The sequence below is a fragment of the Dyadobacter sp. LHD-138 genome, assembly GCF_030929615.1.
In the GTDB taxonomy this organism is placed as follows: Bacteria; Bacteroidota; Bacteroidia; order Cytophagales; family Spirosomataceae; genus Dyadobacter.
The window spans coordinates 1-57,671 of record NZ_JAVFVU010000013.1; the positions used below are offsets into that span (position 1 = coordinate 1).

Sequence of the window (57,671 nt, forward strand, 5' to 3'; positions counted from 1 at the left end):
CGAAGACTTTTCAGAGATGTTGAGAAAACCATAGAATCTTCTGAGGCAATGCTTGAAATTGCCTATTTATCAATTTTCTTAAACAGAATGACAAAATAAATATCCAAAACATACTCTAAAAGCTTATGTAGATTCGGTTAACCAAAACCCAATTCCATTTATTTGGAAGAAAAGAGAGGTTAAAGGAAGTCAACTGAAAAATAATATAGCTAACTTTCGCAATTAGACACCAGCAAGGAACTAGCGTATAAGCCATTAGCATTCTGGTATAATGACGTGGAGAAATCTGGTTTAGAGTCGTTTAGGACTGTCGCTAAATCTATCGAAGCCCACTACGTGGAGATATTGAATTTTTTCAAAAATAGAAGTACCAATGCTTCGGCGGAGTCCTTCAACGCAAAGATAAAAGCGTTCCGTTCCACCTCACGGGGTGTCAGGGATATTTCATTCTTCCTTTTCAGACTATCCAAACTCTACGCATGAAGTCCCGATTCAATTCCCCCCAAGAATTTGGCTTGATCCATAAAAGACAGGAAGCCGCCATCAGGGCAAGGCAAAAGCCACAAACTTGTCGCCGGATTTCGTATTCAGTTTACCTCCGCCGCAGGCGATCACAACATATTGTTTTCCATTCACCGAGTAAGTACTGGGTGTGGCATAACCGGCCGCTGGCAATGCGGCGGTCCAGAGTATTTTGCCGGTTTGTTTGTCAAATACGCGGAACTGCTCGTCTCTCGACGCCGCAATAAATATCAAACCGCTTGCTGTAACAAGCGGCCCACCGTAGTTGTCAGTTCCTGTGGGCGGAATTCCTTTCATCGTTAATTCCTTGTATTCCCCCAACGGAACCTGCCAGCGATGTCGGCCGGTGTTCAGGTCCACCGCTGTTAAAGTACCCCACGGCGGCTGACTGACGGGGTAGCCATTCCGATCGTACCAACGGTTATAACCGGTGTGCTGGTAAGGAACTTCACTTTTTGGTGCATTAGCAACTTTGACTTCCGAGTTTTTACCCAAAAGAAAATCAATAATCGCACCGCGTTCTGTTTCTGAAATATGCGAAAATGCTGGCATCATCCCGCGGCCTTTCGTCAAAAGTTGCCGGATCTGATTTTCACTGACTCTTTTCTCAATGTTGACAAGCGAAGGGTAAGATCCATCGTGGTTTCCGGTTTTGTCGGCGCCATGGCATGATGCGCAGTGAAGCTGGTATAGTTTTGCACCACCGACGTTGCCTTTGTTGTCGACAATTGTTTTTCTTACGAGCGAAGTGTAAACCGGGATTTCCTTGGCGGGTACATATAAAATACCTTCCGGGTCCGTGGCTGCGCCGCCCCATTGCGCGCCTCCGTCGGTACCGGGGTAAAATATCGTCATATCAAAACCGATGGGGATATAGGCGCTGCCGGTTCGGGATTTGCGAATTAAACCTGCCAATGAATCACGGTCCGCGACAAAATTATTCAGGTTCTTTTCTGTAAAACTCTGTCTCGTAAATGGAATCGGCAGGGTGGGTATCGGTTGTGTCGGGGAAGGTTTTTCGCCGGGTACACCTGTCCCCGGAAAAGTAGTTTCTTTGATCGGGAAAAGTGGCTTGCCGGTAACGCGGTCGAAGACGAAAATATAACCTTGTTTGGTAATTTGTACCACGGCGTCAACGGTTTTTCCCTGATGGCGAACGGTTACAAGGTTAGGGGGACAGGGAGGATCGCGGTCCCAGATATCATGATGAACCAACTGATAATGCCAGATCAGTTTTCCGGTTGCGGCATCCAAAGCAAGCAGACAGTTGGCAAAGAGGTTGTTGCCTGGCCGGTTGCCTCCATAAAAATCATAGGCCGCTGATCCGGTGGGAATGTAAACAATACCCCGTTTTCTATCGATAGCCATGCCGGCCCAGGAATTTGCACCGCCGATATGCTGGCGTGCGGGTTGTTTCAGCCATGTTTCATAACCCCGTTCTCCTTTTGCCGGAATGGTGTGAAATGTCCAGATTTTTTTACCCGAAACCACATCATAAGCCCGTATGTCACCCAGCAGCGCGGTTTCATTTTCATTAACCCGCGTGCCGACAATGATCAGGTTTTTGTAGATCGTGTTGGGCGTGTTGGAGAGGACGTAATCATCAGCACCCGGCCTTGTAATTCCCTCTTTCAGGTTGATTCTTCCATTTTCTCCAAAATCTGAAATGGCCTTTCCGGTAACGGCGTCCAGCGCATACAGCCATTTGCCAGCTCCAAAAAATATTCTTTTGGTTTTGTTATCCGACCAGTAGGTAACCCCTCTACTCGTTGTGCCACCGTTGTCTGTGAAGGTCGTTTTCCATATTTCTTTTCCGGTTGCGGCGTGTACGGCAAAGGCCTGTGTGCCGGCAGATACGCCGTATAAAACTCCTTCAACCACGATCGGATTACACTGCATTTGCGAACGGTTGCTGGTGGTGTCTGCACCGCCGGAAGTATAAGTCCAGGCTACTTTAAGCTGACCAATGTTGTCCTTATTAATCTGGGTCAGTGTTGAGAAATGATTACGCTCCCCATTGCCATTGTACTCGGGCCAGTCGTTGCCAGGACCGGAAGACCGAAAAACAAAACCGCAAACAAGGATTGCTGCAATAGAGATGAGCAGGATATAGGGTTTCATGGAGATATTATTTATAAATGAAAGTTTTTAGGCTCTGATAAATACCGTTAATCTGGAAAATAATTGGCGAAGAACTAGTTATTATAATTTGATTAATAGGATAATAAGCAGCTTTTCTGTGAAAGCTGAAAGTCAAAATTTGGTATAAATTATTTTTGTGTATACATTTACGTAACTGATTACGTAATTAGCATTTTGTTATGGAGTTTTTTGATCAAACCGGAAAGATGGCGATTGGCAGCAGGCTTCGTATGCTGACAGAAAAAATAATGGAAGACGCTTCGCAGATCTACCGTCTTTATGATGTGGAAATGCAGCCCAAATGGTTTCCGGTATTTTATGTATTGTCAAAAGGCGAAGAGAAAGCGATCACGGCTATCGCCAAAGAGATTGGTCACTCGCATCCGTCGGTGAGTAAAATCATTAGTGAAATGGCCAAAAAAGGATATGTTACGGAGCGGAAAGATGAAACGGACGGGCGTAGAAATGTAGTTTGTCTATCTGAAATGGGGCAGGAAGTTAATGCGAAAATGGACGACCAGTATGTTGATGTAGGTAAGGCCGTCGATGACATTTCGGCGCAGGCAAACCACGATCTTTGGAAAGCGATAGGAGAGTGGGAGTTTTTGCTCGAACAAAAAACATTGCTGCGCAGGGTTCAGGAGAACAAAAAGCTCAGAGAAAGTGCCAAAGTGGAAATCGTCGACTACAAACCCGAATATCAGGTAGCTTTCAGAGCGCTGAACCAGGAATGGATTTCGACCTACTTCAAAATGGAAGAGGCTGATTATAAGGCATTGGACAATCCGCAGGATTATATTTTAAACAAAGGAGGTTCGATTTTAGTAGCACTTTATGACGATGAGCCGATCGGGGTGTGCGCTTTGATCAAAATGGACGATCCGGATTATGAATTTGAACTGGCAAAAATGGCTGTTTCACCCAGGGCGCAGGGGAAAAATGTAGGTTGGTTACTGGGGCAGGCCATCATAAAAAAGGCCGCGGAATCCGGTGCGAAGAAGATTTATCTGGAAAGTAATACCATTTTAAAGCCCGCCATTAACCTGTATCATAAACTGGGGTTTCAAAAAGTCGGTGGCAGACCCACGCCGTATGAGCGTGCCAATATTCAAATGGAGCTGATCCTGAAATAATCGTTACAAAATATTAATGCCAGCTTCCTTAAAGGGCTTGAACCGGTCGTTTTGCGCATCCATTTCCGTGATCACATAATCCAGTGCATGAATGGGGCATACACGGTAAGACTCAAAAGTTTCCAGCTTGTCGAACGTACTTAGCGCGATCGACATGCCGGATTGCCGGAGCATCGTCTGTTTTAATTCGGCTTCTTCCATGAAGCTGGCTGTTACGCCTTTTAACATGTCAAGCGCGCAAACACCCATAAAATAAAGGTCAGCCTGAAAGTTTTCTGCCATTTTTATAGCCTGATATCCCACAATAGTTTCGGATTGTTTTAGATATTTCCCACCCAGTACGATCAATTCCACACCCGTATACGCTGACAACGCCGGAATGATTGCGGTGTTATTCGTTATGACCGTTAGTTTGATATCGGTCGGCAGCAGCGAAACAAGGGTGTAAACCGAAGTTCCGCCATCCATAAAAATGGTCTGTCCGGATTTTATCAAAGCCTGTGCTTTCAGCGCAATAATCTCCTTGTCGTCCTGCAATTGCCCGATACGCTCTTTGAAGGAAAGCGGATTGTGTGATCTCGGGATTGCACCGCCGCGGATTTTTAACAAAAGTCCGTTGCTGGCCAGCGCGTCAATATCCCTGCGAATGGTATCTTCTGAAACATTCAGATCATTGCTTAACTCCGTAAATCCGACCTCATTTTGATCGTGAAGTTTTTCGAGAATGTAATTGAACCGTTTTTCTCTGGCCATAACTTTATTCGTTTTTGCAATATTATGCAAATTTGCTTAATATTGCAAAATACTCATTTCAAGTTCTGATGGAAAACGTGTTAATCCCGGATGCTGCCCGGACAAGCAGTGCAAGAAGGGCAAGTTTATTGATATTTCTCGTATGTGGAATAGGCCTTTCGAGCTGGGCACCGATGGTTCCTTTTGCCAAAGTTAACCTGGGATTGGATGAGGCCGCTCTGGGACTCGTGTTATTATCCCTTGGTGCTGGTGCAATTCTGATGATGCCGTTTACCGGTTTTTTTACCAATAAATACGGGAGTCGCAAGGTTATGCTGATAGCCGCTTTCATCATTTCGCTGTCCCTTCCCTTATTGCTTCTGGCGTCTTCGGCCATACAGCTGGCTATTGTGCTGTTTATATTCGGCTCGGCCATCGGTTCCATTGACGTGGCGATGAACGCCCACGCCGTTTTGGTGCAGGAGCGTTATGGTCGGCACATCATGTCTTCTTTTCACGGCATGTTCAGTGTGGGTGGGTTGATTGGCTCTTTTGGCCTTGGTTTTTTGATCAAGTTGGGCTTGTCCCCCGCCATTGCCGCGGTGAGTATTTCTGTGTTGCTCACATTTATTGCCATTAGCCAATATAAAAACCTGTTCCCGCATCGGGAAGAAAAGACTGCCGAGCAGTTTACATTCAGTTTGCCGAGAGGGCCCGTTCTGGTTTTGGGACTGATGTGTTTTGTTTTCTTTCTGGCAGAAGGCGCTTTGCTGGACTGGAGTGCCGTCTTTTTACAGTTTAACCGGGGTTTCGAACCTTCGATGTCTGGTATGGGATATGCGGTATTCTCGGTTGCAATGGCGGTTATGCGTCTGACTGGCGATAATATTATTCACAAAATCGGATCGTCCAGGGTGGTTTTGTACGGAGCTCTGCTGGCATCAGCGGGTTATATGCTGGCGGTTTTGGTGCCATGGCCGGGCGCTGCGCTGATCGGTTTTGCGCTGGTCGGACTGGGTGCAGCCAATGTTGTGCCTGTGTTTTTTACCGCAGCCGGAAATATCCCTAATATCCCGGCTTCCGTTTCATTGCCCGCTGTGACCACGCTGGGTTACATGGGCCAGCTGGCCGGTCCTGCGATGATCGGGTTTATTGCGGATGCGTCTTCGCTTCCGGCTGCGCTTGGTTTTGTCGGTTTGTTACTGCTGCTTGTTGCTTTTACTTATAAAGAGAAGTAAAAAGAGCATTGTTCATCCCACCCGTAAATATTCGCTAGCCAGTCTTTCCTGTATTTCATTAATCCGCCGTCTGGCGATAGGCAGTTGTTGTCCGCACCTTAACAGCACGCGGTCTGTTTCGATACGTGACACCAGGTGATCGGGATTTATCGTGTAAGACTTGTGAATGCGGAGGAAATCCGCATTCAGTGCCGCCAGAATGGTTTTCATTGTTTTGGAAACGAGATACCGTTTGCCATAAGTGGTATGGACGAATGTGTAATTTCCGTCCCCCTGCATGTAGGTGATTTCGCTCGCCTGAAGTAAAAGGACTTTGCTGCCTACATGTACGGTTACTACGTTTCTTCTTTTTTTACGCGTTGTACGGATCAGATTTTGAAATGTGGCATGTGCTATTGGAGTTTTCATAAATGTGGTAAGGTTTAAGGTTAAAAGGATGGCGTTACGGATTTATTGAAAGGTTACTTTTACCGGATCCGGTCGCAGAGATAAACGCTGCGCTGATTGGAACCAGAAATAGGGTTCAATTGGAATTTTGTTTTCATGGCTAATGACTTGGAATTATTTTGCTTTATAACCGGCAATGCCGCTGAGGATCGTTCCCATCCACTTTCTTCCTCTGCGGTCCAGAGCCATGCTGAGGATATGCGTTTCCAGTCCGGGAATCGTCAGGCATTCCGCTGATTTACTTCCGAAAAGCGATAAGCATGCCCCGCCGACCCAGATTTTATCGCCTTCCAAAAGGATCGTTTTTAGCCCTCGGGCGCCGTCGGGTCGGGTTATTTCCGTCAGCCCATTATTGCTGATCCGGACAACGGCCTTCACGCTGGTTCCCGACAAAACTCCTAAAACGGCATTGTTTTGATCAATGGCCAGTCCGTACGGAAATGCGGAAGTATAACCCAGGTCGTGCAAATGATAAATGGTCCAATGCCCGTTTTCGTATTTATTGATCTGCCCTCTGAAAATAAACGGCTTGAAAATTCCCGCCCAAACGGCCCCATTCTGATCCGCAGCCAGTGAAAGCAAGATATTGTCTCCGACATCGATATGCTCCCAGTTATTGTTTTTATCGGTTCTGATCAGGCCTTCGTCGGTACCAATCCAGGTGACCCCATATTTTGGGTCATGGGTGATACAGGAGATGTTATTGTTGGTGAGCACACTGTTTTGATTGGTGTAAACCGACCAGCTGTTTCCATCAAATCGGGCGAGCCCTTTGTCTGTTCCTATCCATGCCGTTCCGTTTGCTTCCACAGCCAGCGCGGTGATGTAGGCTGACGGCAGGGCTGAATTAGCCGGATTGAAAATCTCCCATGCGTCCCCTGCGATCCTGACGAGCCCTTTTGCAGTTCCGACCCATTTGATGTCTTTTTTGTCAATGGCTAGCGCGTTAACCTGATTATCCGGCAATTTGGAATTTTCCGTGTTGTAAATAATCCATTCAGCGGCCGTTGCCTCATCGGGTTTTGTGATTACGTCCTTTTCACAGTCACCGCAGCTGGAAGCCAAAAACAGCATAATCATCAGAGAAATTACAGGTAAACGTTTCATGGCATACGTCTCTTAATTGAATGACCTGTTTTCTGACGATCTTTTGTTCCAAAAAAACAGCACACAGGAAATAATGAAAAGTACCGACTCTGTTTTGATCCATAGGTTTCCGAAATCACCAAGCGGGCCGTCCTTGAAAATGGTGATCATCCGTGACAGCGCGTAAAAGCCCCAGAGCAGCATGAGAAAGGCCAGCGCATTTTCGGTATGTTTTCGGAACGAATAGAGTAAACTGATCACAATGGCAAAACCGGCTCCGCCATAAACGCCGCGTATGGACGAAAACGCATCATTGTTAGGCAACGTAACCTGCACCAGATCCATGACGGATTGTGGATCATCAAAGGCCATAATACTTACCGACATAATGCTCAGCGCAGACAGGATAATGAAAGCCTGAGATAGAATTTGTTTTATTTTCATGCTAAATTTGAAATAGTATTAATTTGTATAAGTACTGTCAGATCAGAAACTTGCTTTAACAGTGTGATGTAAAATTGGTATCAAAAGGCGCTACGTGAAAACACATTTTGGTTGAAGTGTGAGTTTTGATTCCTGAAATTTACTTTTTCGGTTCTCATTTGAATGTCAGGTTTTTTCAGTTGCCGGGAATCGGTGAAAATGAAGAAAGGGGATTCACAACTTAATGCTGACAATTGGCGTAGTATTTTTGGGGTTTGACATGTTACTTTCTTGAATCCCGGTTGGTGCTGATTTAATTTTACAGCTCATTTTATTCTATGATGCGTAATCCGATGTTGTCCATAGAGAAGTATTTTGATTCGGTGCGGCAAAACCGGCTGTATTTTTATATTCTCTTTTTAATGCTGCCCTGGTTTGTTCCCCTGATCGGATATCTGATGTGGGGAAACCTGTATTTTACTGACTTAAAAGTTTTTGCCGGCGGTAGCCTGATCAACTTAATACTATGCCTGTTTGCAAACCAGATCAATCAGAAAACGGCTTTATTTATAGCAGGAATTTACCCGGAAGCGCATCAGACTGTCTATCGGGTGACCTTCTGGTTCACGATTTATTCGGTAGTCAACGTGATCATCCTTTATCTCGTTTTAAAGGTTTATGATTATATCGGTTTATTCGGCTACTCGTTGAACGACGAACATCTGAGCTGGTCGGTTATAGCCCTTTTGGGTGGTTCTCTGATTGGTACCGGTTTGTCTGAACTGGCCTATACTTTCATGCAATGGAAAACGAATCAGTCCGAACTGCAAGAGATGGAGCAAAGGCAGCTGCAAAGTGAGCTGGAACTGGTGAAACAGCAGGTAAACCCGCATTTTTTGTTCAATTGCCTGAATTCTCTTTCCGTACTGATCTCGGAAGCGCCGGTGACTGCGGAGAAATTTGTGGATGAAATGTCGCAGGTGTACCGTTATCTGCTTACGGTCAATAGTCAGGATTGGGAGAATAATCTGGTGTCGCTGGAAGAAGAAATCCGTTTTGTTCGCTCCTACATTTATTTGCTTGAAATCAGATTTGAAGAGGGAATTGATATTAAACTGCAAACCGCCGACCTGTATCAGATTGGACAGATGGTGCCTCTGACACTGCAAACACTGATTGATAATGCCATTCGTCACAATGTTGTTTCGGCGGAACACCCTTTAAAGATCAGCATAAAAACCACTGCGACCGGGCAGCTTGAAGTGCGTAATAATCTGCAAAAAAGAGCGGTACGGATGCCCCTGAATAACGCAGGGCTTGGGACGTTGATTTCACGGTATAAATTGCTTTTTAACCAGGCTGGAACAATTCAGGTTAAGGAAGACGAAACCAGTTTTACCGTGCTTTTACCCTTGATTTATACATGAAAAACTGGATTATTTTTAACAGACTCGGGCAGTTTATCTGGTTCAGCCTTTTCGGCAGGTGGATATTTGTCCTGCTGCTTCCCTGGTTTGTGCCGACCATCAGTTATTTGCTTATCGGAGACCCTTATTTTGAGAGTTTCTCAAATTTCCTTTTGGGGACTTTGATGGTCATGCTGATGACGACCCTTGCTTTCATTCCTCATGACTGGGCCGCGCAATACATTGCCGACCGGTATCCTGCTATCCATTCGTCGGCGAAAAGGGCATTGCTTACGGCGCTTGCCTTTGGCGTACTCACAGCCGCATACATTACGTTTTATGGCTGGTTTGTTATCCGTTTTCGCCCGCTGAATGCGCAGTTGAATGTCAGTAAAATGCTGTATGTTTATCTTTTTGAGCTGCTGGCCATTTTTTTGCTGACGGGTCTTTATGAGGCAAATTACTCGCTTCGGAAATGGAAGGAAAGCAAGACTAATAAAGAAGCGATTAAAAAAGCCGGGATGCAGGGACAGTTGCAAAGTTTAAAAAGTCAGGTGAACCCGCATTTTCTTTTCAATAGCCTTAATACACTTTCCGCGCTGATTATTGACGAACCGGCCCGTGCGGAACAATTTGTAGATGAGATGGCGAAGGTATATCGCTATCTGCTGCAAACGAACCAGCATGAGCTTACGACGCTGGCCGTTGAAATAAAATTCATTCAGTCGTACTACCACCTGCTGCGGACCCGCCACGACACGGGGCTTGAATTGCATATTGACGTGGATGAGGCTGCGCTGGCCCGTTATATTCCACCGCTCACCTTGCAGTTGCTCGTCGAAAATGCAGTCAAGCACAATACCATCCTCGAAAAAAAGCCGCTTTTTATTGAAATTAGATCCATTGAAACTGAGGTGCTGGAAGTTAAAAATAACCTGCTGGGAAAGTCAACGCCGGTGAAGTCGACAAAACTTGGACTGGCTAATATCCAGGCCAAATATAAAATACTATCTGACAGACAGCCTGTTATCGATTCTGGTCCCGATTATTTTAAAGTTTTATTGCCATTACTTACTGAAAAACCTGTACATCAATGAACATCCTAATTGTTGAAGACGAAAAACTTGCCGTTAGAAAACTTACCAAATTATTGGAGGAAACTGCTCCCGAACTGGTGGTTAAGGGGGTAGCACCCAGTATTGATGCAACGGTGGAATGGATTCAGGAAAACCGTGCGGCCGGAGAAAAAGAGCCTGATCTGATATTTATGGACATTGAGCTGGCGGATGGACAGAGTTTCGAAATTTTCAACCGGGTAGAGATTAGGAGTACGGTTATTTTCACAACCTCCTATGACGAGTATGCGTTGCAGGCTTTCAAAGTAAACAGCATCGATTATTTGCTGAAGCCGGTTCAGAAGGAAGACTTGCAAAGGAGTCTCAAAAAATTTCACGACCTGACGGGAAACCAGCGTAGGGAAGAATCGGGTACATTGCCGGTGAGTCTGGAAAGTATCCTGAAAAATTTTCAGCTGCAACAGCCACCGGTGGAGTACCGGAAGCGGTTTCTGGTGAAACAGGGCGCCCGCCTGCTGTCCATCGAGGTTTCGGATATCGCCTATTTTTACATTGAGGACGGTATCAGTCTGTTTAGAAATCATCAGGGACAAAAATTTGTTGTGGATTATCGCATGGATGAGCTGGCTGATTTTCTTGACCCCGACCATTTTTTTCGGATCAACCGGGGCATGATCGTAACGCACCAATCGGTCGTGCAAATTCAGCCATATTTCAATAACCGGCTTGCCTTAACCCTGAAACCGGCCTATGAAAAAGAGGCAATCGTAAGCAGGGAAAAATCCAACGACTTCAAAAAGTGGATGGGGAAGTAAGGAAAAGGATAAAATTAATCTGCTACAATTTGTGCGTGTATCAATTAACGTTAACATTTTTAAATAGTAGCTTTTAACAGGATTATGGGCATGATTTCGTTTTTGCCTGAAATAGTTGTTTCTTCGTGCGCCTGATGTAAAAGGGCCTCGAACTTTTTCTACTTTGATCAATACATGATGAGCAGCAATAAATCTGCAATATTTGAGTTTTATAAGTGTCGGATTAACAGTGGTCCGACAGGGGAAACGTCAAAAATGTGCTGTTGTAGTTGAGGCAGGTGAGTCGGGAAAAGTTTGTTAAGTTTTAAGCGCTGTTTACCGGATTACAAGTTAATTGTTCAGAAAGATAGCCTTGTGTTTACCATTGATCTTCTGCCATTTCAGAGACAGTCGATATAATCCATAGACTGTCCAAAGTTTTTATTTTATAATTTTATTTGTCAATGGCATTTTTAGATCACGTATTACAATCCCCGGCTTATGGCTGGAAGGATGATGGAGGCAATTTGGTAAAACCAGGTGTTGGTGACATTTTCAAAGAGTTTTTTTCGAGGCTTAATGTTTTTAATGACGTTAAGAACTGGCTGCCATTTTTTAGCTGGCTGAAAGTTTTTTGTTTAATTCCGTTCTTTTTTCTATTCGTATTTAAGTTTTTCACGCTGGGGTTGCTGGCTGCTGCTTTTATTTATAGCATGATTGTTATGGGTACGCATGGCACCATCTGGCATCACAGGTACTGCACGCACGGGGCTTATAAATTCCGTAATGGCTTCTGGCGTTTCTTTACCCAAAACCTGACTATCAACGTAATCCCGGAGGAGATTTATGTGGTATCACACCATGTGCATCACGCGAAATCGGATCAGCCGGGGGATCCTTATAACGCAGAAGCCGGTTTTTTGTATTGTTTTCTGGCTGACGTAAACCACCAGCCGATCGCCAAAGATTTAAGCGAAGCCGATTATGATCGCGTCAAGTTGCTGATGAGCCACACGGGGGTAAAAGCCAATACTTATACGCAGTATCAGAAATGGGGTTCGTATGTAAATCCGGCAAGGGCTACCATGGCCTGGGTACTTAACTGGTCATTCTGGTATCTGACTTTTTATCTCATCGGCGGACATGCATTAGCCTGCACGCTGTTTGGAGCCGCTGGTTTCTGGGCTGTCGGTGTGCGTACCTTCAATTACGAAGGCCATGGAAAAGGGGAGGACAAGCAAAGGGAAGGTGTCGATTTCAGCCATAGGGATAAATCGATCAATCAGCTGTGGCCGGGTTTGGTAGCGGGAGAGTGGCATAACAACCATCATTTATTCCCTAAAAGTGCGCGCAGCGGTTTTAAGGCCCATCAGGTGGACATGGCCTGGTATTATATTAAATTCATGAGTATGGTAGGAGCGGTAAGTTCTTACACAGATTCGAAGAAGCAGTTTTTGGAACAATATCATTTACCCTATCTGGCGGCTAAAAATGCCGAAAAAAAGGTTTTGGTAGAAGAGAAGGTTTGATATTGCACAGACAAAACGAAAGCCGGTACAGATGTGCCGGCTTTCGTTTTATTTATTCGGTTTGCAGCGATTCTACGGGATTCATCAGGGCTGCTTTGATACTCTGAAAACTGACAGTAAACATGGCCACGCAGATGGCGATCGTCCCGGCGAGGGCGAAAATTTCCCAGGAGAGGTCAATGCGGTAAACAAAATCTTTCAGCCATTTATCCATCACATACCAGGCGACAGGGGAGGCCAGGACGATGGCTATAAGGATCAGTTTGGCAAAATCTTTGGATAGCAGTGCAATGACACTTGAAACATTGGCACCAAGCACTTTCCGTATACCGATTTCCTTGGTGCGTTGCTCGGCCGTAAATGCTGCAAGTCCCAATAGTCCCAGGGATGATATTACAATGGCGAGAATGCCAAAATATTTTATTAAAGTATTGACAATCATTTCAGACCGATACATTTTCTCGTAATCTTCATCCATGAAATGGTAAGAGAATGGATAATTTGGGTTAAATGCCCGCGTGGTTTTTTCAATGTGTGCCAGCGCCTCCCGGGTTTGACCGGGCCTGGTTCTGATCATCATAAATTCTGTGTTGAGTCCTTTGTAATTTACGAGAATTAAAGGCTGGATTTCGGAATGGAATGTGCTCAGATGGAAATCTTTCATTACGCCGACAATTGTTCCCTTACCCATCCAGAATTTAACTTTTTTCCCTACCGGATCCTCCATTTTCATCATGCGGGCAGCTGCTTCGTTGATAAGATAACTGGTTGTGTCTCCCGGGAAATCTCTTGAAAAATCCCTTCCGCCGGCCATCTGAATATTCATGGTTTTGGCAAAATCATAACCCACAAAGGTAGCGTTTACGCCGTTCGGCAAATCTTTATCCCGACCGTCCCAATCCAGATCGCCCGAATTGCTGACTATATTGGTTGGTATCGCGCCAGTAGTGGTTGCCGCTGACACAAACGGAGAATTGGTTATTTCCTGCCGGAATATTTCCAGCTTATTGGGTAATTCGCCTTCCAGTGAGATGTAAAGAACATTTTCGCGATCTAGTCCCAGCCGTTTGGTCTGGATATAATTCATCTGGCGGCCGATCACAAGCATACCAATAATTAAAAATACAGAGAGGCCGAATTGAAATACAACCAGTCCTTTTCTTAGAAAAACACCCCGGTTGGAAAAGGATAATCGCCCTTTCAAAATACGGATCGGCTGCAAAGAGGAAAGGTACAGAGCCGGATAGCTTCCAGCTACAATCCCGGTTATTAAAACCAACGCGATAACAGATAAGTACAGCGACGGATCCGACAAGTCAAGTGTAATATGTTTTTCGACCACAGCGTTAAAAGCTGGGAGTAACAAGAGTACAAAAACCAGGGCTAAAATTGCGGCGAGTGTGCTCACGATCAGTGATTCACCCATGAACTGCATGATCAGGAATTTTTTCTCGGCCCCCACCACTTTTCTGACACCGACTTCTTTTGCTCGTTTGATCGAACGGGCTGTTGCCAGATTCATGAAATTGACGCAGGCGATAAGCAGGATAAAAATGGCCACGATGCTGAAAACCTTAATGTATTCAATGCGTCCGCCAACGGGCTTCAGATTTTCAAACGTAGAATAAAGGTAGACGTCTTTCAGTTTTTGAATAATTGGGAAGCTGATGAATTGCGGCGGCGTATTTTTCTTTATCACTTTTTGGATCACCTGCTCGGCGTGTAAAGGATCTGCCTGTGGCGTGAGGCGCAGGTAAGTTTTGAAAGAAAAATTTCCCCATGTCTTCATCCAGTCCTGCTCTTGTACTTTGAAATTTACAATCCACTCGAACCGGACGGATGCATTTTGTGGAATATCCTCAAAAACCGCACTGACTATGAAATTTTTGGCATTATCCAGATTTATCGTCTTTCCGACAGCGTTCGTTTTTCCGAAGTATTTTTCAGATAATTTACGCGAAATAGCGATTGAGGTTGGCTGTGTGATGGGAGATTTTGCATTGCCTGCTATAAACGGCGTCTGGAAAACCTTGAAAAAATCGGTGGTTGCATAGATGCCGCTTTCCTTGGTAGACTCCTCTCCAACCTTCACCAACAACTCCCGGTTCCATGTTAATTTGGTAATGGCTGCCACATCAGGTACTTCTTTTTCGATAACCTCCATCCAGGGGCCGGGTGTAACATCCGAAACATTTTTCTGCCCCTTGTAATCGGAAGCGGTATAGATGTAGTAAATGTTGTCGAGATCCGGATAAAACCGGTTAAAGGAAATCTCGTCTTTTACCCATAACCAGATCAGTAAACTGCATGACATGCCCAGGGCCAGCCCGAAAATATTAATAAAAGAGAAGAGCTTACTTTTTAACAGACTCCGGACCGCAATTTTAAAGTAGTTTTTTAACATGGCCAAAACGTTATGCTATACAATTGAAAGACACCGTTGATATAAGTATACTTTACTTTGATAAAATGTATGCCATGGTTACTTGATGGTAGTAAGTGGCTGGAAATCAATTTTTTGATTTATTGTATACTTGGTTGTCTGTTCGTTTTTGAACACTTTGAACGGCATAACCGGACGGCTCCCGGGTTAAGGGCTTGCCTTTACTGCTTGTGGATTATTTCATGGCGTATGGATTGCCATGGAGCCCAGGGCAATCCATACGCGGGAAGTAAGATACTAGAAAGATGATTGCAATCAGCCGATTTTCAGCCAGCCGGTGATACTTAATCTCGGCTTATTGGTAAGCAACACTTCATGTTCGAGCTCGCTGCTTTTAAAGAAAACACTTTTGCCGTTTAGCGGTGATATGTTTTGTTGGTTATCGACATGGTGAATACGCAATTCTCCGCCGTCTTTTTCCTCCCAGTCTGCGTTTAAGTACATGATCATCGAGTATTGGCGGCTGCCGTTGTTACGAAACTGGTCAATGTGCTTTTTATAGAAGCTGCCCGTTTCGTACAAGGTATAATGAAATTCGTAACCGGTAATGCCTGTGTAACAGGTGCTGTTGAGGTGACTGACGAAGCGGTCCATCAGGTCGAAAAAATCATTTTCGTAGGGGTCATTATGTTTGCGGTCGAGCCAGTAAATCTTATCTCCCCTGACCAGTTTATTCTGCAAGACAACCGCTTCATTGCCTGTGCCAGCTGATAACATCTGCCTGCCGGAGTATAACAGGTTAAGATTTTCTTTAAGGTGAGAAGCAAGCGCTTCACTTAAAAAGTTTTCTGCAATGCCCACCTTATTGTCTATGAAACTGTCGATGAGGGTATTAAAGGTTTTTAGCAAGGAGGATTTTTAAGTGATGCCCGGCATATTACCGCTGCCTGGTGAAGGTAGTTGTAATTGCCGGGATAACAACCGAATATAATTTTATTGGTTAAATAAGGGAGTTCGGCAATCGTGTCGATACGATTACAGCAATACACTATCGGTTTACCAATCGGGACATGCAACGGATTTTATTTGATTTTAAGTCAAATTTTGAACTTTGCAGGGGTTTGTTCCGTGTGGTTATGATGATACGGTATTGGGGTTATGGCCTAAACGTAGAAAATAGATTTGTTTAGTATTAATTAACATTCCCTTAATATGCATTAAACTTTTACCTAGTATTTTTGCGGCATGAAATTATTTATTCTGAATGAATGTTAAATATTTATAAACTATTGTTTGGTGATTTTTTCTTTTTGAGGTATTTTTATGCTGTAAATGTGTGAGATTACATAATTGATAGTTCTGCTGAATGTTTAGTGTGACTTTACAAAAGGTTGCGTTTTTGTCAGGAAAGTATAAATTTGTGTTTTCACATTGCAGTGAAAAGTTTAGTATTAGTTCACCAATTAAATAAATACAAAATGTCAATTGAACTAGTTGTGTTTGACATGGCAGGCACCACCGTAAAAGATAAGAATTTCGTAGGTGTAGCATTTCAGAATGCCATGAAAAGTTATGGTTATCAAATTGCGATTGAAAATATCAATCCGATTATGGGTTATGAAAAACCGGTAGCGATCAGAATGATGCTCGAAAAGCACGAGTCTGACAAGCAAAAAATAACCGATCAGCTTATTGATGCGATTCATACGGAATTTGTGGACAGCATGATTCGCTTTTATGAAACTTCGGACGATATTGTGCCTTTGCCAAACGTTGAGGAAACTTTTGGAATTCTGCGGGATGCGGGTATCAAAATTGCTCTGGATACAGGTTTTTCCAGAAACATCGCCGATGTGATTATAAGTCGTCTGGGTTGGGAAGATAAGGTGGACTTTATGGTTGCCAGTGACGAGGTTGAGAATGGTCGCCCATTCCCGGATATGATTGAAAAAATCAAAGCAGCGCTGGATATCAGGTCGTCGGAATTTATCGCGAAAGTGGGTGACACGGAAGTTGATATCAACGAAGGGATTAACAGTGGCTGTAAATACATCATTGGCGTTACGACGGGCGCATTTACAAGAGAAGAGTTGCTGCCCTACAACCCGACCCACATCATTGATAACATTTCGGAAGTGATTTCCATTATTTCCGCCGACATCAAAACATTATCCGAAAAAGAGGGCTAATCAGCAATAAATAAACTTAGCATGAGCAAATCAGCAATTGTGATCGGTGCCGGTATCGTCGGGTTGGCAACGGCCCGGGCATTGGGTTCAAGAGGCTATAGTGTGACGGTCATTGACAGGTCCAGTAAAGCTGTGGGCGCTTCAATCCGCAATTTCGGGATGGTTTGGCCGATTGGACAGCCGGAAGGAAAACTTTATGAAAGGGCTTTGTGTGCCAAAAGTATCTGGAAAGAAGTACTGACAGGCGGGAAATTGTGGTTTCACGAAGGAGGAAGCCTGCATATGGCCTATCATCAGGATGAGCTGGAGGTCATTCAGCAGATCGTTGAGGCGAGTGATAAACGGCCTGTCAGCGTACTAACACCGGAACAAACGCTGGCAAAATCGCCAGCGGTAAATAAGCAGGGATTGCTGGGGTCATTGTTTTGTGAAGATGAAATGATTGTGGATCCCAGGGAGGCGATTGCGGGAATTCCGGCCTATCTTACTGAAAAATATGGTGTTCATTTTATCTGGGATAAGGCGATCTCGGAAGTGACGTATCCAACCGTGAGGGCTGGCGATCAACAGTGGGCGGCGGACGAGATTTTCGTATGCAGCGGCCAGGATTTTGAGACACTGTACCCGGAAATTTTTTCGGCAACGGCGATTACGAAATGTAAATTGCAGATGCTTCGTATGGAATCTCAGCCTGACAACTGGAAAATCGGGCCGGCGTTGTGCGGCGGGTTATCGCTTATCCATTACGACGGTTTCAAAGCGGCGCCTTCGCTTGGGAAACTCAAAGAACGTTACAAAGCAGAATACGATGCGTACCTGAAATGGGGCATTCACGTAATGGCTTCGCAAAACGGTCTGGGAGAAATTACGGTTGGGGATTCGCACGAGTATGCGCTGACTTTCGATCCTTTTGACCGGGAATTTATCAATACCATGATCCTGGATTATCTGGCGACATTTGCAGAATTCAAGTCGTCGAAAGTTTTCCAGACATGGCACGGCATTTACCCAAAGATGACCGATGGCAGTACTGAAATCGTATTGAAACCAGTCGATGGCGTAACAATCATCAATGGTTTGGGCGGCGCGGGCATGACGCTTTCCTTTGGCCTTTGTGATGAAGTGATCGGCGGTCGCTATTAAAAAGAAAATAATTTGTGAAGAATGACGCTGTTGTTCTTCACAAATAAAATCTTGCCCCGCTAACAGGCAGAGATGATGTTATGATTGGCGTATATAGATAATCGTTCTGTTTTTTGAGAAGGAATAGCTTATGATTTTTAATAAATAAGTGAAAGAAAAACAATTGTAAAATGATTGGTCAAAACTTCAAAACATTCGGTGTGCTGGCTCTGACGGGTTTGCTGCTAAGCTCTTTTACCAAAGGTCCTGAGAAATATCCTCCCGGAATCAAACACGTCATTGTGATTGGTGTGGACGGGTTAAGTCCTGATGGCATAAGGAAAGCAGAGACGCCCGTAATCGATAAAATGATCAAAAACGGAAGTGTGAAATGGAATGTGCGCACGGTATTGACCTCCGCGAGCAGCCAAAACTGGGGGTCCATGATCATGGGAGCCGGGCCCGAACAACACGGAATTATCAACAACGACTGGGAAATTGACGATCATACTTTGCCGCCTATTGTTCATGAGGCGGACGGGCGCTTTCCGACGATTTTCAGTATTTTAAGAAAGAACAAACCGGAAGCAGAAATCGGTACGGTGTATCACTGGGAGGGATTTGGCAGACTGTTTCAAAAAAACGCGGTCAATTATGACAAACGTTTTTCCACGGAAGACTCAACGGCATCGGATTTTATCCGGTACATTAAAGATAAAAAACCAACATTCGGTTTCGTTCATTTCGACCATGTAGACCACGCCGGACATCATGGCGGGCATGGAACGCCGGAATATTATGCCTCTGTTGCCAAAACGGATTCATTGGTCGGACAGATTTTGAAAGGGATTAGAGAGGCTGGTATTGAGGATAATACGATGGTTGTCATCTGGGCGGATCACGGCGGGCTAGGCAAGGGGCACGGTGGCGCTACACCGCAGGAGGCTGAAATAACCGGCATTTTTTATGGAAAGGGTGTGAAGAAAGGATACGAAATCCAACAGCAGGTGTACACCTATGATCTGGCTGCAAGTATCGCCTTCGCTTTTAATGTCACACCGCCATATGCATGGATCGGTCGACCAGTTAAGCCTGCATTTGAGGGATTTGCCGAGCCGGAAAATCTGTGGCTTGGTGAAAAAATGATCAGCGTTCCGGTGATATACCCGGATAGGAAATTGTATGCCCAGGCGGGCGGTTTGTACATCGATAAGCCGGCGCAGGTTAGCATGAGCACCGAGGCAAAAAACAGTAAAATCGTTTACACACTGGATGGGAAGACGCCGGACAAAAACTCGGCAGTTTACAAGAATCCATTCTCGGTTGACAAAACAACCGTTGTAAAAGCAAAGTCGATCGACGAGAAAGGCAATGCAAGCCAGCTTGCCACGGCTTATTTCAGAGTGATGAAAAAAGAAATGGGTAACGGGTTAATCGCCAGCTTTTATGAAGCGAAAGATTTGAAAAAACTGCCCGTTTTCAGTGAGTTAAACAAAGCATCTTCCTGGACGAGTCCAGAGTTTAATATGGATACGGACAAGGTAAACGGATTGCTCGGCAAAGAAAACAAAGGTTTTGCTATGCAATTTGAAGGATTTATCCAGATTGATCAACCGGGGAAGTATACGTTTTCCACCCAGTCGGACGATGGCAGCAGGCTGTTTATTGATGATAAAAAAGTGGTCGATAACGACGGTAATCACGGTGTGGAGGAAGCGGCCGGGTCGACAACGCTCACCGAAGGAAAGCATAAGATCCGTGTGGAATATTACAACAATGACGGCGGCTTCTGGCTTGATGCTTTTTACAAAGGACCGGGTTTAACAAAACAACTTATTCCGGCCGACAAGCTTTTTATTAAATAATACGGACTATTCCTAAACCCTGAAAATATGTGTTATCTTGGTTTTGACGACCTGGTTTGTGCGGTGCGATGAAATTTTTACCTGACAGTTTAGAATCTGAGTTAAGACATAACATTTTGTTTGACCATGCGTGAAAAACATAATAGAACTGAGGGGGATATCAACCTGTCATCGGCCAGGAATGAATGGTATTCGGTCATAAAAAATGCCGATACGCAGGCCTATCTTCAGGAAGATGCTGATCACTTTCTTCACCAGGCTTTGTCGACGCCCTGTCTGGATGTTCTGGCTTCCTGTGAAGGGATTTACCTGACGGATATTCAGGGCAAAAAATACATGGATTTTCACGGGAATAATGTTCATCAGGTCGGTTATCGTAACCCTTACATCATTGACCGGATTAAAGCGCAGCTCGATATTCTGCCTTTTTCTCCCAGACGATACACCAATGTTCCTGCCATTGAGCTGGCACAGAAACTGGGCGATCTGTTGCCGGGCAATTTGAAACGGGTGCTGTTTGCTCCCGGAGGCACCTCATCCATCAGTATGGCACTGAAACTTGCACGGATCGTTACCGGAAAGCATAAAATTATTTCACTTTGGGATTCATTTCACGGCGCTTCTCTGGATGCTATTGCTGCCGGTGGTGAGCTGGATTTCCGAAAGGATATGGGACCGTTGATGCCGGGCGTGGAGCGAATTCCGCCGCCGATGACTTACCGCGGACCATTTAAATCTTCCGGAGATGGTGATCTGGCTTATGCGGATTACCTTGAGTATGTGATTGAAAAAGAAGGAGATATCGGTGCCTTTGTGATTGAAACAATCCGGAATACCGACGTGCAGATCCCATCGCAAGCGTACTGGACGAGGGTGCGGGAGATCTGCGACCGGCATAAGGTTTTACTGATTCTTGATGAAATTCCGATTGCTTTTGGACGTACCGGAAAAATGTTTGCTTTTGAACACTATGCCATTGAGCCCGACATTATTTGTTTGGGGAAAGGACTTGGTGGAGGCGTAATGCCGATGGCCGCCATTGTGGCGCGGGAGGATTATAACGTTGCCGGCAGTATTTCTTTAGGACATTTTACCCATGAAAAAAGTCCGTTGGGAAGCGTTGCGGCACTGGCCATGCTGGAATTTATTGAACAGCATAACATCCTGCAAAAAGTACGGGCTGATGAGCAGTTTATGCGGGAGGAAATTGGCAAGCTTGCTGAACAATTTCCGTTGATAGGCGACGTACGGGGAATAGGGTTGTTATGGGGGATTGAGCTGGTAAAAGATCGGGAAACCCGGGAGAAGGCGATCGAAGAGGCCGAGATTGTGATGTACGAATGCTTAAAAAACGGTATGAGTTTTAAAGTTTCCCAGGGCAACGTACTGCAACTTTCGCCACCGCTTACCATTACAAGGGAAGAGCTTTCTGCCGCCCTGGAAATTCTGCGAAAAGCGCTGGAAACGGCCTCTGTATTGAAAAAATATTGAACATTAAACCGCCGTGTTATGCGTATCAAGGAAGCATTAGTGCGTTCAAATATATTGTTTATCACCTGGTCGATCGTGGCTTCTTTTGGCGCATATTTTTGCATGTATGCGTTTCGGAAACCCTTTAATTCCGGGTTGTATGCAGAGCTGGACTTCGCCGGGATCGGTTATAAAACCATACTGATCATCTCGCAGGTGGCTGGTTATACCTTATCGAAATTTGCAGGGATCAAAGTGATTTCCGAACTGAAATCCACATTCAGAGTAAAACTGATTATTGGCCTGATCCTGATTGCGGAGACCGCCCTTTTACTTTTCGGACTCGTCCCTTATCCTTATAATTTTATCTTTCTGTTTATTAACGGACTGCCGCTGGGGATGGTTTATGGTGTCGTGTTCAGTTTTTTGGAAGGCCGCCGTTTTACTGAAATGATTGCGATGGGATTGAATATCAGCATCATTGTCGCATCAGGTATTTTGAAAACGACTTATATTGAAGTCCATCACTGGCTGCCTTTTATATCGGAATTCTGGATGCCATTTTTTATGGGGCTGTTGTTTTTGCCATTCTTTTTCGTATTTGTCTGGATGCTGGATATGATGCCCGCGCCGACGCCTGAGGACGTGAAGCTGAGGACCGAAAGGTTTCCGATGACGGCCCAGGATAAGAAAAATGTATTAAAAGAGTTCGGTTTACCGGTTTTTTGCATGCTCATTTGTTACATCATGCTGATCGTAGTCCGTGATTTTCGGGATAATTTCGCCATCGAAATATGGAATGAGATTGATTCGGGCTGGGTAAGCAGTGTGCTTTCGGAAACCGAAATGATTATCGGCCTGGTGGTTTTGGTGGTTATTGGCAGCCTTGCTTTTATCAAAAATAACCTCATCGGATTTCGTCTGACTAATCTCGTGATTTTTACAGGAATTCTGATGAGCGGCGTTTCCACCTATTTGTTTGACCGGCATCTGATCAGCGGGTTTTTCTGGATGCTGACGATCGGAACCGGAATGTTTTTAGCTTTTACAGTCATTCAATCGGCTGTTTTTGACCGGATGATCGCACTATTCCGTTTGAAAGCCAACGCAGGATTCTTTGTTTACATCTGCGAAAGCTTTGGTTATTTATGCAGCGTAGGCTTATTATTGTACAAAGAGTTTTTTATGAAACAACTGAGCTGGTCCAACGTGCTGATGCAATTTATCTACTTACAGGCAGGGTTAAGTCTCTTTTTATTGATCTGCGCCAATTTGTATTTCGAGAGTTATCGGAAAAATTCAATGGGCAAACAGGAGAAACAGCCATTGGCTGTCTTGTAAGTAGTAGTGAAAAATTAGTTTATATTATTGATTTTTATAATAAGCTATTTATCATCCGGTTACTGAGCTAATCGCACATAGCTAATTGCCAATAGCTACATAAGTCCGGTATGTTAACGAAACATAATTTGTTTCCCATCGGCGGGGACTGTTATTTTGTCAACCAAATATCAGCCTTATTCCCGCTATGAAAATTTTGTCTCTTGCTGTTTTATTCTGTTCCATTGTTGTATTGCATGGATATGTTTCAAAAGGAGGGGATTTAAAAGACGATAAACAAAGTCCGCTTCAGCACAAGCTGATGAAACTGAGACCGGATGCGGTTTGGAAACAGATCGCTGCCGTACCGCTTCATTTTTCCGCGGGTCATCCGCAGGGTATGGTTAAAATCGGTGACTATTTTTTTATGACCTCTGTCAAAGTAAAAAAATGGCCGAAGAAATATGCTGAACAAAACAAGGAATATGATCGTGACGCTGGTGAAGGCGTGGGTCATTTATATAAATTTGATAAGGAAGGGAAATTATTATCCGATATAACCCTTGGTGAAGGAGACATTTATCACCCCGGCGGCATCGACTTTGACGGAAAAAATATCTGGATACCCGTCGCGGAATATCGTCCCGATAGCCGCGCTATCATCTATAACGTTGACCCGGTAACGATGAAAGTTACGGAGATTCTTCGCTGCAAAGATCATATCGGTGCCGTGGTTTATGAACCTTCAAGCCGCATGCTCACTGGAATGAGCTGGGGTGCTGGAAAGTTTTACAAGTGGAATCTTAAAAACCGCGAACCGAAAGTTGCTGATTTTTTTCCGCCGCTGCATGCGGCTGACAATAAATCATTATACATCAATTATCAGGATTGCCATTATATTGGTAATCAGCTGATGCTATGTTCGGGCCTTGGGAATTATAAAACGGCAGAAGGGAAATCTTTTAGTATGGGCGGATTTGATATCATAAGCCTGAAAGATTATCGGCCTGTAAGCCAGCTTCCCATCAACCTCTGGTCGCCTTCCGGTAGAATTATGACGAGCAATCCGTTTTGGGTTGAAGAAACAGCAACTGGTTTACGGACCTATTTTGTGCCGGACGATGACGGAGCGGCCACACTTTTTATTTATGAAGTCAATATCTGATCAATATGGCTTGAATAACTGGTTTAACGTATACCTTTCGGCGTCATTGCGTAAGGCTTTCCAATATTCCAATCCTTTAATAGGGCCGGTAAATAATATGACCGGAAATGTATAAACGGTAAATTAAATCCTGATTTAAAGTAGCTGTTTTCGGGAAAATAATACCAGAAAGAAATACCAATATTGCAACGAGGTTGTTCCGTATAGTGATCTCGCCATATGGCACAACGGTCAGGTTAGCCGTTGTGCCAATCTTTTCGAATTTTGATAAGCGCTCCGATACAAAAGCTCAGCGTTTCGACTGGGTTACCTCATAATTGTTTGATTCACGGTCCATCGTGTCCGTAAAAGTTTTATAATGTTCTGCTGCCTTTTCTGCTCCAAACATCTTTGTCAGCAGGGACTCCACATCATAATCCCCGCCCGCTACAACCGGATCCATGATGAAAATGTATGGATAAGTTCCATCGGGATCCGCCTTGCCGGCATGCATCGTCCGGGTTTGTTTAAATACCCGTTGCTCATCTTCTGAAAGTTTGGTTGATGCTGGCCAGAATACGTTATGGATAAAATTTTCAAACTGCTCACGTTTATCTGCCTTCACATGTTGCACAATGACCCAGACCGTTTCATTTTCCTTGGCGCGGGTCAGGCTTTGTCCAAATCCCGCGTTGGTGCTCAGCAGGACGATTAAAATGAGATATAAAGTTTTCATAATCAATAAGGTTTAAATGATGAATGAAAGACTTACGCTGATACAATATGAAATATAATGAATCTTGACCGTAGTTGTTTTCCTTTGATGAAGAATTGATTAAATGGCTTATTTGTCTAATTTTTAGTTTGTTATGTATGTGATGGTTGCTTGTAATGTCAAATGATGTGGGGAGTTGCTGGATTTTTGATCCCGGCCAGATTAGCGTGCAGGATAGTCTTTAAGTATAATTTCAGTTTCATTAGGTGTGAATTTTTAGAGTATTATTGGGCTGTTTCTGTGTTTTAGTAGTACAATAGCCATAGATCCAAATAGTTTCTGACTTAAAAAACTTTTACTGCCTGATATGAATATGCTGAGATCGGTTCCTCTTTTCCTGCTCTTTCTTGTTTTAAATTTTGGTTATCCTTTTCAGGAAACAGGGCAAAAACCTGTTGAGATATCTGCCGTTAAGGATGTGCAGCTTCGCGTTGTCCAAAACCAGACTGATGAAACCATCAGCATTTTTCGCGGCGCCGACACCAAGCCGATTTTAACCCAAAATGCAAAGGCAAATTTTCGCCCTTACCTGCATCCCCTGGTTGCGCCGGATGGAAAGGGCGTTTTAACCGAATACAGTCCCGGACATCACAAACATCAGACCGGTATTTATTGGGGATATACCCGGGTGAACGGTCGTGATTATTTTCATCATCCGGATGGCGGTTACTGGCGCAGGGTTTCGGCAACAGTTGTAGAAGCAAAAGGCACTCAGGTGAAATGGCAGACGGTCTATGATCTGCTGGATTCAACCGGAACCGCCGTTTTAACGGAGACACAAAACTGGTCGATGCGCCAGAAAGAGGGTAAATACCTGCTGGATCTGGAATGGAATGGAGAGGCAAAGACGGACGTAACGATTGGCAAATATGACTACGGCGGGCTTTTCGTGCGTATGCCGTGGAAAGAGGGAATTAAGGGCGAGGTGATTAATGCGGCTCGTCAGCGAAATGAAAAAGCCGAGGGGCAGCCCGCGATGTGGGTAGATATTGCCATGCAGGTAGCAGGCAGAGATGATCTGGCACATATCGCCATTCTGGACCATCCTGAAAACAAAGGTTATCCGCAAACATGGCGGGTTGACGGTCAGCTGGGTGCCGGACCTGCCAGGGCACGAAAGGCGGACTGGCAGATTAAAAAAGGTGAAACGGAGGTCATTAAACATGAACTTGTCGTATACACCGGCACGCTGAACGATGTGGAACTGACGAAAACCTTTGGTGAATTTATTGGAAATAACGGAACCTATAACACGGCCGCTCTTTGGGCGATTGCCCAAAAGGAGGGTAGGGAAGCCAAGTTTTTGAGTGCACAGGAAGCTGTTGCCGCCATGACGGTTAAGGAAGGATTTCAGGTGAACGCCTGGGCTTCGGAGCCGATGATGACGCAGCCGATGGCATTTTGCTGGGACGATCGCGGACGCATGTGGATTGCAGAAAACAAAGATTATGAATCCCGGGGAAAGGGTTTTTCCAACGCGGGTGATAGCCGGATATTGATTCTGGAAGATACAGACAAGGATGGTGTAGCGGATAAGCGCACGGTTTTTATGGAAGGGATCGCTTTCCCGTCAGCCATCGCCGTCGGATTTGATGGCGTTTTCATCGGTGCACCACCCAATTTACTCTTTGTTCCGGATAAAAACAGAGACGACAAAGCGGACATGGATGACATTGAAGTACGTCTGACCGGCTGGGGAATCCGTGACAGGCATGAAACATTAAACAGCTTTCATTGGGGACCCGACGGATGGCTTTACGGCTTGCAGGGCTTTGCGACGCCGTCCAAAGTAGGTAAGCCTGTTGGGAAAGGGAAACTTTATAAACACAAAGATCCTTTTCCAAATGACACGTTGAAGGATGGGACGGATATCAATGGCGGGGTTTGGCGCTATCACCCGACCAAAGATAAGTTTGAAGTTGTTGCGCATGGTTTCAGTAATCCGTGGGGTATCGACTATGACGCAAAAGGCCAGTTGCTGATGACGGCCTGTGTTATTCCGCATTTGTGGCACGTGGTTCCCGGAGGGATTTATCACCGGCAAGGCGGACAGCATTTTAATCCTTATGTCTACAATGATATCAAAACTATCGCAGACCATAGCCACCGATCGGCACATGGAGGTGCCAGGGTTTATCAGTCCGATGCTTTTCCGGAAGCCGAAAGAGGAAGGTTGTTTATGGCCAATATTCATGAGCACGGCATTTTATCTGATATTCTTGAACGGAAGGGTTCCGGTTTTAGCGGTAAACACGGAGACGATTTCATGATGGCGAACAACGCGCAATGGGTTGGGTTCAGTATGGAAGTGGGACCGGAAGGCGGGCTTTATGTGCTCGACTGGCACGACGCGGATATTTGCGGTTCGGATGTTCTGAATGCTGAAACCGGCAGGATTTTCCGGGTGATGCCCAAAGTTTCCCGGGCTGAAAACTGGAAAGACCGTTATGCTGACCTTGATAAGTTTTCTGACATTCAGCTGGCCGAACTCCAAACGAGCAAAAGTGAATGGCACGCGAGAAGGGCCAGGATAATCCTGCAAAACCGGGCTTCAAAAGGTAAAATGGCGAAGCAGGCTTATGACAAATTACTTGATTTATATCAGACAAACGCCAATGCAGACTTCCGTCTAAGGGCGATGTGGACCTTGCAAATAACAGGTGGATTTACCCCGAGAACCTTGTTCGACGCGCTGAATGACAAAGACGAATACATCCGTGCCTGGGCTATCCAGTTTTTAACGGAGGATCGGGATGTGGTTCCTGAAGTTATCGAAAAGTTTGCCCAAATGGCTGCAACCGATAAATCTCCGGCCGTACGTTTGTATCTGGCATCGGCGCTTCAGAGAATGGATGCTGCTGAAAGATGGCGTGTTGCGGGCGCCTTGCTGGCTCACCTGGAAGATGCCAATGACCATAATATTCCCAAAATGATCTGGTACGGTATCGAGCCGTTGGTGAAGGAAAACCCGGCGCGTGCGCTTGAAATGGCGGATAAAAGTAATATGCCCATGGTAACGCAATGCATTGCCAGAAGGGCGGTGGACGCTGATGCACTCGAAATCCTCGTAGCAGCAGTGGGTAAAAAGTCAAAAAATCAGGTTGCGTTGCTGGAAGGTATGCGGGATGCGTTGGATGGGCGGACGGATGTTAAGACACCAGCGAACTGGAAAGCTGGTTATGCCAAACTGAAACTGGGAGAAAAACCGGTAGCGCAGCTGGCTGGTGAATTGTCAAATCATTTTGGAGATACGGAGGCGGCAAAGAATGCCATGGCAGATTTGAAAAATCAGAAGGCAGCGGTAGATCAGCGAAAAAAATCGCTGCAATTGCTGGCATTGCGCCAGAGACCTGAACTGGTAAAGGAACTGCCCGCTTTGCTGGATGAGAAGGATCTTCGACTGGATGCGATCCGGGCTATTGCCGGTTATGACAGCGAACCTTTGGCAAAATTGCTGATTGAGCGTTATCCTAAATTCAGTGCTTCTGAAAAATCTGAAACCATTCAGACGCTGGCTTCCCGGCCAAAGTCGGGCTGGCTGTTGACCCAGGCCATTTCGAAAAATGTCATTGCTAAAAAAGATATCCCAACCTATGTTGCCAGGCAATTACGAAGGGTTGTGGGGAGCGGTTTTGTAGAAGTTTGGGGGCCGATCGATCATGTGGCTTTTGACGAAAAAGCCTATAAAAAGTATAAAAATCTACTTTCGGGAAAAACGGTGGATCAGGCCAGTCCTATTCAGGGAAGACAGGTTTTTAAGAGAACCTGCGCGCCGTGTCATAAAATGTATGGAGAAGGCGGTATCATCGGTCCGGATCTGACAGGATCAAACCGAAGCAATGTTGATTATCTGCTGGGAAATATCCTGGATCCGAGCGGAGAAATTCAGGATGATTATAAGATGGTGGTCGTTACCACCCGCGACGGCCGTACTTATGTGGGCAATGTAGCCAAAGAAACGGAACGGCAGGTTACACTGCGAATCGTGGGGCAGGATGCTGTCGTGATTAATAAGTCTGATATTCAGACAAGGGAAACGACACCCGTTTCGATGATGCCAATGGGTTTGCTGGAAAGTTTATCGGACAAGGAAATAACGGAACTGATCAGTTTCATGCGGACCACCAAACCGGTCACCGCGTCAAAATAGAAGCCGGCTGACGCTGGACTTTAACTTTTGTATAAAACCTCTTTCTGAAATATGATGCACCCAAAACTGTTATTGAGATGCTGTTTGATATTATTGATAAATTTGATTTTCTGCTGTTTCGCAGATGCGCAAACGGGTGGGCTTACAAACTATCTCAAACTCGTTCCGGGATCTCAGCATTCGTCGTCCAACCGGATTGTTCTGGCTTCCGACATTGACAGCACCTGGAATAAGTGGCAGGAGAGAGGGTATAATTTTGGTTTTAATCCAAAGATAACCCCCATGTATACGACCATTGACGGAATTCTCAGTACGCCGTACATGATCCAGGTGCGGGGAAATGCCAACGAAAGAAACCGGAAGCGCTGGGGGTTTCACGTGTTTGAAGGATATGCCAGCGATGACAAATCACGTATCACTTTTTTGGTCAATAAACATCTCGAACTGGGTCGTCCTGTTGCAGAAGCCTATTATTACAGCAGTATTTACGATCATTCCGAGGCGGCTTATAACTGGTTTAAACTGGGGTCAGATGTCCGGCAGCATTCGTTTTTATTTGGTCGGGACAAAGCCATATTTTATGGTTCCCTCAAACTGACCAATACCGTTACACTGGGAAATATCGGTAAAGAAGATATTGTTGAAAATCAGCCTGAAAAGGATGCGGAGCAGAATTACGCGGAGGACGCCAAGCACGTAAATTTTAAAGAATTGAAAGGAAGCGGAAACGGAGCGATGTTTTACGATAAGGACCGGAATATCGTCGTAATCAAAGTCGATGGGAAATGGATGAAAGTTGCCGTGGAGCCGTTGCCGGACGACGTTAAATATCCCTTTTGAATACAATAGAATTTAAATTGTCTATGCTTTATAATTTATTTAAAACCCGCTTTCAAACTTATTAACGATATGAAAAATCAGGAGATTTCAAGAAGACAATTTCTGGGCGCTTCGTCGCTGGCGGTGGCTGGTATGGCACTTATGTCAGAGTCGACGTTTGGCATGCCAGCCTATATAAAAAATCTTGGCAAACCGAATTCACTTTTCAACGGCGTCCAGATTGGTGTCATCAGTTATTCCTGGCGAAGTATGCCAAGCAGTGCCGAGCAGGTTTTGCAATATTGCATTGAAAGCAATATCAGTGCGATTGAACTGATGGGGCCAGCCGGTGAATCTTTTGCAGGCGCACCGACAGCACCACCTCGTCCGGCCGGAACACCTGGTGGACGACGTCCGGAACTTACGCCAGAGCAAAAGGCAGAACAGGAAGAATATACCAAAAAGCTTGCAGAATGGCGCGCGAAGGTGCCTATGGCCAAATTTGTACAGCTTCGGAAATTGTATAACGATGCGGGTGTAAACATTTATGCCTTCAAACCTTCGGCGCTGAATGCCAATAATACGGATGCCGAGGTTGATTATGCTTTTCGTGCAGCCAAGGCGTTGGGCGCAAATCAGGCGACGGTAGAATTGCCGACGGACGTGGCACAGACGAAACGTCTTGGTGAGATTGCCGGAAAGAATAAAATTTACGTCGGTTATCACGGACATTTGCAGCAGACATTTACAGCCTGGGATGTTGCTTTGGGGCAATCAAAGTACAATGCGCTGAATTTCGATATGGGACATTATGTAGCCGCAGGTTTTGATCCGCTGGAATTGATAAAGGCCAAGCACGAACACATCGTAAGCATGCACACGAAAGACCGAAAATCAAAAGCGAATGGTGGGCAAAATATGCCCTGGGGCGAGGGTGACACCCCCATCATTGCTGCCCTGGAACTGATGCGAAAAAATAAGTATAAATTTCCGGCAACGATCGAACTGGAATACGATATCCCGGCCGGTTCGGATGCGGTCAAGGAAACAGCGAAATGTGTTGAATATGCACGAAAGGCTTTGATGGCGTAAAAGTGAACAGATCTGGCTGCAGGTATTTACAAGTGCCGGATCTGTTTATTTCATGATTTTGGACACCATTCTAAAATACTATTTTCAAACAATTATTTTCAAAACCCCAGGCCATTAAAGGCTGCAACTTCACGGGGAGATTAAATTTTTGGTTCAGTCTTCGTCTCACCAAATTAATTGTATTTCCAAACCATTCATCTGTGTTTCGCGTTAGAATTCTTACATAGGTAACCAGTATTTATTTTCTTGAATATGCAAACCGAAGACCTGTTAAAACAAATAGAATTCATCAAAGAAATCGACAAGTTAAAATACATTCAACGCCGGACAAAGTTATTCAATAGCGACCGGAACGAGAATGATGCGGAACATAGCTGGCACCTGGCGATGATGGCAATTATCTTATCCATGCATTCCAATGTCGAAATTGATGTTCTGAAGGTGGTCAAAATGGTACTGATCCATGATATCGTGGAGATCGACGCAGGTGACACTTTTATTTATGACACAACAAAAAATCACGTCAATACGGACGAGGAGCGCGTTGCTGCGGAAAGAATTTTCGGTTTACTACCCGCGGAACAGGCGCAGGAATTGATTGCCGTTTGGGAAGAATTTGAAGCTGGTGAAAGTCATGAAGCAAAATTTGCAAAATCCATGGACAGACTGGAACCTTTGCTGCAAAATGTTTCCAATAACGGCGGTACCTGGCAAGAATTCAATGTGGATTATCAGAAGGTGTACGAAAAGAAACAGGTTATCAAAAACGGCTCGGTTTCCATCTGGAATTATGCGGAAAAACTGATTGAGGAAAGTGTTGAAAAGGGTATTTTGAAAAAGGACAGTTCAGGCCGTTAAAACGTCAAACGAATATTCTTTTTTATCGTCAAACGGGAAAGGGGGGACGGATAATCTGGTTTTAAGAAAAATAAATACCCGTTTGGCGCTAATAACAGCGTCAGGAGTCTTATGTTTATGACGAAATTCCTAAACATAACTTATAACCTGAAAATGCGTATTCATTTTAAAATTGCCGGTTTCCTTCTTTGTTGCCTTTTTTATCGCGTAAATGCCCAGGAAATTCCAGTCTGGAAACCGGAGTTCGAAAACAAGAAGCCGGCAGACTGGCTGGTTCAGCCCCTGACCGAAAAGGCCCGGATTTATAAAAGTCAGGATGGCCGGGACATTGTGTTATCCAACGGACTGCTGAAACGAACTTTCCGGATTACACCTGACCTTGTCTGCACGGATTTCAAAAACCTGAGTAACGGACAGCAATTGCTGCGCACCGTAAAACCCGAAGCACGTTTAACGCTGAACGGGAAGCGTTACAACATTGGTGGTTTGTATGGGCAAAAGGAAAATGCCTATCTGCTGCCTGAATGGGTGGATCAGTTAAAAACCTCGGACAGTGCCTTTCATTACACCCGATATTCGATAATGGAGATTAAACCTTATCTCAACTGGAAGACTTCCATGTGGACGGGCAATAAGAAAAATGCGCAGGGGAAGACGATCAGCTTTCATTTTGCATCATCTTTGTCGGCACTGAAAGGACTGGAAGTGTCTGTTCATTATGCCATTTATGATGGAATTCCGTTGATCAATAAGTGGATAACGTTGCAAAATAATACGGACAAGGAAGTCATGCTGGATCAGGTGGTCAATGAAATTCTGGCCGTAGTGGAAGAAGAAAGCGCTGTGGAAGGAAATACGGAACAAATGGCTACGCCTAAGGGTATTTATGTCGAAAATAATTTTGCTTTCAACAATGCGATGCGCTACAATCTGAGCGATCAGGCTACGCACTGGAAAGTGGATCCTGCTTATACTTCTCAGGTCAATTACCGATACCAGACGCCCTGTCTGCTGGAAGTGCATCCCAAGATAAACATCGGTATAAAACTGAAAAAAGGGGAGCATTTTGAATCCATTCGTACCTACGAACTTTTGCAGGATAGTTATGACCGGGAGCGGAACGGGCTTGCCATACGGAAAATGTACCGGACCATTTCCCCCTGGGTTACCAGCAATCCGATCTTTATGCACCTGGTCAGTAAAAATGATCAGGAAGTAAAAACGGCGATCGATCAATGTGCAGCAACAGGTTACGAGGCTTTGATCCTTAGTTTTGGAAGTCATTGTAACATGGAAGATACAACAGCGTCGAATCTGAAAAAATGGAAACAGCTGGCTGACTATGCGCACAGTAAAAATATCCTGATCGGCAGTTATTCACTGTTTAGCTCGCGAAAAATAAGTCCGGAAGATGATGTCATTGACCCAAAAACGGGCAAACCGGGTGGGGCATTCTTTGGTAATGCGCCATGCCTGGGCAGTAAATGGGGACTGACCTATCTTGAAAAGCTCAAACATTTCATGACGTATACAGGCTTCAATATTTTTGAAAATGACGGCCCTTATCCGGGAGATGTCTGCGCTTCCACGACGCATCCCGGTCATGAGGGTTTGCATGATTCGCAATGGAAGCAAATGGGGCTGCAAAAAAGCCTGTACCACTGGTGTAATGAAAATGGAATTTACGTCAATGCGCCCGACTGGTATTTTTTAGATGGAACGCACAAAATTGCGCTGGGTTATCGTGAGGTTAATTTTTCGTTGTCGAGAGAACAGCAGATGATATTAAACCGGCAGAATATCTTCGATGCAACCTGGAATGAGATACCTTCGATGGTATGGGGTTTTGTGCCACTCACCAAGTATCAGGGCGGAGGGCCTGATGCAATTCTAGAACCGCTTTCCGAACATCTGGATGCCTATGAGCAGTTGATGATGCAATATTACGGAGCCGGCGTTCAGGCTTGTTACAGAGGGCCGAGGTTGTATGATACCGAAGCGACAAGAAAAAAAGTGGAAGGTGTTATTCAATGGTATAAAAAATACCGGGACATTCTCAACGCTGATATCGTCCATTTGCGCCGCGCCGATGGCAGAGATTGGGATGGTATCATGCACGTCAACCCTGCGTTGAAAGAGAAAGGGTTGGTTATGCTTTACAATCCTTTAAATGAAGCCATCACCAGAGACATAAAAGTGCCGGTTTATTTTACGGGAAAACATGACGCTGTAAAAATCAGGGTAAAAGACGGCGTTGCCAAGGCTTATACAGTGGATCGGAATTACAACGTATCGATGGCCGTTCAGATCCCTGCCAAAGGTTATACCTGGATGGTGCTGGAATAAGATACTGGCGATGGCTGTCGGCAAGCGGCTTTCAGACTGTTGCGGTGCGGAGATGTCGACCCTTGGCGGTCTGATTGCCGAAGGTTGATAAAAAAGTGGTTACTAACTTCGAACGAGCGATAGCCTCGTGATTTAGCAGAGATTTATCCCATGCGACCGCCGGCAACCGAAAGTCGACCATCAACATGTCACCGAAAAAATTTAATTGATAACTTGTCGTTCCCGTCGATAATTATCAGAATAAGTTTAAATTGGGTTTCAAATACTGTTTGCCTGAACGATTTAAGATGACATACTTCCTCTTATACCCTAATCAGGAAATGTTGGAAACGGTATGTTTTGATAAAATTAACGACGATACTGAATGACACCGCAAAAATCCCTGACCCGACTTGACTCTATTGATGTTTTCAGAGCTGTTACGATGTTTTTGATGATTTTTGTTAACGACCTGTGGACACTGGAAGGCGTGCCAAAATGGCTCGAACACAGTGCCGCAGCAGACGATGCGATGGGGTTTTCGGATATTATTTTTCCTGCATTTCTTTTCATTGTCGGGCTTTCGATCCCGTTTGCCATCATGAACCGGAAGTCAAAAGGGGATAGTGACACGACCATTCTCATGCATATTGGCGAACGCACCCTGGCGCTGCTCCTGATGGGGTTTTTCACCGTGAACCTGGAAAACGCCCACAGCGAAATGCTGATCAGTAAATATGTCTGGCAGCTGTTGATGGTGATCGGATTTTTGCTAATCTGGAATGTGTATCCGGCAAGACCGGAAAGGAAATCGTTTTATACCTTGTTGAAATTTATCGGGTACTTGATCCTTGCCGGACTGGCGATGATTTACAAAGGTGGGGAAGGCACAGAAGTGACCTGGATGAAACCACATTGGTACGGGATTCTCGGTCTGATAGGCTGGTCATATCTGTTGTGTGCAACGATTTATCTTTTTATTCTTGACCGGACTGTGTTAATCGTTGCTGCATGGATTTTTTTCGCTCTTTTCAATCTCGCAGACTTTGCCGGTCTTTTGGGATTTCTGGATGAGATGCGAAAGCAGTTGTGGATTGTGGGCAGCGGATCTATGCCTGCTTTTACGATGGGTGGGGTTGTTGTTTCGGTCATTTACAAACAATATTCCAAAGAACTGGCCCCTAAAACTTTCCTTCTGATTTTGTTGGTACTTGGTATTTTGTCATTGGCTTATGGATTTGGCACAAGACCATTCTGGGGAATTTCCAAGATAAGGGCTACGCCAGCCTGGGTGGGTATCTGTTCAGGAATCAGCTTCATTGCCTTTGCATTTTTCTATTGGCTGACAGATTTGCAGGGAAAGAAAAACTGGGCAAAGATCCTGAAACCAGCAGGAACCTCCACATTGACCTGTTATCTGATTCCCTACATTTGGTATGCTGTGGTCGCGCTGGCCGGGATTAGTCTGCCGTTGATCGTACGAACCGGCGTTGCGGGCATTGTGAAATCAATAGTATTTTCTTTGCTCATCGTCGTAGTTACGGGAATGATCAATAAAGCAGGTATCAAACTGAAAATCTAAAAATTCCGGACAACCCACATATTTCATCGGTGTTGTAATGGAGATTCACGGTATTTGGAGTCACTATTAATCCGAGGGGCATCGAACTTAATTTTAAATCTAATTGGAGAAAAAATATTAAACGCAGAGTAAAGGGAGTTTAGCGCTGAGTTTGGGGAGGTGTTTTAATTAGAGAAAAAATATTAACGCAGGGTAAAGGGAGCGGTCCGCCGCGCGGTTGAGCGCTGAGAAATCTAATTCAAAACCCGCTTGGTTAATAGTAAAAGGAGTTAAATACCTCTCCGAACTCCCCGCTCAACTCCCTTTACTCTGCGTTTAATTATAGATATTAATACAGTTGAAAATTTCGATATGATCGAACCTTACGGGATGGTATATTTTGGATTATTTTTCTTTATAAAGTGAATCTGTTTTTATAAATAATATCAGGATGAATAATAGAAGAGAATTCGTAAAAAAGGGAGTTGTCGGTTTGATGGCTGGTTCGTTGGTTTCCGTACCTGAAAGCTTTGCGCGGCCCCTTAAAGAAAAGAAAGAGGATTTGTTTAAACTGGCTATGGCCGGATATAGTTTTGTTCATTTCAATCTGGATCAGTCGCTAGTGATGATGAAGAAAACGGATGTGCATTATTTATGCATTAAGGATTTTCACCTGCCTTACGCAAGTACCGCCGAGCAGATCACGGCATTTCATGAGAAGTTAAAAGAGTCGGGGGTGACAGGATACGCCGTTGGCCCGATATACGCAAAGTCGCCCAAGGAGATTGACAATTCTTTTGATTACGCGAAAAGGGTAGGTGTGAAGTTAATCGTTGGGATTCCCAGTCACGAAGACCTGCCTTATGTGGCTCAAAAAGTAAAAGAAACAGGCATTCGCTATGCCATCCATATTCACGGCCCCGGCGACAAACTTTACCCGAATGCAGTAACAGTCTACAATCTGATCAAAGATCTGGATCCGGGTCTTGGTATTTGTTTTGATATGGGGCATGATACACGTTACGGAAATGACGCCATCGCGGACCTTGAAAAATACCAGAAGAGAATTTTCGATATACACTTGAAAAATGTGACAGCGGCAACCAAGGAAGGTACAACCTGCGAACTGGGACGCGGTGTGATCGATATTCCGTTATTTGTCAAAACATTGCGAAAAATCAAATACTCGGGCATGTGCAGCCTGGAATATGAGAAGGATATGAAGGATCCTCTGGCCGGAATTGCCGAATCGGTGGGTTACTACAAAGGTGTTTGCCAGGCCAGCTAGTCGGGTTTAATGGTTGTTTTAAGATACCTGACGGGTCAGGAAAGAAGCTGATTTATATTTTATTTATAAAAAATGTATTGAAAAACAGTCATTTAAGTTTTTCTGATCTAAATTTCGTTTTAACGGCATGATCAAAAATGCCTTAAAACGCTACTTTTGTGCCAGGCTAACAGTAATAGTTTTACTCAATGCTTTTATATTAATCTGATTTTTTCAACATAAAAAACGTTCAACTCATGCTTCAGTCAAAACCTTTTGATCAAACGGCAGCATATAAAAAGCTGAAAACCCACTACAAAACCATTTCACAAAAGCACTTAAAGGAACTTTTTGAAGAAGATACTGAACGTCATCGTAAATTTTCAATTCGTTTTGGTGACATCGTTTTAGATTATTCCAAAAACCGTATCACGACACGTACACGTTCATATCTGGTTCAGCTTGCAGAAGAGTGTGGTTTATCTGACGCGATTGAGCAAATGTTCAGCGGTGAAAAAATCAATGCCACCGAAGGACGTTCTGTGTTACATACTGCTTTAAGAAACCGTTCCAATACGCCTGTGCTTGTGGACGGCAAGGATGTAATGCCGGATGTGAATGAAGTCCTGGCAAAAATGAAGGAATTTTCTAACAAAATCCGTTCAGGTGCCTGGAAAGGTTATACAGGAAAAGAAATTACCGATATCGTCAACATTGGCATTGGTGGTAGTGATTTGGGGCCGGTGATGGTTACCGAAGCACTTAAATCATACGGAAAAAAAGGACTGAACGTGCATTTCGTTTCCAATGTGGACGGAACGCATATCGCTGAAACCGTGAAGTCGCTTAATCCGGAGACAACATTGTTCATGATTGCCTCCAAAACTTTCACTACGCAGGAAACCATGACAAACGCGCTGACAGCACGTGGATGGTTTTTGGAAAAAGCGGGTGATGAAGAGCACGTAAAAAAACATTTCGTGGCGATTTCAACCAACCGTGCCGAAGTGGAGAAATTCGGCATTGACCCTGAAAACATGTTTGGTTTCTGGGATTGGGTTGGCGGACGTTATTCGCTATGGTCGGCCATCGGCCTGTCGATCGCTTGTTTTATCGGTTTCCAGAATTTTGAGCAATTGTTATCAGGTGCTCATGACATGGATAACCACTTCAAAACAACGAAACTGGAAAGAAATATTCCGGTCATCCTGGGCCTTTTGGGCGTTTGGTACAACAATTTCTTTGATGCACAGACGCACGCGATCCTTCCTTACGATCAATATCTTCACCGTTTTGCGGCTTATTTCCAGCAGGGAGATATGGAAAGTAACGGTAAATATGTTGGCCGTGACGGACAGCCTGTGAACTATCAGACGGGACCGGTTATCTGGGGCGAGCCTGGTACGAACGGACAGCATGCCTTTTATCAGTTGATCCACCAGGGGACAAAAGTTATTCCTGCGGATTTCATTGCGCCGGCAAATAGCCACAATCCGATTGGCGAACATCATAAAATGCTTTTGTCGAACTTCTTTGCTCAGACAGAAGCCCTTATGAACGGTAAGACGTATGAAGAGGCGAGTGCCGAGTTGAAAGCAGCTGGCAAAAGCCAGGAGGAAATAGATTTCCTTACGCCGTTTAAAGTATTCCAGGGAAACAAACCTACCAACTCGTTTTTAGTGAAAAAGATCACGCCGAAAGTTTTGGGGAGTCTGCTGGCTATGTACGAGCACAAGATTTTTGTTCAGGGAATTATCTGGAATATATTCAGTTTCGACCAGTGGGGCGTTGAATTGGGCAAGCAATTGGCCAACAAAATTTATCCGGAACTTCAAAACGACTGGCCGGTATCGAACCATGACAGCTCAACAAATGGTTTGATCAATCAATACAAACGCTGGAGATAACGGTCAAGAACAAGCTTCTTGAAACCATAACCCAGTAAAACGCCAACAGAATCTGCCACGGCATCCCACCAGTCAAAAGTGCGGTCGAATGGCAGGATCTGTTGGTAAAATTCTATCGCTACACCATAGGCCACGCCTATCAGAATAATAAATGTGCTTTTTGACGGATAGGTCAGAAGCCATAAAATCGTCCAGACGACAAAAAGACCAGCATGCACCAGTTTGTCAAAATGTGGGAAAGGAGGTGAGGGAATATCTTTTCCTGGCCAGGTGCAGGACCATAAAATAACTAACGTCCAGAGAATTGCAATCCACTGATTGCGGGAAACAAAGTTTAAAACTGCTTTAAATAAATCGGCGACCTGCATTATCAGACGGTTGAGTACACGGCAAATTTAGCCGTAGTTTTGATAAATACTGCCCTTAAAATCTACTTTCCATAAAAAATGCTGCCCCAGATTTTATCCTGACACAGCACTTTGGGCACCCAAACCTGATAAAAAGGAGGATTCAACTTATATTTTTTCAATGGAAAGATTTACTTTATAATCTTCCGGATTTGGTTTCGTGGTCGTTACGGGGTACGGCAGTACATCGTGGACAACGAGTGAATACATTTGATTTCCCAGCTTAAACGTCTGATGACCGGAAGCCTTGTTCTCATTTTTAAAAGAGATGGCAAGACTTGCCTTATTAGTCCCGTCCGAAATACTGAGTTGCAGATCCGCGCTTCCTGCCTGAATGCAGACCGTATTGGCAGGACACCGGCTTTCGTTTACTTCCAGAACATTGACAATAAGTGCCTGTCCCGGTATGGTTACGGGCGTCGACGTCCGGTACGAAGCATTGATCGTTTGGTCCTGAACCTCAGGTGCTTCGTCTTTTTTTGTCTCACATGCAACGCATGCAATCCATAACAAGGTGAGAATAATAGTTTTTTTCATGGCTGAAGGTTTTACATATGATTGTAAGACGTCAGTCACATGGAAAAGGTTGGAAAGGAATGGGGATTTTTTAGGAATATTTTAGATTTTTCGAAAAAGCAATGTCTTAAGGACTATTCGTTTAGCCGTTCCGGTAATACACTGAAACTTGAAAAGGAGGTTACACATCTCCGGTTTAGGCGAAGAGTAAATTTTGTTCAGGAAAGTGAAAAGTGATGGGACGAAAAGGAGGTGAGTTATTGGTGAAAATAATGATTGATAAATGATCAGCCATTGTCAGCAAATTCCGGATAAAGTGTCATCCCGCCGTCAATGTAAAGTGTTTCGCCATTAACATAGTCAGAGTCGTCGGAAGCGAGCCAGGCAACGGCTTTGGCCACATCCTGCGGCGTTCCAATTCTTTTGTAAGGAATTAAATGAAGTAGGTCTTTATATTTTTCAGGATCCGACCAAACCTCTTTATTGATCGTTGTTTTGATAGCTCCGGGACTTACCGAATTAACCCTTATTTTATGGGGAGCCAGTTCCTGTGAAATGGATTTCATCAGCATCATGATTCCGCCTTTGGATGCGGCATAATTAACATGTCCCGCCCACGGAATAATATCATGCACAGAGCTCATCAAAATGATTTTACCAATAGCCAACTCGCTGTGGTCTGACTCTTCCTGCTGTTCGGCTGCTTTCTGCTGCGCAACAAACTGACGCGCAGCTTCACGCGTGCATAAAAACTGACCCGTCAGATTCACGTCGATTACTTTCTGCCATTGCTGCAAAGTCATTTCCAGGAAGGACGAGTCCTGCTGCAAACCGGCGTTGCTTACCAGAATATCCAACCTGCCATACGTACTGATTGTTTGGCTGAACATGGCTTGCACTTCTTCTTCCCGGCTTACGTCCGCTTTTACGATAATCCCTGTGCCACCACCTGATTTGATCTCTTCCAGAACTTCCTGAGCAGCGTCCTTGTTGGCACTGTAATTGACAACGACGTTGGCGCCAAGCTGGCCAAAATAAACGGCACAAGCCCTGCCGATTCCCGAGCTGGAACCCGTTACAATGACGGTCTGCCCTTTGAACTTCTGATCAGTGTTAATCATATCGGTTCCTGCTCGATTGATTTCAATTTTTTCCAGACACTTCTGTTGATGTTTTTTACCGCCCAGTTTTTAGCGATCAGGATAGCTTTGGAAATAGCTTCTTTGGGAGAAATATTGGATGTTTTAAGCAATTCCTGGGCAATTGCCATCGCCTTTTCACGCGTTGTTGGAGATAGATACTTTAATTCTGGTAATGCCATCATAGAATCCATAAATGTAGAATTGGTTTTGTTGCTTATTGAAAGCGTAACGCTGAATAATAAAAATTTGTGCCAGGACTTTATCCCACTTAACGTCGTGCAGACGGAGATTATTTACGCATTTCTAAAATTTTAGTTGAAAAAAAATCCCCAACTAAAAAAAGAAGGGGATTTTTTAGGTATTATTTTCTTACTTGACTTCCTCGAAATTGACATCGGTTACGTCCTCTGCACCTTCGCTGGCTCCGTTGGCTTCTGCATTAGGAGCACCTTGCTGAGGCTCACCTCCCTGAGCGTACATCTCCTGGGAAGCAGCCTGCCATGCGGTGTTCAATTTTTCACTTGCAGCGTCAATGGCCGGCAAATCCTGGCTCTGGTGTGCAGTACGCAATTCAGCAAGTGCACCTTCGATCGCAGTTTTGTTTGGTTCAGACAATTTATCTCCGAATTCTTTCAACTGTTTGTCCGTTGAGAAAATAAGGCTGTCAGCGCCGTTGATTTTTTCGATTTTTTCGCGTTCTGCTTTATCAGCCGCTTCGTTCGCTTTCGCTTCTTCACGCATACGGTTGATTTCCGCATCGGTCAATCCGCTTGAAGCTTCAATGCGGATCTTTTGCTCTTTTCCTGTTCCTTTATCTTTCGCAGACACGTGCAGGATACCGTTTGCATCCACATCAAATGTTACTTCGATTTGCGGCGTACCACGTTGTGCTGGCGGAATATCGGAAAGGTGGAAACGGCCTAATGTACGGTTTTGGTTCGCCAAAGGACGCTCTCCCTGAAGAATGTGGATCTCAACAGAAGGTTGGTTGTCAGCAGCGGTTGAGAATACCTCCGTTTTCTTCGATGGAATGGTTGTGTTTGCTTCAATCAGTTTCGTAGAAACACCACCCAAAGTTTCGATACCCAATGACAAAGGAATAACGTCTAACAGAAGAACGTCTTTCACTTCACCCGTTAACACACCACCTTGAATAGCCGCACCAACTGCAACCGCTTCATCCGGGTTAACGTTTTTAGAAGGTTTTCTTCCGAAGAACTTCTCAACTTCTTCCTGAACACGAGGAATACGCGTTGATCCACCCACAAGAATAACTTCGCTGATATCACTGTTTGAATAACCAGCGTTTTTCATTGCTCTCTTGCAAGGCTCCATCATGCGTTGGAACAAAGTGTCTGCCAATTGTTCAAATTTGGCACGAGTCAATGAGCGCACAAGGTGTTTAGGGATACCATCTACCGGGAATATATAAGGCAGGTTGATTTCCGTTTGTGTCGAGCTTGAAAGTTCTACTTTGGCTTTTTCAGCTGCTTCTTTCAAACGTTGCAAAGCCATAGGATCTTTTGTAAGATCCACACCTTCGTCTGCCTTAAATTCAGCAGCAAGCCAGTTGATGATAACCTGGTCAAAGTCATCTCCACCCAGGTGGGTATCACCATCTGTTGATTTTACTTCGAAAACGCCTTCTCCCAATTCAAGAACAGATACGTCGAACGTACCACCTCCTAAATCGAAAACAGCAATTTTCATATCGATATGTTGCTTGTCAAGGCCGTAAGCCAAAGCAGCAGCAGTAGGTTCGTTGATGATACGTTTCACATCCAAACCGGCGATCTGGCCAGCTTCTTTGGTTGCCTGACGTTCAGCGTCATTGAAATAGGCAGGTACAGTGATTACTGCCTCTGTTACTTCTACTCCTAAATAATCTTCGGCAGTTTGTTTCATTTTTTGCAAAATGAAAGCTGAAACTTCCTGTGGAGTATATAAACGGTCACCGATTGGAATACGCGGCGTGTTGTTTGGGCCTTTTTCAACGCTATATGCGATGGTTTTCATTTCACTGGAAACCTCGTCATATTTTTTACCCATGAAACGCTTGATAGAGCTAATCGTATGCTTGGGATTGGTGATTGCCTGACGTTTGGCAGGCGCACCTACTTTACGTTCGCCGTTATCCATAAATGCAACCACAGAAGGAGTCGTACGAGCACCTTCGCTATTTGCGATTACGACAGGCTCATTACCTTCCATGACAGCTACGCAGGAGTTAGTGGTTCCTAAGTCTATGCCAATTATTTTTCCCATTGTTATATATTAAAAGTTAAAATTATTTGATTCTTAGTTCGGAACGCAGATTCATTGCTGAGTTTCTGTCGTACCCAGTTACTCCTAAAAAGCCCGTACCAGACGCCGGAATTAAATATATGCAGTGACAAACTGTCAGTTTTGACAGCATGGTTTTATCGTTACTTCAAGATGGGAGGGACGGATCTGTGGTAAAAAATACCCGGATCAGCCTTTCATATTAAAAGGTCAATCCGGGTATCGGTTCTTTTGACTGTATTAACGCCTTTTTTTTGTTTAATGATCTGGTAAACAATCTCTAAAAACACAGCTCAGCGCAATGAAATGGGATTAATAATACCACCAGCCGTCAGATTATTGTTTGACAAATTTTCCACTTTGGCTGGCGCTGTCTTTATTTTTGATGCGTAGAATATAAGTGCCGGCAGGTAAATTTCCCACAGGGATTTTTCCTGCATGAATAGCAGACATTTTTTGAAATTCTCTAACGATTGTGCCATTTATGTCAGTGATTTCGTATGCTGACTGCTGAAAAGATTCGTCTACTGTGACGTTTAATACATCCGAAGCGGGGTTTGGCCATAGACGGGTGATACTAAAATTACCCATATCCACAGAAATGATCCTCGAATACGTTGTGGTCTGGTCAAGATCAACCTGTTTTAAACGGTAATAATTAATGTTTGGCAATGGCTGCTCGTCCGTCGTATTGTACTGCTGCAAAGCGTGTATGGTCGCCGAGCCTTTTACGGTCGCCAGCGGTTGCCAGCTCATCGCATTTTCTGAACGCTCAACCACGAAATAATCGTTGTTGGTTTCTGATGTTGTTTCCCAGGTTATTGCCACCGTACTCCCCTGTTTTTTTGCGTTGAGGGACTTTAAGACAACGGGCAATGCGCCAGCTGCGAAAACTGCTTTATAGTCCAGGGTTGGGGTAGTGGCTGTGAATACTAATTCAGGGGACAAAGAAACGCTCACACCCGCTTTTTCCCATCTTTCAAAATGAAACCCGGTTTTAGCAACGGCTGTTAGCTTCATCGGATTATTTTGAAAATAAACGCCGGTCCAGGGATAGGGTGAGGCCGAAACGCCGTCAGTCGAAGGAAGGATATTCATTGTATTGACTTGGACATAACCTTGTGCCGCGTCATTTACATTGATGGTGATCGTCGTGTTTGCCAGATTTGCATTAAAGCTTTCGCGGATATGATTACGGAAATGTGTACCTCTCAGATTTACATAATTTTCAACACGGCTAACATTTTGCTCCCAGGCTGAGACGGATGCGGGTAGTTTCCACCTGGCAATATGTTCCTGCATCAGTGGGGCATAAATTGCTTTTGTTTCATTTAATAACGATAAAGATCGCGAAGACAGGAAGGTTGTATTCAGGAGGTCAGCTATGCGGTTTATAAAAAGAGTTTTGTACTCTGTATTTTCAAGGAGCTTTCTCAGTATTACCGAGGGAGGGCCTTTGCTTGTGGCACCGGGGATGTAGTTATCTTCTACATTGGAGAAAAGTCCCATCCCGAAGTCAATATCATAAAGCATCCATCTCCATCGTCCGTCATGACCATACGGGACATTGGCATTGGGATCATAGGTAACTTTATTTCGCCATAACCGGGTATTTTTATGGGGCCAGTCTATGTTGCCGCTAAAAATTTCAGCGATCTGATAATCAGTGAAATTGTCGATATCGATCATGGTTTTCAGCGTGTTGTAATTGGCCGTGGTTGCCAGCGGAAAATTGTTTACATAAGCCATGAGCTCATTGTACTTCGTGATGTCGCCCTCCTCTACCTCAGGTAATTCCACGTCGATCATATCGACGTTGTCACGGTTAACATTGTATTTTTTTTCAAGGTAATATTTATCGTATCGCTCCGTGATACTTTGAATACCCCAGTATTCTGAGTTGATAAATACGATTGCCGGTCTGGACAACTGGGTGTCAAAAGGTAGATTTCTTACAAGTTTTTGAAAGTATGCATCGCGGAGCAGCGCTGAATTATAATCATTTCCGGAGTTACGGAGCAGCAATCGTTTCGGGAATAGAGAAGGTTTTTCCGGGAAAACTGAAAAATTGAACTCTGTGTCACTGTACAGACGAAGTGTTTTTTGAGGCACCGAGCGGGAACATCCTCCGTGAATCCGAAAAGCGAAATTTTGGTTCAGCAATGGGCCACTGTTATCGAAAAATTCTATACTCCCCGGTCGCTCCCAAAGATCACCCCTTTGGCTAAAATTACCAATGGAGCAAAAATCAGCGGGTGTTGATGTGGAAGCCCGATATTGGTCGAATGTGATCCCGGGCGTATAAATTCCGGATGTATAGTCGAAAAATGAAGTTTCGGTAGATACCACTGAAACCACAGGTACCGGATATCTCGATACCCCGGATGGATTGATAAAAAAAGTTTTGGTAACCGTTTCACTGGGGCTGAACCCCGTTTTGAAAACCTTGACCCGAATGACGGTGCCTTTGTAAATCGGGCTGCTGGGAAGATAATCCGGCACGTAGGCAATGGATGAAGTTTTCATCGAAACCTCATTGGGCGCGGTTGCTCTATTGGTTATTGGAATCGGAGCGCTGTATAAAAGGGAAGTATAAGTATCGGATGAGAGGTTCATGTTGACACCTCCCGCACCGGTATTTCCACCCGTGTCATTGTAGCTGTTTTTGTATTGCCATGTTTTGACTGTGGTGCTTTCAACCGGTTCGGAGCCATCCAGTGTATATCGGATCGAAACGCCCGGCTCCGGATGGGTCAGGGCGAGTGAAAATTCTGTGGTGCGGAATCCGGCAGGTTCAGAAAACGTGGGAGGGGCCAGTTTTTGTAAAATTACACCGTTTGCATTGGTTGAGCCGGGAGTAGTCGTTGAGAAATAAACCCAGCTATTTACACCATCCTGCTGGCGGCCGAATGAAACATTGGCTGTTTGCTGTCCAAAACTGATGCCGTCGATAAACTCCTGAGCCGGTGAATAGATAACAAGGTCTTCACCTCCTGCCGCTAAACCGAAAGTGGTATGCGAACTACCGCGTTCCGGGTGGCTGCTGGCCCACATGATGATGAATCCATGGGCGGGAATCTTCGGTGAGTTCACGCCGGAGAGAACCTGGAATTTTGTAGGAGCAGAAGCATTATCGGAAATATAATAACCGCCCAGATCAATCTCGTAATCGTTGGGATTGTAGATTTCGAACCAATCTTCCCGTACGCCGGTGTTGTCGGTAATTCCGGTAGTATTGGATGCTACAATTTCATTAATGAAGAGGGTTTCTTTTGCCGTCGCGGTGTAATTGATCAGCGAAAGGGCAAATAACGTAAGGACGAAATTTAAAGATTTACCCATAATGTTAACTAGTTTTGATGAAATTTTTTCTATCAAAACTAGTTAACAATTTCGTAACATAAATACTAGCTTTTTACTATTTATCCTGCGGCAATGGCCACATGTTACTGCTAAAATGCAAATGCGTTTGTCAGTAATAATTTTTATTATACAATACGTCCCATCAGCGGGTCGCTCTGGCTTTCCTTACCGGTTTCAACATGTCCGGCATATCGTTTTTCTGTTGATTTATACCCTGAAATTTTAATGCTGAAATCATACCAGTTAAAACTTTTTTCCAGTGCAATAACTATAATTCCTTCGGCACCTTTGGTCCCGGCCTTATCCAGAACCTTGGTTTGTGGCGCGGCTTTGTAAGCATTATCCTTGATTTCAATGGTGTTTTTAACCTTTGAATCCAGGTTTTTAGCATGAAGTTCAATATTACCCGTTGGCTTCCGGTTTTTATCCAGTTGGTATTCAAGGCGAATGTCAACCAGTGGGTCGTTTGCATTACCGACATATTCCCTGAAAAACCCGTTCGGTCCGTAAACACGCAAATGGTAATTCTGATTTTCGAAGCTGGAGACTGCATAAGTATCGGTCAGCGCGTCGCCTGACTTCACGGCATAGTTCCAGACTTTCACTTCTTCGTTCAGATACTTGCCGGGGGCGTACACCATAAACGGCGCTCCATCTGATTTTTTACCAAAGATTTCGTTGCCGGATTTTAGAATAATTTCGAAAGACTTTTTATCGGCACTCAGTTTTCCGTCCGCGTAAAGCTGATACGGCAGGGGAGAAGCCGGGCGCGTTCCTTTTTCCTGGTGCGGCATGTATGGCGCACCTGCCGGATTCTGGTTGATTTTCTGAATTTCATCCGCTGTTAAAGATTTATAACCGTTGGGCAAATTTTTAAACTGTGCCTTATGGATACCTTCAACGAATTCGTCCCGTTCAATAAACTTTGGCAATGCAATTTTTTCGCCGTTATAAGGTTTGAAAGTCGATGTTAAATCTCCGCAAATCGTGCGTCTCCATGCACTGATATTGGTTTCGGTTATTTGCTTTCCTGATTTATGGCTGACAAATTTTTCAAGAAACTGAAGGATGGAAGTATGGTCAAAAACCTCGGAGCACACACTGCCACCACGGTTCCAGGGCGAAGCAATAAGAAGCGGTACACGGAAACCCAGACCAATCGGACTTTCACGGGAATCCTTTTTAGCCTTTTTCTTCATATCCTGTTCCAGCGTCACGAATTCGACTTTTGGATCAATTCCTACGGATACCAGTCCGGTATCTTTTTTGTAAGGGTCCGGTACGACATAAGGCGGAACGTGGTCGAAATAACCGTCATTTTCATCATAACATAAAATGAAGATCGTCTTTTTCCAGACCTCCGGATTTTTTGTCAGAATATCCATAACCTCCGAAACGTACCAGGCGCCATACCAGGGCGAGGTCGGGTGATCTGAGAAATTCTCAGGCGCGACAAGCCAGGAAACCGTTGGCAGTTTTCCCGTTTTGACATCGTCACGGAACTGGTGTAAAACGTCTCCCTTAGGCAGTTTTGATTCCCTTTCCTGATCTCCGTCTTTGTATTTTAGTGTCGTGATGTCGTGGTAATCGGCATCATTGATATTGGTAGTAAATGCCTTCTGGTGCAGGTTTTTTTCACGCTGAGATAACTTCGCGTAGTTCTCCGGGCTCCATTCCACCAGTTCTTTTTTTATAATTTCGAGCAGGGTGGTTTTCTCAGTTAATGCCTTTTGTGCCGCTTCGGCTTCTTTACCGGTTTGTGGCAAAGATTTCACTTTCGCTGTAAGCGCTTCGATCGCCTTGGGTAACTGTTTGGATTGGGCTTTTATATGTTTTTGAAAACCGGTTGCATAGCGGACATGATATTGCGAAAACCACTCAATCGGGTTGTCTGTAAAGTTGGCCAGCCAGGATTCTTCCTCACCTTCAAAACCCATCGACAGACTCAATTCATTCTGATAAATCCGCCAGGAAATGCCGTTATCTTCCAATCTTTCCGGGAATGTTGTCCAGCTGGCAGGTTTGTCATAGTCTACATTTTCGTTGCGGATATTTGCGTAGGATTCAGGATCCGCTTTTTCGCGTACCGTTCCTGTCCACAGATAAAGGCGGTTGGGCGTGGTTCCTGTCAACGATGAGCAGTAATTCTGGTCACAAACGGTAAAGGCGTCGGCCAGGGCGTAATAAAAGGGGATATCTTCCCGGTTATAAAATCCCTGGGTCAAAGGCATTTTAGCGTAATCCTTATGCCCAGCTTTTTTTGCGATAAGCCATTTGTCGTATTTTCCGCCGTTTCTTGCATCAACCTGATTGGGCCAGGAGTGTGGCAATGAACCCATCCAGGTTGCATTGGAATCTTTCATGTTGAGCCGGAAAGGGGTATAGGTTTCACCCGCAGCGTTGGTTTGTAGCCAAACCAGATTTTTGTTGGGCAGGGTAATCGCTCTTGGATCATTAAAACCTCTTACACCGCGGAGCGATCCGTAGCAGTGATCAAATGACCTGTTCTCCTGCATTAGGATGACCACGTGTTCGGCGTCCAGGTAAGTACTGCCCGATGCAGGATCAATGGCTAATGCTCTTTGAATAGAAGGGGGTAAAACACTTAAAAGGCCTGCACCGCCAGATAGCATAGCGGCCTTTTTAATAAATTCTCTTCTCGAGTCCATGGTAAATGTTAATGGGGTTTGGGAGTTCCTTCCAGTATTACCTGAAATTTTTGCAAAAGTACCATCGTTTGTCCTTACTGACCCGTTAAATTATAGTTATCTTTTATAGAAAGTCAGATTAGAATTTTTTTAAATAAAAAAGCAGTAAACCGAATATCTACTTTCGGTTTACTGCGCACTGAATGTATGTTATTTACTTGCTATTTTCCTCCGAAAAGTCCTCCCAGAAGCCCGCCAAGATCAAGGCCGCCTTGCTGTGGTTCGTTGGCTGCTGGTTTGGCATTGCCACCGCCGAGAAAACTGCCGCCAATATTCATGATATCACTCATGTCCAGTTTGCCGTCCGCCAGTGCATAGCCAATCTGGTTAAAATCGAATCCTGCACCTGCTGCTGCGCCTGAAGTTGCAGGAGTTCCGGCCCCGCCAAGTAATCCGCCTAACATACCGTTGAAGTCAAGACTGCTGTCGCTCGGATTGCTGATTTTGCTGATAAGCCCACCGATAACCCCAGGGAGCACTGAGGCAACAATTCCGCCTGCTGCTCCGTTGCTTAGGCCAAATTTTTGCGTAATAGCCGAAACAGCGTTTCCCGCTATGGAAGCCACGATGGGATTACTCATCAAACCACCACCGGATTCCTTACCGGATAACAGTCCCATGATCCCCTGAATATTTCCTGATTGCGTTTGCTCCTGAAGTCCACCCGTGATAGAACTCATCAACGTTTGCATCACGTCTGCATTCTGGTGATTGGGGACTTCCGGGTTTTGTACGATGGCTTGTTGGGAGTTTTCCTGGATAAGGCCGAGTAATTGATCTAGCATGATTAAATTGTTTAGTTGTATATAGCTTTAGACTAGAATTTTTTTAAAGGTAACGATACAACCAAACATAAAAAAACCCGCCGAAGCGGGTTTGCTGTTTTATTTCACTTGATCAACAATTGCTTTAAATGCATCCGGGTGGTTCATTGCCAAATCGGCAAGTACCTTACGGTTTAATTCAATGCCTTTTGCATTAAGTTTGCCCATAAGAGCAGAATATGATAATCCGTGTTGACGTGCCCCAGCGTTGATACGTTGGATCCACAAAGCGCGGAAGTTACGTTTCTTTTGCTTACGACCTTTGTACGCGTATTGCAATCCACGCTCAACGGCGTTTTTCGCTACGGTCCAAACATTTTTACGACGGCCGAAATAGCCTTTCGCTAACTTTAATACTTTTTTACGTCTAGCACGAGACGCAACGTGATTTACCGAACGTGGCATAATTTTAACTGTTTTTGATTGACGGCGCCCATTTTGGGACTTTAAGGCCGGCTATCGGGTTGAACAAAAAACCGAAATGGTATTTGGTAATTTTTATTGGCTTTCGGAATTACTTCCCAAGCATTGCCAATACTTGTTTGTGGTTAGACACATCGATAAGACCTGTTTTAACCAATCCACGCTTACGCTTGTTTGATTTTTTGGTCAGGATGTGGCTGTGAAACGCGTGTTTGCGTTTGATTTTACCAGTACCAGTAAGCGAAAAACGCTTTTTAGCACCAGAATTTGTTTTCATTTTACCCATGGTACAAAAAAATAATAGTTGAAAAAATATAAAACAGCGCGCAAAATTAGTGAATTTCCTTTTAAAACAAAAATCGTGTTGAAGACAAATGCCTGCAACACGATTTTTTTGTACTCTTATAAAGAAAATATATGTATCGCTACTTTATCAGAACAGACGCCTGGACTTTGTTTCTAGCGAGCTGATTACCGACAGCCGAGGTAAATCAAACTACTTTTTCGGAGGTAACGGAGCAAGAATAATGGTCATTCTTTTTCCTTCCAGTTTCGGTTCCATTTCAAGCTTGCCGTAGTCAGAAAGTGCTTCGGAAAATTTGTTAAGCAAATTAACCCCTCTTTCTTTGAAGACGATCGTACGGCCCACAAAGTGAACGTAAGCTTTTACCTTTGATCCTTCTTTTAGAAAATTGATAGCATGTTTAAGCTTAAAGTCAAAGTCGTGGTCATCGGTATTAGGGCCGAAACGGATCTCTTTGATGACAACTTTCTGTGCTTTTGCTTTTATTTCTTTCTGTTTCTTCTTCTGCTCGTATTTGAACTTTGAATAGTCAACGACCTTGCATACCGGAGGTACAGCGGTAGGTGCGATTTCAACTAGATCAAGATTCTGTGTTTTTGCAATAGCCCTTGCCGTGGCAATGTCTACAACTCCGGCTTCTATATTTTCGCCAACCAGACGAACTTCTTTCGCCGTTATGCGTTCATTTATTTTATAAGGTTCTTCTACAACTCTGAAACGTCCACTCGGGGGTCTTAATGCCATATTACTTGGTTTGGTGATTTTTGTTCTTAGATGGAAATCAGAAATTTAACAATGCTGCCACAAAAATAGTGCGTTATTACGGGAATAATAAGAAAAAATGCAAATTTATCCAATTATTTTTGCTTCTTTTTGAAAGTAGCCGACAAATTCTTCAACCGTCATGCTTCCCAAATCGCCTTCCCCTTTTCTGCGGACGGATAATTTACCCTCGGCAGCTTCTTTTTCACCAACGATCAGCATGAAAGGAACTTTGGTAACTTCCGCATCACGGATCTTACGGCCGATCTTTTCATCACGGTGGTCAATGAAGCCACGGATGTCGCTTTCCTGTAATTGTAAAAATACTTGTTCGGCGTAGTCGGCGTATTTTTCCGAAATTGGCAGGATCGCAATCTGATCCGGAGATAACCACAACGGAAACTGACCCGCCGAGTTTTCGATCAGGATCGCGATGAAACGTTCCATGGAGCCAAACGGCGCACGGTGGATCATCACAGGGCGGTGCTTCTGGTTGTCGGAGCCGGTGTATTCGAGTTCAAAACGCTGCGGAAGCTGGTAATCAACCTGGATCGTTCCAAGCTGCCATTTTCTGCCCAAAGCATCACGCACCATGAAGTCAAGTTTAGGACCATAAAAAGCGGCTTCACCAAGTTCTGTAACCGTAGTTAACCCACGTTCAGCAGAAGCTTCGATGATCGCGCTTTCGGCACGTTCCCAATCCTCGTCTTTTCCGATGTATTTTTGTTTTTCATTAGGGTCACGCAAAGAGATCTGCGCGCTGTAATCTTCAAAACCCAGGGATTTGAAAACATACAACACCAGGTCGATTACGCGGATGAATTCTTCCTTTACCTGATCAGGGCGGCAGAAAATGTGCGCGTCATCCTGTGTAAAGCCACGAACACGTGTCAAACCATGCAATTCTCCGCTTTGCTCGTAACGATATACCGTTCCGAACTCAGAGAAACGTAAAGGCAGATCTTTGTAAGAACGTGGGGAAGTCTTATAAATCTCGCAGTGATGCGGGCAGTTCATGGGTTTAAGCATGTACTCTTCACCCGGGTTTGGCGTTTTAATAGGCTGGAAAGAATCCTTGCCATATTTGTCCCAGTGTCCCGAAGTCACATAGAGATCCTTGCTTCCGATATGCGGTGTTACCACCGGAAGATAACCTGCTCTGGATTGTGCTTTGCTTAGAAACGCCTGTAAACGTTCACGCAGCATCGCACCTTTGGGTAGCCACAAGGGCAATCCCTGACCCACTTTTTCCGAGAAAGCGAACAATTCGAGTTCTTTCCCAAGTTTACGGTGGTCACGTTTTTTCGCTTCTTCCATTAAGGTTACATACTCTTCCAGTTCTTTTTGCTTTGGAAAAGTAATCCCGTAAATACGGGTCAGCATTTTGTTTTCCTGCTTGTTGCGCCAGTAAGCACCGGCTATATTGGTCAGCTTTACCGCCTTGATGATGCCGGTGTTCGGGATATGCGGCCCGCGGCAAAGGTCGGTAAATGCGCCTTGTTCGTACAAGGTGATCGAGCCGTCTTCCAGACCGTCAATCAGTTCAAGCTTATATTCATCACCTTTTGTGGTAAAGAAGTCAATCGCGTCCTGTTTGCTGATCGGAATACGTTTGTATTCGTTTTTCTGACGGGCCAGTTCGAGCATTTTCGCTTCGATCTTTGGAAAATCGTCCGAAGAGATTGTGTTTTCGCCAAGATCAACATCGTAATAAAACCCTCTTTCGATAGACGGACCTGTGCCTAATTTAACCCCAGGATAAAGCGCTTCCAATGCTTCCGCCAACAAGTGGGCAGAAGAGTGCCAGAATGTCGATTTACCATCTTCATCATTCCACGTGAGTAATACGACCAGTGAATCTTTTTCAATTGCGCGCGTTGGGTCCCAAACTTCGCCATTTACTTTGGCCGCGATAACATTGCGGGCCAGACCTTCACTGATACTAAGTGCAATACCCAAGGCAGTGGTGCCTTTTTCGTATTCACGTACACTACCGTCGGGCAGGGTTATTTTAATTACAGACTCGTCTTTCATTCAAAAAAATAATTCTATTACTCGTATATGTTACAAATCTATTGAATTTTAGCGTTTCGCGAGGAATCAATTTTCATATTTATGGTTCCGCGTGGTTTTATCAGGTCAATTTTAACCCTTGATGTATCCAGTGTTTTAAAATTGGGTTCCAGGTTTTCGTTGGAGTAGAAGTCAGGGGACATCCTACCATTTTCGCGCTGTCTTATTCTCCAGAGGCCATACAAAGACATTTGATCTGTTGGATTTTTATCCGTTTCGTAAGTGAAATATTCTTTCGCTTTGATATCATTCCCCATCTTTTCATAGCAAAATGCCACTAAATAATTAATCTGGGGGTGATTTGGATTAACTTTCAGCAATTGCTGAAAAGCGAGCAGCGCATTGTAATAACCTCTTTGCTTTATTTCCAGCGCACCGATCTGGAAATACGCATCACCAAATTTTGGATTCAATGAAGCAGCTTTCCGATAGTTAGCCAGGGCGGTATCGGGTACAGACAGGTTTTTGTAAATTTCACCCCGTTCAAAATATAGTTCGGGATTAGCGGGAAAACGTTTTATCGCCCGGTTATTCAAAGCCATGGCCTGCCCGTAATCCTTCAGTTTAAGGTAGATAATGGTGCTTTGCTGGTAGGCGCGAACCAGTCTCGGGTTCATGGTAATTGCGCTGTTTAGGCTGCTCAAGCTGGATAAAGAATCACCCTGGCGCGCCTGCAGCATACCTTTTACATAATAAGCCGACCCATCGTAGGGTGCCATTTTCATGGCTTGTGCCAAATAGGTGCTAGCCTCGCGGAAACGATTTTTTACCTGAAAAATATCGGCCATGAGTACGTAAAGGTCCGGACTGGTTTGCTGCAAAGCTTCGGCCCGTTCCGCATCTTCCAACGCATTATCAATTTCGCCCAGTTCACGGTTTATTTTGCCCCTCAGCAGGAAATATTCTCCGATGTTATCTTTTTCGCTGATGGCTTCATTGATATCTTCCATCGCCTGCACGTACTGCTCACGTTCAAAATAAATCCGGGATCTTTTGAAATAATTCAGGTCGATGTCAATGCTCCGGCTGATCAGATCTGAAAGCGAATTCAGTGCGTCGGTTTGCCATTGCGCTTTTGATTTTTTGGTAACAGGAGGTATGCGCGTCGAGTTTCTGGCGTCATTTTGGCATGACTGTAACAGACTGCCCAAAATCATCAGGGCAGAAAACAGCAATAAACTAAACGACGAGCCAGACCTTTTCATGGGAAACGAACTTCCTTCAACCGGCGGAAATGTACCTTCCGTACCTATTTTAACTGCAAAATTGAGCAATCTGTTCGTATTTTAAACCTTTTGATCTGAAAAACGTGAAAATACTCCAAGCGGAAGTTTTTTACCAAAAGAATCAGGAATAAACAACTCGCCGAATTCATGATTAATCTGGTCGCCAAAATGTGCTTTGATCAGGTTTTCCAGGATCAATGCGGAGAAACCGAGCGAATACAAATTGATAATGAAAAAGAAGTTTTCCTTTTTTAACAGCAAAGCGCAAAGCCGCAAAATTTCATTCAAATTTTCTTCCAAAAGCCATTTTTCACCCTCTGGTCCGCGTCCATAGGCGGGTGGATCCAGAATGATTCCGTTGTATTGGTTGCCACGGCGCACTTCACGGTTTACAAATTTCAATGCATCTTCAACCACCCAGCGAATATTGTCCAGACCACTCAATTCCATATTCTCGCGTGACCAGCTGATCACCTGTTTTACCGAGTCTACATGCGTTACATCAGCGCCGGAAGCTTTGGCGGCAAGGGAGGCGATACCGGTATAGGCAAACAAGTTCAGTACCGTCGGTTTTGTCTCCGGAATCTGTTTTACTTTTTTAGCAATATAATCCCAGTTCGTAGCCTGTTCAGGAAATACGCCGACGTGCTTGAAAGAAGACAAGGCAAGTTTTGCCCGCAAATGAAGCGGCCCGGACCGGTATTGGGTCACCCAACGTTCCGGCATATCGGCTTTGGTTACCCATTGCCCTTTTTCCTGCGAATTTTTATCCCGTTTGAAAACCGCGTTCGATTGATCAGCCCATTGCTGTTCGGTCAGGGATTTGTCCCAGATCGCCTGAGGTTCCGGGCGCGAAAGAATATAGGGTCCGAAACGTTCCAATTTTTCAAATCCTCCGGTATCAATCAGTTGATAATCTGTATGTTGTTCTGGTGAAAGAAGTATCACAAATATGTGTTAAGTTAAATTTTAAAGGACAAAGTTAATGATAGTAAACAAGTTATTAACTTTCTTATGATCAGTGTCCTTTAAAATCAGAATGAAATTTTATTTAAATAGTAGACATTACGTCTGCCGCGCGTTTGCACGTCGCCTTGCGCATTGACAATACGCTGTTCCCCCCAGGCCAGATAAAAGTTATCGAACCAGTAATCGATATCATCGGTGCTCGTTTTTCTTACCTTATCACCTTCAACGGTCGTGCTGTTGTCAACAACCCGGTTGTTATCAACCACTTTACTGCCTTTGATCAGTTTGCTGCGAATGCCGCCGTTGTGGCTGTAAACCAGCTGCGTCGTACCGTTGGGCTCGCTTTGTACTTTTATTTTTTCGCGCAGCTCCATACTTTTTACGTTATCGAAACTGATGCTGTTGTCCCAGAGTAATTTCCCGTTTTGATCCACATCGGCCAGAATGGCGTGGGTATACGTAAACCCATCGAATACCTGCTGGTTGTAACCACGCCCGCCGTACATCGGATTCCACAAATAAGGGTTATAAAGACCCATGCCGAAAGGATATCCGCCGCCCATCATCATGGAACCATAGCCAAACCCGCCCATCATGTTGGGGTTCTGGTAACGGTATTCGGGATAAAAAACTTCTGCCACAAGCAAAAATTGGTTATCCCTGGGGACGATATCGTGCACCAGAAGACGATAATTTAGTTTCAGGTCGTCACCGCTTTCTTTCTTTTTACGAATTTTGCGCTCCATCTTTTCCTGCTGGCGCTCATTCATATAATTGAAAAAATTGGAAAAGTCTGTAAAGCTGTGATAGCGCGTAAAGACAATTTCGTCATTGACGATCTTGCTGATATAAAGCCCCTGAGAGGCTGCATTACTGGTGCTTTGCATGTTCCGGTAGCCATAGGTCCCGATCACGATCCGAACAGAGTCATTCAGGATCTGTAAACGTCCGCTGAGCAACGAATAATCGTCTTCGGGGTCAATAGAGGCCTGCACGTACAGTTCACCGGTTTCCTCATAGGAACGGGCAACGATTTTTGTCTGGCGTCCTTTTTTCACCGCAAAACATACGTTGACAAGATGATGGGTTGTATCTACTTCTACGGTCTGGATAGCGTTGGAGCCTTTGATTGCAGAAGGCAAAACCCTGGTTTGAGAAGTGGTAAGATTGGTATGGATCAGAACGGGTTCATTGCGAACCATGCCTGCCATGAAAACCGAATAACCTAGTGTTTTGAAATCCGTTATCTCAAAACGATCGACGGTATTGATGGTGAAAGTTTCAACAAAGCCAGGTCCGATGTTTACCTTAACGATCTGGTAAACAGGGCTTCTGTATTTGCTGAACAAAAGAAAAACAGACTGTCCATCGTAACAGGATGCTACATAGTCAAGATTTGATTCAACCGGCCCGTCGATGGACCAGATACGTTCCAGATTGGTGTCAAATTTCTGGACGTTGTACGTTCCTTTATCCGGTTTTGAAATAAGCAAAACGCCTTTCGCGCCGAGTGGCATGGTCTGGTAAGCGGTATTCGCATTTTGGAGCGGCAGCTCAACGCGTTTAACGACCTGTCCCGATACTGAATAACAAATTGTAAAAAAGCAAAGCGACAGCCATGCCTGATAAAGAAAACGTTGGTTTTTATGCATGTGCCAATCCGACAATATGGTCAAACTCTTCTGGTTTCACAGGTATTACAGACAAACGAGACTGACGGATAAGTGCCATGTCTTTCAAATTTGGATCTGCTTTTATTTGTGCTAATGTAACAGTTTTATCGAAATGTTTAACCGGAACAAATTCTACCACGACCCAGCGTTCGTCATCGGTAGTCGGGTCAGGATAGTGTTCCTTTGAAACCTTTGCCAGTCCCACCACTTCTTTACCTTCATT

At 44.5% G+C, this 57,671-nt stretch carries 44 protein-coding genes and 1 pseudogene (1 of these 45 running past the window's edge); 21 read left to right on the top strand and 24 right to left on the bottom strand.

All coding sequences use genetic code 11. From position 1 onward, the window contains the following. Positions 1-234: 234 nt before the first annotated feature. Positions 235-483, top strand: a pseudogene (locus tag RB622_RS11600) (transposase); the annotation flags it as partial. Positions 484-543: 60 nt separating this feature from the next. Here the strand turns inward: RB622_RS11600 and RB622_RS11605 are convergent. Beyond that, entirely contained in the window at positions 544-2,643 is a 2,100-nt protein-coding gene (locus tag RB622_RS11605) for a PQQ-binding-like beta-propeller repeat protein (RefSeq protein WP_308046713.1), read from the bottom strand. A gap of 200 nt (positions 2,644-2,843) precedes the next feature. Here RB622_RS11605 and RB622_RS11610 point away from each other — a divergent pair, with 200 nt between their 5' ends. Continuing rightward, on the top strand, positions 2,844-3,797 hold the full coding sequence (locus RB622_RS11610; RefSeq protein ID WP_308046714.1) for a GNAT family N-acetyltransferase: 954 nt from the start codon (positions 2,844-2,846) through the stop codon (positions 3,795-3,797). Between the two features lie 3 nt (positions 3,798-3,800). On the opposite strand, the gene RB622_RS11615 is transcribed toward RB622_RS11610, so the two are convergent. After that, on the bottom strand, positions 3,801-4,550 hold the full coding sequence (locus tag RB622_RS11615; protein WP_308046715.1) for a DeoR/GlpR family DNA-binding transcription regulator: 750 nt from the start codon (positions 4,548-4,550) through the stop codon (positions 3,801-3,803). Positions 4,551-4,618: 68 nt separating this feature from the next. Between RB622_RS11615 and RB622_RS11620 the strand changes: the two genes are divergently transcribed. Beyond that, complete coding sequence (locus RB622_RS11620; RefSeq protein WP_308046716.1) at positions 4,619-5,767, top strand: MFS transporter; 1,149 nt, start codon at positions 4,619-4,621, stop codon at positions 5,765-5,767. Between the two features lie 12 nt (positions 5,768-5,779). Here the strand turns inward: RB622_RS11620 and RB622_RS11625 are convergent, their stop codons facing one another. The 3 genes from RB622_RS11625 to RB622_RS11635 form a co-directional block, all read right to left on the bottom strand. Beyond that, a complete protein-coding gene (locus RB622_RS11625) occupies positions 5,780-6,175 on the bottom strand; it encodes a LytTR family DNA-binding domain-containing protein (protein WP_308046717.1) in 396 nt (131 codons plus the stop codon). Positions 6,176-6,328: 153 nt separating this feature from the next. After that, positions 6,329-7,321, bottom strand: coding sequence for a hypothetical protein (locus tag RB622_RS11630; RefSeq protein ID WP_308046718.1), 993 nt, complete (start codon positions 7,319-7,321; stop codon positions 6,329-6,331). 12 nt (positions 7,322-7,333) lie between these two features. After that, a complete protein-coding gene (locus tag RB622_RS11635) occupies positions 7,334-7,744 on the bottom strand; it encodes a DUF4345 domain-containing protein (RefSeq protein WP_308046719.1) in 411 nt (136 codons plus the stop codon). Between the two features lie 317 nt (positions 7,745-8,061). Between RB622_RS11635 and RB622_RS11640 the strand changes: the two genes are divergently transcribed. The 4 genes from RB622_RS11640 (at position 8,062) to RB622_RS11655 (ending at position 12,528) form a co-directional block, all read left to right on the top strand. Continuing rightward, on the top strand, positions 8,062-9,150 hold the full coding sequence (locus RB622_RS11640; protein ID WP_308046720.1) for a histidine kinase: 1,089 nt from the start codon (positions 8,062-8,064) through the stop codon (positions 9,148-9,150). Further along, entirely contained in the window at positions 9,147-10,226 is a 1,080-nt protein-coding gene (locus RB622_RS11645) for a histidine kinase (RefSeq protein ID WP_308046721.1), read from the top strand. Before RB622_RS11640 ends, RB622_RS11645 begins: the two co-directional genes overlap by 4 nt. Next, positions 10,223-11,020 carry a LytTR family DNA-binding domain-containing protein gene (locus RB622_RS11650; RefSeq protein ID WP_308046722.1) on the top strand — a complete coding sequence of 266 codons (798 nt, stop codon included), beginning with the start codon at positions 10,223-10,225 and terminating at the stop codon, positions 11,018-11,020. Before RB622_RS11645 ends, RB622_RS11650 begins: the two co-directional genes overlap by 4 nt. 443 nt (positions 11,021-11,463) lie before the next feature. Further along, positions 11,464-12,528, top strand: coding sequence for a fatty acid desaturase (locus RB622_RS11655; protein ID WP_308046723.1), 1,065 nt, complete (start codon positions 11,464-11,466; stop codon positions 12,526-12,528). A gap of 52 nt (positions 12,529-12,580) precedes the next feature. Here RB622_RS11655 and RB622_RS11660 read toward each other — a convergent pair whose 3' ends face one another. Together RB622_RS11660 and RB622_RS11665 are read right to left on the bottom strand one after the other, a co-directional pair. After that, positions 12,581-14,932 (bottom strand): ABC transporter permease, encoded by a 2,352-nt coding sequence (locus tag RB622_RS11660; RefSeq protein WP_308046724.1) that lies wholly within the window; start codon positions 14,930-14,932, stop codon positions 12,581-12,583. Positions 14,933-15,226: 294 nt separating this feature from the next. Then, positions 15,227-15,820 carry a 2OG-Fe(II) oxygenase gene (locus tag RB622_RS11665; RefSeq protein WP_308046725.1) on the bottom strand — a complete coding sequence of 198 codons (594 nt, stop codon included), beginning with the start codon at positions 15,818-15,820 and terminating at the stop codon, positions 15,227-15,229. A 569-nt stretch (positions 15,821-16,389) separates the two neighbouring features. Here RB622_RS11665 and RB622_RS11670 point away from each other — a divergent pair. From RB622_RS11670 to RB622_RS11695, 6 genes are all read left to right on the top strand, one after another. Then, complete coding sequence (locus tag RB622_RS11670; protein WP_308046726.1) at positions 16,390-17,100, top strand: HAD hydrolase-like protein; 711 nt, start codon at positions 16,390-16,392, stop codon at positions 17,098-17,100. Positions 17,101-17,121: 21 nt separating this feature from the next. Further along, a complete protein-coding gene (locus tag RB622_RS11675; RefSeq protein WP_308046727.1) occupies positions 17,122-18,243 on the top strand; it encodes a TIGR03364 family FAD-dependent oxidoreductase in 1,122 nt (373 codons plus the stop codon). 170 nt (positions 18,244-18,413) lie between these two features. Next, positions 18,414-20,087 (top strand): alkaline phosphatase family protein, encoded by a 1,674-nt coding sequence (locus RB622_RS11680; protein ID WP_308046728.1) that lies wholly within the window; start codon positions 18,414-18,416, stop codon positions 20,085-20,087. 126 nt (positions 20,088-20,213) lie between these two features. Then, positions 20,214-21,578, top strand: a complete 1,365-nt coding sequence (locus RB622_RS11685) for an aspartate aminotransferase family protein (RefSeq protein ID WP_308046729.1) — start codon at positions 20,214-20,216, stop codon at positions 21,576-21,578. 18 nt (positions 21,579-21,596) lie between these two features. Then, positions 21,597-22,898, top strand: coding sequence for a DUF5690 family protein (locus RB622_RS11690; RefSeq protein ID WP_308046730.1), 1,302 nt, complete (start codon positions 21,597-21,599; stop codon positions 22,896-22,898). Between the two features lie 187 nt (positions 22,899-23,085). Then, entirely contained in the window at positions 23,086-24,042 is a 957-nt protein-coding gene (locus RB622_RS11695) for a DUF6454 family protein (protein WP_308046731.1), read from the top strand. A gap of 289 nt (positions 24,043-24,331) precedes the next feature. Here RB622_RS11695 and RB622_RS11700 read toward each other — a convergent pair whose 3' ends face one another. Further along, positions 24,332-24,757 (bottom strand): hypothetical protein, encoded by a 426-nt coding sequence (locus RB622_RS11700; protein ID WP_308046732.1) that lies wholly within the window; start codon positions 24,755-24,757, stop codon positions 24,332-24,334. A 346-nt stretch (positions 24,758-25,103) separates the two neighbouring features. Here RB622_RS11700 and RB622_RS11705 point away from each other — a divergent pair, with 346 nt between their 5' ends. From RB622_RS11705 to pgi, 8 genes are all read left to right on the top strand, one after another. Beyond that, on the top strand, positions 25,104-28,946 hold the full coding sequence (locus RB622_RS11705) for a PVC-type heme-binding CxxCH protein (protein ID WP_308046733.1): 3,843 nt from the start codon (positions 25,104-25,106) through the stop codon (positions 28,944-28,946). Between the two features lie 102 nt (positions 28,947-29,048). Next, on the top strand, positions 29,049-29,786 hold the full coding sequence (locus RB622_RS11710) for a hypothetical protein (protein WP_308046734.1): 738 nt from the start codon (positions 29,049-29,051) through the stop codon (positions 29,784-29,786). Positions 29,787-29,855: 69 nt separating this feature from the next. After that, positions 29,856-30,857: a TIM barrel protein gene (locus RB622_RS11715; protein WP_308046735.1), complete on the top strand. Its 1,002-nt coding sequence runs from the start codon at positions 29,856-29,858 to the stop codon at positions 30,855-30,857. A 252-nt stretch (positions 30,858-31,109) separates the two neighbouring features. Further along, positions 31,110-31,715 carry an HD domain-containing protein gene (locus RB622_RS11720; RefSeq protein WP_308046736.1) on the top strand — a complete coding sequence of 202 codons (606 nt, stop codon included), beginning with the start codon at positions 31,110-31,112 and terminating at the stop codon, positions 31,713-31,715. Positions 31,716-31,868: 153 nt separating this feature from the next. After that, positions 31,869-34,061, top strand: coding sequence for an alpha-galactosidase (locus RB622_RS11725; protein ID WP_308046737.1), 2,193 nt, complete (start codon positions 31,869-31,871; stop codon positions 34,059-34,061). Positions 34,062-34,425: 364 nt separating this feature from the next. Continuing rightward, a complete protein-coding gene (locus tag RB622_RS11730) occupies positions 34,426-35,622 on the top strand; it encodes a DUF5009 domain-containing protein (protein WP_308046738.1) in 1,197 nt (398 codons plus the stop codon). Between the two features lie 430 nt (positions 35,623-36,052). After that, a complete protein-coding gene (locus RB622_RS11735) occupies positions 36,053-36,889 on the top strand; it encodes a sugar phosphate isomerase/epimerase (RefSeq protein WP_308046739.1) in 837 nt (278 codons plus the stop codon). A 236-nt stretch (positions 36,890-37,125) separates the two neighbouring features. Beyond that, positions 37,126-38,775, top strand: a complete 1,650-nt coding sequence (pgi, locus tag RB622_RS11740) for a glucose-6-phosphate isomerase (RefSeq protein WP_308046740.1) — start codon at positions 37,126-37,128, stop codon at positions 38,773-38,775. On the opposite strand, the gene RB622_RS11745 is transcribed toward pgi, so the two are convergent. From RB622_RS11745 to RB622_RS11820, 16 genes are all read right to left on the bottom strand, one after another. After that, a complete protein-coding gene (locus RB622_RS11745; protein ID WP_308046741.1) occupies positions 38,754-39,143 on the bottom strand; it encodes a VanZ family protein in 390 nt (129 codons plus the stop codon). The genes pgi and RB622_RS11745 overlap by 22 nt on opposite strands. Before the next feature lie 147 nt (positions 39,144-39,290). Then, entirely contained in the window at positions 39,291-39,719 is a 429-nt protein-coding gene (locus tag RB622_RS11750; protein ID WP_308046742.1) for a hypothetical protein, read from the bottom strand. A 266-nt stretch (positions 39,720-39,985) separates the two neighbouring features. Next, positions 39,986-40,819 carry an SDR family oxidoreductase gene (locus RB622_RS11755; protein WP_308046743.1) on the bottom strand — a complete coding sequence of 278 codons (834 nt, stop codon included), beginning with the start codon at positions 40,817-40,819 and terminating at the stop codon, positions 39,986-39,988. Next, positions 40,816-41,022: a hypothetical protein gene (locus RB622_RS11760; protein WP_308046744.1), complete on the bottom strand. Its 207-nt coding sequence runs from the start codon at positions 41,020-41,022 to the stop codon at positions 40,816-40,818. The genes RB622_RS11755 and RB622_RS11760 overlap by 4 nt, the downstream gene beginning before the upstream one ends. Before the next feature lie 187 nt (positions 41,023-41,209). Then, complete coding sequence (dnaK, locus tag RB622_RS11765) at positions 41,210-43,105, bottom strand: molecular chaperone DnaK (RefSeq protein ID WP_308046745.1); 1,896 nt, start codon at positions 43,103-43,105, stop codon at positions 41,210-41,212. Positions 43,106-43,459: 354 nt separating this feature from the next. After that, entirely contained in the window at positions 43,460-46,465 is a 3,006-nt protein-coding gene (locus RB622_RS11770) for a CotH kinase family protein (protein WP_308046746.1), read from the bottom strand. Positions 46,466-46,611: 146 nt separating this feature from the next. Next, positions 46,612-49,155 (bottom strand): phosphocholine-specific phospholipase C, encoded by a 2,544-nt coding sequence (locus RB622_RS11775; protein ID WP_308046747.1) that lies wholly within the window; start codon positions 49,153-49,155, stop codon positions 46,612-46,614. A 200-nt stretch (positions 49,156-49,355) separates the two neighbouring features. Then, the gene (locus RB622_RS11780; protein ID WP_308046748.1) at positions 49,356-49,979 is read right to left on the bottom strand and encodes a DUF937 domain-containing protein; all 624 of its coding nucleotides are present in this window, start codon (positions 49,977-49,979) and stop codon (positions 49,356-49,358) included. 99 nt (positions 49,980-50,078) lie between these two features. Beyond that, complete coding sequence (gene rplT / locus RB622_RS11785) at positions 50,079-50,423, bottom strand: 50S ribosomal protein L20 (protein ID WP_308046749.1); 345 nt, start codon at positions 50,421-50,423, stop codon at positions 50,079-50,081. A gap of 109 nt (positions 50,424-50,532) precedes the next feature. Then, a complete protein-coding gene (rpmI, locus tag RB622_RS11790) occupies positions 50,533-50,727 on the bottom strand; it encodes a 50S ribosomal protein L35 (RefSeq protein WP_090338052.1) in 195 nt (64 codons plus the stop codon). A 210-nt stretch (positions 50,728-50,937) separates the two neighbouring features. Beyond that, positions 50,938-51,489 carry a translation initiation factor IF-3 gene (gene infC, locus RB622_RS11795; RefSeq protein ID WP_308046750.1) on the bottom strand — a complete coding sequence of 184 codons (552 nt, stop codon included), beginning with the start codon at positions 51,487-51,489 and terminating at the stop codon, positions 50,938-50,940. Positions 51,490-51,594: 105 nt separating this feature from the next. Further along, complete coding sequence (gene thrS, locus RB622_RS11800) at positions 51,595-53,541, bottom strand: threonine--tRNA ligase (RefSeq protein ID WP_308046751.1); 1,947 nt, start codon at positions 53,539-53,541, stop codon at positions 51,595-51,597. Between the two features lie 38 nt (positions 53,542-53,579). Beyond that, positions 53,580-54,854, bottom strand: coding sequence for a tetratricopeptide repeat protein (locus tag RB622_RS11805; RefSeq protein WP_308046752.1), 1,275 nt, complete (start codon positions 54,852-54,854; stop codon positions 53,580-53,582). A gap of 12 nt (positions 54,855-54,866) precedes the next feature. Next, positions 54,867-55,754 carry a class I SAM-dependent methyltransferase gene (locus RB622_RS11810; RefSeq protein WP_308046753.1) on the bottom strand — a complete coding sequence of 296 codons (888 nt, stop codon included), beginning with the start codon at positions 55,752-55,754 and terminating at the stop codon, positions 54,867-54,869. Positions 55,755-55,840: 86 nt separating this feature from the next. Continuing rightward, positions 55,841-57,427: a hypothetical protein gene (locus tag RB622_RS11815; RefSeq protein ID WP_308046754.1), complete on the bottom strand. Its 1,587-nt coding sequence runs from the start codon at positions 57,425-57,427 to the stop codon at positions 55,841-55,843. Further along, positions 57,420-57,671 carry the 3' portion of an EVE domain-containing protein gene (locus RB622_RS11820; RefSeq protein WP_308046755.1) on the bottom strand. 156 nt of this gene lie beyond the right edge of the window, so only the last 252 of its 408 coding nucleotides appear in the window; the start codon falls outside the window, past its right edge; the stop codon is at positions 57,420-57,422. Before RB622_RS11820 ends, RB622_RS11815 begins: the two co-directional genes overlap by 8 nt.

Bases quoted from the DNA above. Each gene is read 5' to 3' on its own strand.
- RB622_RS11695 (WP_308046731.1), top strand. From the start codon at position 23,086: ATGAAAATTTTGTCTCTTGCTGTTTTATTCTGTTCCATTGTTGTATTG.
- RB622_RS11735 (WP_308046739.1), top strand. From the start codon at position 36,053: ATGAATAATAGAAGAGAATTCGTAAAAAAGGGAGTTGTCGGTTTGATG.
- RB622_RS11615 (WP_308046715.1), bottom strand. From the start codon at position 4,550: ATGGCCAGAGAAAAACGGTTCAATTACATTCTCGAAAAACTTCACGAT.
- RB622_RS11625 (WP_308046717.1), bottom strand. From the start codon at position 6,175: ATGAAAACTCCAATAGCACATGCCACATTTCAAAATCTGATCCGTACA.
- RB622_RS11690 (WP_308046730.1), top strand. From the start codon at position 21,597: ATGCGTATCAAGGAAGCATTAGTGCGTTCAAATATATTGTTTATCACC.
- RB622_RS11675 (WP_308046727.1), top strand. From the start codon at position 17,122: ATGAGCAAATCAGCAATTGTGATCGGTGCCGGTATCGTCGGGTTGGCA.
- RB622_RS11715 (WP_308046735.1), top strand. From the start codon at position 29,856: ATGAAAAATCAGGAGATTTCAAGAAGACAATTTCTGGGCGCTTCGTCG.
- RB622_RS11630 (WP_308046718.1), bottom strand. From the start codon at position 7,321: ATGAAACGTTTACCTGTAATTTCTCTGATGATTATGCTGTTTTTGGCT.
- RB622_RS11760 (WP_308046744.1), bottom strand. From the start codon at position 41,022: ATGATGGCATTACCAGAATTAAAGTATCTATCTCCAACAACGCGTGAA.
- RB622_RS11620 (WP_308046716.1), top strand. From the start codon at position 4,619: ATGGAAAACGTGTTAATCCCGGATGCTGCCCGGACAAGCAGTGCAAGA.
- RB622_RS11720 (WP_308046736.1), top strand. From the start codon at position 31,110: ATGCAAACCGAAGACCTGTTAAAACAAATAGAATTCATCAAAGAAATC.
- rplT (WP_308046749.1), bottom strand. From the start codon at position 50,423: ATGCCACGTTCGGTAAATCACGTTGCGTCTCGTGCTAGACGTAAAAAA.
- RB622_RS11730 (WP_308046738.1), top strand. From the start codon at position 34,426: ATGACACCGCAAAAATCCCTGACCCGACTTGACTCTATTGATGTTTTC.
- rpmI (WP_090338052.1), bottom strand. From the start codon at position 50,727: ATGGGTAAAATGAAAACAAATTCTGGTGCTAAAAAGCGTTTTTCGCTT.
- RB622_RS11640 (WP_308046720.1), top strand. From the start codon at position 8,062: ATGATGCGTAATCCGATGTTGTCCATAGAGAAGTATTTTGATTCGGTG.
- RB622_RS11815 (WP_308046754.1), bottom strand. From the start codon at position 57,427: ATGCATAAAAACCAACGTTTTCTTTATCAGGCATGGCTGTCGCTTTGC.
- RB622_RS11655 (WP_308046723.1), top strand. From the start codon at position 11,464: ATGGCATTTTTAGATCACGTATTACAATCCCCGGCTTATGGCTGGAAG.
- RB622_RS11750 (WP_308046742.1), bottom strand. From the start codon at position 39,719: ATGAAAAAAACTATTATTCTCACCTTGTTATGGATTGCATGCGTTGCA.
- RB622_RS11650 (WP_308046722.1), top strand. From the start codon at position 10,223: ATGAACATCCTAATTGTTGAAGACGAAAAACTTGCCGTTAGAAAACTT.
- RB622_RS11605 (WP_308046713.1), bottom strand. From the start codon at position 2,643: ATGAAACCCTATATCCTGCTCATCTCTATTGCAGCAATCCTTGTTTGC.
- RB622_RS11780 (WP_308046748.1), bottom strand. From the start codon at position 49,979: ATGCTAGATCAATTACTCGGCCTTATCCAGGAAAACTCCCAACAAGCC.
- RB622_RS11755 (WP_308046743.1), bottom strand. From the start codon at position 40,819: ATGATTAACACTGATCAGAAGTTCAAAGGGCAGACCGTCATTGTAACG.
- RB622_RS11745 (WP_308046741.1), bottom strand. From the start codon at position 39,143: ATGCAGGTCGCCGATTTATTTAAAGCAGTTTTAAACTTTGTTTCCCGC.
- RB622_RS11610 (WP_308046714.1), top strand. From the start codon at position 2,844: ATGGAGTTTTTTGATCAAACCGGAAAGATGGCGATTGGCAGCAGGCTT.
- RB622_RS11670 (WP_308046726.1), top strand. From the start codon at position 16,390: ATGTCAATTGAACTAGTTGTGTTTGACATGGCAGGCACCACCGTAAAA.
- RB622_RS11635 (WP_308046719.1), bottom strand. From the start codon at position 7,744: ATGAAAATAAAACAAATTCTATCTCAGGCTTTCATTATCCTGTCTGCG.
- RB622_RS11725 (WP_308046737.1), top strand. From the start codon at position 31,869: ATGCGTATTCATTTTAAAATTGCCGGTTTCCTTCTTTGTTGCCTTTTT.
- RB622_RS11770 (WP_308046746.1), bottom strand. From the start codon at position 46,465: ATGGGTAAATCTTTAAATTTCGTCCTTACGTTATTTGCCCTTTCGCTG.
- RB622_RS11775 (WP_308046747.1), bottom strand. From the start codon at position 49,155: ATGGACTCGAGAAGAGAATTTATTAAAAAGGCCGCTATGCTATCTGGC.
- pgi (WP_308046740.1), top strand. From the start codon at position 37,126: ATGCTTCAGTCAAAACCTTTTGATCAAACGGCAGCATATAAAAAGCTG.
- RB622_RS11660 (WP_308046724.1), bottom strand. From the start codon at position 14,932: ATGTTAAAAAACTACTTTAAAATTGCGGTCCGGAGTCTGTTAAAAAGT.
- RB622_RS11705 (WP_308046733.1), top strand. From the start codon at position 25,104: ATGAATATGCTGAGATCGGTTCCTCTTTTCCTGCTCTTTCTTGTTTTA.
- infC (WP_308046750.1), bottom strand. From the start codon at position 51,489: ATGGCATTAAGACCCCCGAGTGGACGTTTCAGAGTTGTAGAAGAACCT.
- RB622_RS11685 (WP_308046729.1), top strand. From the start codon at position 20,214: ATGCGTGAAAAACATAATAGAACTGAGGGGGATATCAACCTGTCATCG.
- RB622_RS11645 (WP_308046721.1), top strand. From the start codon at position 9,147: ATGAAAAACTGGATTATTTTTAACAGACTCGGGCAGTTTATCTGGTTC.
- RB622_RS11680 (WP_308046728.1), top strand. From the start codon at position 18,414: ATGATTGGTCAAAACTTCAAAACATTCGGTGTGCTGGCTCTGACGGGT.
- thrS (WP_308046751.1), bottom strand. From the start codon at position 53,541: ATGAAAGACGAGTCTGTAATTAAAATAACCCTGCCCGACGGTAGTGTA.
- dnaK (WP_308046745.1), bottom strand. From the start codon at position 43,105: ATGGGAAAAATAATTGGCATAGACTTAGGAACCACTAACTCCTGCGTA.
- RB622_RS11700 (WP_308046732.1), bottom strand. From the start codon at position 24,757: ATGAAAACTTTATATCTCATTTTAATCGTCCTGCTGAGCACCAACGCG.